At 57.0% G+C, this 57,671-nt stretch carries 42 protein-coding genes and 4 tRNA genes (2 of these 46 only partly in view); 31 read left to right on the top strand and 15 right to left on the bottom strand.

Features of this window, described 5'->3' with window-relative positions; translation table 11 throughout:
• Window positions 1-1,601: the 5' portion of a glycerophosphodiester phosphodiesterase family protein gene (locus tag HLUCCO03_RS11560; RefSeq protein ID WP_027832437.1), read on the bottom strand. Its footprint begins 196 nt before the window's first position; 1,601 of the gene's 1,797 nt are visible here — the first part of the coding sequence; the start codon lies at window positions 1,599-1,601; its stop codon lies off the left edge, out of view.
• 34 nt (window positions 1,602-1,635) lie between these two features.
• Window positions 1,636-3,498: a sulfatase-like hydrolase/transferase gene (locus tag HLUCCO03_RS11555; RefSeq protein WP_027832436.1), complete on the bottom strand. Its 1,863-nt coding sequence runs from the start codon at window positions 3,496-3,498 to the stop codon at window positions 1,636-1,638.
• Between the two features lie 99 nt (window positions 3,499-3,597).
• Between HLUCCO03_RS11555 and HLUCCO03_RS11550 the strand changes: the two genes are divergently transcribed.
• On the top strand, window positions 3,598-4,425 hold the full coding sequence (locus HLUCCO03_RS11550) for a hypothetical protein (RefSeq protein ID WP_292016696.1): 828 nt from the start codon (window positions 3,598-3,600) through the stop codon (window positions 4,423-4,425).
• 36 nt (window positions 4,426-4,461) lie between these two features.
• Here HLUCCO03_RS11550 and HLUCCO03_RS11545 read toward each other — a convergent pair whose 3' ends face one another.
• Window positions 4,462-5,187, bottom strand: a complete 726-nt coding sequence (locus HLUCCO03_RS11545) for a UDP-2,3-diacylglucosamine diphosphatase (RefSeq protein ID WP_027832435.1) — start codon at window positions 5,185-5,187, stop codon at window positions 4,462-4,464.
• Entirely contained in the window at window positions 5,184-5,693 is a 510-nt protein-coding gene (locus tag HLUCCO03_RS11540; RefSeq protein WP_027832434.1) for a peptidylprolyl isomerase, read from the bottom strand. Before HLUCCO03_RS11540 ends, HLUCCO03_RS11545 begins: the two co-directional genes overlap by 4 nt.
• A gap of 138 nt (window positions 5,694-5,831) precedes the next feature.
• Between HLUCCO03_RS11540 and HLUCCO03_RS11535 the strand changes: the two genes are divergently transcribed.
• The 3 genes from HLUCCO03_RS11535 to HLUCCO03_RS11525 all read left to right on the top strand — a co-directional run bounded on the left by HLUCCO03_RS11535 (window position 5,832) and on the right by HLUCCO03_RS11525 (window position 11,414).
• Entirely contained in the window at window positions 5,832-7,508 is a 1,677-nt protein-coding gene (locus HLUCCO03_RS11535) for a glutamine--tRNA ligase/YqeY domain fusion protein (protein ID WP_027832433.1), read from the top strand.
• Window positions 7,509-7,694: 186 nt separating this feature from the next.
• On the top strand, window positions 7,695-9,077 hold the full coding sequence (gene cysS / locus HLUCCO03_RS11530; RefSeq protein WP_027832432.1) for a cysteine--tRNA ligase: 1,383 nt from the start codon (window positions 7,695-7,697) through the stop codon (window positions 9,075-9,077).
• Between the two features lie 156 nt (window positions 9,078-9,233).
• Window positions 9,234-11,414 carry a malate synthase G gene (locus HLUCCO03_RS11525; protein ID WP_027832431.1) on the top strand — a complete coding sequence of 727 codons (2,181 nt, stop codon included), beginning with the start codon at window positions 9,234-9,236 and terminating at the stop codon, window positions 11,412-11,414.
• Between the two features lie 182 nt (window positions 11,415-11,596).
• Here HLUCCO03_RS11525 and folD read toward each other — a convergent pair whose 3' ends face one another.
• On the bottom strand, window positions 11,597-12,454 hold the full coding sequence (folD, locus tag HLUCCO03_RS11520) for a bifunctional methylenetetrahydrofolate dehydrogenase/methenyltetrahydrofolate cyclohydrolase FolD (protein ID WP_027832430.1): 858 nt from the start codon (window positions 12,452-12,454) through the stop codon (window positions 11,597-11,599).
• Between the two features lie 164 nt (window positions 12,455-12,618).
• On the opposite strand from folD, the gene HLUCCO03_RS11515 reads away from it, so the two are divergent.
• The 10 genes from HLUCCO03_RS11515 (at window position 12,619) to HLUCCO03_RS11470 (ending at window position 21,964) form a co-directional block, all read left to right on the top strand.
• Window positions 12,619-12,695 (top strand) — tRNA-Pro (locus HLUCCO03_RS11515).
• 50 nt (window positions 12,696-12,745) lie between these two features.
• Window positions 12,746-12,822, top strand: a tRNA-Arg gene (locus HLUCCO03_RS11510).
• A gap of 94 nt (window positions 12,823-12,916) precedes the next feature.
• Window positions 12,917-12,992 (top strand) — tRNA-His (locus tag HLUCCO03_RS11505).
• An 84-nt stretch (window positions 12,993-13,076) separates the two neighbouring features.
• A tRNA-Leu gene (locus tag HLUCCO03_RS11500) sits at window positions 13,077-13,161 on the top strand.
• 216 nt (window positions 13,162-13,377) lie between these two features.
• Entirely contained in the window at window positions 13,378-14,682 is a 1,305-nt protein-coding gene (gene tig / locus HLUCCO03_RS11495; RefSeq protein WP_027832429.1) for a trigger factor, read from the top strand.
• A 172-nt stretch (window positions 14,683-14,854) separates the two neighbouring features.
• Window positions 14,855-15,490 carry an ATP-dependent Clp endopeptidase proteolytic subunit ClpP gene (gene clpP / locus HLUCCO03_RS11490; RefSeq protein WP_027832428.1) on the top strand — a complete coding sequence of 212 codons (636 nt, stop codon included), beginning with the start codon at window positions 14,855-14,857 and terminating at the stop codon, window positions 15,488-15,490.
• 77 nt (window positions 15,491-15,567) lie between these two features.
• A complete protein-coding gene (clpX, locus tag HLUCCO03_RS11485; RefSeq protein ID WP_027832427.1) occupies window positions 15,568-16,851 on the top strand; it encodes an ATP-dependent Clp protease ATP-binding subunit ClpX in 1,284 nt (427 codons plus the stop codon).
• A 159-nt stretch (window positions 16,852-17,010) separates the two neighbouring features.
• Entirely contained in the window at window positions 17,011-19,428 is a 2,418-nt protein-coding gene (gene lon, locus HLUCCO03_RS11480) for an endopeptidase La (RefSeq protein WP_292016695.1), read from the top strand.
• 238 nt (window positions 19,429-19,666) lie between these two features.
• Window positions 19,667-19,939 carry an HU family DNA-binding protein gene (locus HLUCCO03_RS11475; protein WP_027832426.1) on the top strand — a complete coding sequence of 91 codons (273 nt, stop codon included), beginning with the start codon at window positions 19,667-19,669 and terminating at the stop codon, window positions 19,937-19,939.
• Window positions 19,940-20,110: 171 nt separating this feature from the next.
• On the top strand, window positions 20,111-21,964 hold the full coding sequence (locus HLUCCO03_RS11470; RefSeq protein ID WP_027832425.1) for a SurA N-terminal domain-containing protein: 1,854 nt from the start codon (window positions 20,111-20,113) through the stop codon (window positions 21,962-21,964).
• 191 nt (window positions 21,965-22,155) lie between these two features.
• Here HLUCCO03_RS11470 and pulA read toward each other — a convergent pair whose 3' ends face one another.
• From pulA to HLUCCO03_RS11455, 3 genes are all read right to left on the bottom strand, one after another.
• Complete coding sequence (gene pulA, locus HLUCCO03_RS11465; protein ID WP_027832424.1) at window positions 22,156-25,311, bottom strand: pullulanase-type alpha-1,6-glucosidase; 3,156 nt, start codon at window positions 25,309-25,311, stop codon at window positions 22,156-22,158.
• Between the two features lie 248 nt (window positions 25,312-25,559).
• Window positions 25,560-26,888, bottom strand: coding sequence for a carbohydrate porin (locus HLUCCO03_RS11460; protein WP_292016694.1), 1,329 nt, complete (start codon window positions 26,886-26,888; stop codon window positions 25,560-25,562).
• 276 nt (window positions 26,889-27,164) lie between these two features.
• Entirely contained in the window at window positions 27,165-28,034 is an 870-nt protein-coding gene (locus tag HLUCCO03_RS11455; protein ID WP_027832422.1) for a MurR/RpiR family transcriptional regulator, read from the bottom strand.
• A 216-nt stretch (window positions 28,035-28,250) separates the two neighbouring features.
• On the opposite strand from HLUCCO03_RS11455, the gene zwf reads away from it, so the two are divergent.
• From zwf to HLUCCO03_RS11440, 3 genes are read left to right on the top strand one after another with little or no spacing between them, the layout of a single operon-like run.
• A complete protein-coding gene (gene zwf / locus HLUCCO03_RS11450) occupies window positions 28,251-29,726 on the top strand; it encodes a glucose-6-phosphate dehydrogenase (protein ID WP_027832421.1) in 1,476 nt (491 codons plus the stop codon).
• Window positions 29,719-30,432 (top strand): 6-phosphogluconolactonase, encoded by a 714-nt coding sequence (pgl, locus tag HLUCCO03_RS11445; protein WP_027832420.1) that lies wholly within the window; start codon window positions 29,719-29,721, stop codon window positions 30,430-30,432. Before zwf ends, pgl begins: the two co-directional genes overlap by 8 nt.
• A gap of 38 nt (window positions 30,433-30,470) precedes the next feature.
• Window positions 30,471-31,118, top strand: coding sequence for a bifunctional 4-hydroxy-2-oxoglutarate aldolase/2-dehydro-3-deoxy-phosphogluconate aldolase (locus tag HLUCCO03_RS11440; protein ID WP_027832419.1), 648 nt, complete (start codon window positions 30,471-30,473; stop codon window positions 31,116-31,118).
• A gap of 469 nt (window positions 31,119-31,587) precedes the next feature.
• Here the strand turns inward: HLUCCO03_RS11440 and pyk are convergent, their stop codons facing one another.
• Both pyk and gap read right to left on the bottom strand, forming a co-directional pair.
• Window positions 31,588-33,036 (bottom strand): pyruvate kinase, encoded by a 1,449-nt coding sequence (pyk, locus tag HLUCCO03_RS11435; protein ID WP_027832418.1) that lies wholly within the window; start codon window positions 33,034-33,036, stop codon window positions 31,588-31,590.
• Window positions 33,037-33,109: 73 nt separating this feature from the next.
• Complete coding sequence (gene gap / locus HLUCCO03_RS11430) at window positions 33,110-34,117, bottom strand: type I glyceraldehyde-3-phosphate dehydrogenase (protein WP_027832417.1); 1,008 nt, start codon at window positions 34,115-34,117, stop codon at window positions 33,110-33,112.
• Window positions 34,118-34,286: 169 nt separating this feature from the next.
• Here gap and edd point away from each other — a divergent pair, with 169 nt between their 5' ends.
• A complete protein-coding gene (gene edd, locus HLUCCO03_RS11425) occupies window positions 34,287-36,107 on the top strand; it encodes a phosphogluconate dehydratase (RefSeq protein WP_027832416.1) in 1,821 nt (606 codons plus the stop codon).
• Window positions 36,104-37,069, top strand: coding sequence for a glucokinase (locus tag HLUCCO03_RS11420; protein WP_027832415.1), 966 nt, complete (start codon window positions 36,104-36,106; stop codon window positions 37,067-37,069). The genes edd and HLUCCO03_RS11420 overlap by 4 nt, the downstream gene beginning before the upstream one ends.
• Before the next feature lie 48 nt (window positions 37,070-37,117).
• On the opposite strand, the gene HLUCCO03_RS11415 is transcribed toward HLUCCO03_RS11420, so the two are convergent.
• Window positions 37,118-37,852 (bottom strand): nitroreductase family protein, encoded by a 735-nt coding sequence (locus HLUCCO03_RS11415; protein ID WP_027832414.1) that lies wholly within the window; start codon window positions 37,850-37,852, stop codon window positions 37,118-37,120.
• 119 nt (window positions 37,853-37,971) lie between these two features.
• Between HLUCCO03_RS11415 and HLUCCO03_RS11410 the strand changes: the two genes are divergently transcribed.
• Window positions 37,972-38,583 carry a uracil-DNA glycosylase family protein gene (locus HLUCCO03_RS11410; RefSeq protein WP_027832413.1) on the top strand — a complete coding sequence of 204 codons (612 nt, stop codon included), beginning with the start codon at window positions 37,972-37,974 and terminating at the stop codon, window positions 38,581-38,583.
• A gap of 9 nt (window positions 38,584-38,592) precedes the next feature.
• On the opposite strand, the gene HLUCCO03_RS11405 is transcribed toward HLUCCO03_RS11410, so the two are convergent.
• A complete protein-coding gene (locus HLUCCO03_RS11405; protein ID WP_027832412.1) occupies window positions 38,593-40,347 on the bottom strand; it encodes an ABC transporter substrate-binding protein in 1,755 nt (584 codons plus the stop codon).
• Window positions 40,348-40,753: 406 nt separating this feature from the next.
• Here HLUCCO03_RS11405 and HLUCCO03_RS11400 point away from each other — a divergent pair, with 406 nt between their 5' ends.
• Window positions 40,754-41,881, top strand: a complete 1,128-nt coding sequence (locus HLUCCO03_RS11400) for a porin (protein ID WP_027832411.1) — start codon at window positions 40,754-40,756, stop codon at window positions 41,879-41,881.
• 181 nt (window positions 41,882-42,062) lie between these two features.
• Here the strand turns inward: HLUCCO03_RS11400 and glpD are convergent, their stop codons facing one another.
• Window positions 42,063-43,592: a glycerol-3-phosphate dehydrogenase gene (gene glpD, locus HLUCCO03_RS11395; protein ID WP_027832410.1), complete on the bottom strand. Its 1,530-nt coding sequence runs from the start codon at window positions 43,590-43,592 to the stop codon at window positions 42,063-42,065.
• Between the two features lie 200 nt (window positions 43,593-43,792).
• Entirely contained in the window at window positions 43,793-44,551 is a 759-nt protein-coding gene (locus HLUCCO03_RS11390) for a DeoR/GlpR family transcriptional regulator (RefSeq protein WP_027832409.1), read from the bottom strand.
• 204 nt (window positions 44,552-44,755) lie between these two features.
• Here HLUCCO03_RS11390 and glpK point away from each other — a divergent pair, with 204 nt between their 5' ends.
• Window positions 44,756-46,252, top strand: a complete 1,497-nt coding sequence (gene glpK, locus HLUCCO03_RS11385) for a glycerol kinase GlpK (protein ID WP_027832408.1) — start codon at window positions 44,756-44,758, stop codon at window positions 46,250-46,252.
• Between the two features lie 24 nt (window positions 46,253-46,276).
• Here glpK and HLUCCO03_RS11380 read toward each other — a convergent pair whose 3' ends face one another.
• Window positions 46,277-48,109, bottom strand: a complete 1,833-nt coding sequence (locus HLUCCO03_RS11380; RefSeq protein WP_051603888.1) for a sigma-54-dependent Fis family transcriptional regulator — start codon at window positions 48,107-48,109, stop codon at window positions 46,277-46,279.
• A 396-nt stretch (window positions 48,110-48,505) separates the two neighbouring features.
• On the opposite strand from HLUCCO03_RS11380, the gene HLUCCO03_RS11375 reads away from it, so the two are divergent.
• From HLUCCO03_RS11375 to eno, 9 genes are all read left to right on the top strand, one after another.
• Window positions 48,506-49,594, top strand: coding sequence for an ABC transporter ATP-binding protein (locus HLUCCO03_RS11375; protein WP_027832406.1), 1,089 nt, complete (start codon window positions 48,506-48,508; stop codon window positions 49,592-49,594).
• Window position 49,595: 1 nt separating this feature from the next.
• Window positions 49,596-50,699: an ABC transporter ATP-binding protein gene (locus HLUCCO03_RS11370; RefSeq protein ID WP_027832405.1), complete on the top strand. Its 1,104-nt coding sequence runs from the start codon at window positions 49,596-49,598 to the stop codon at window positions 50,697-50,699.
• On the top strand, window positions 50,692-51,570 hold the full coding sequence (locus HLUCCO03_RS11365; protein WP_027832404.1) for a carbohydrate ABC transporter permease: 879 nt from the start codon (window positions 50,692-50,694) through the stop codon (window positions 51,568-51,570). The genes HLUCCO03_RS11370 and HLUCCO03_RS11365 overlap by 8 nt, the downstream gene beginning before the upstream one ends.
• A gap of 16 nt (window positions 51,571-51,586) precedes the next feature.
• Complete coding sequence (locus HLUCCO03_RS11360) at window positions 51,587-52,381, top strand: carbohydrate ABC transporter permease (RefSeq protein WP_027832403.1); 795 nt, start codon at window positions 51,587-51,589, stop codon at window positions 52,379-52,381.
• 11 nt (window positions 52,382-52,392) lie between these two features.
• A complete protein-coding gene (locus HLUCCO03_RS11355; RefSeq protein ID WP_027832402.1) occupies window positions 52,393-52,665 on the top strand; it encodes a DUF2160 domain-containing protein in 273 nt (90 codons plus the stop codon).
• A gap of 60 nt (window positions 52,666-52,725) precedes the next feature.
• Window positions 52,726-54,453, top strand: coding sequence for an ABC transporter substrate-binding protein (locus HLUCCO03_RS11350; protein ID WP_027832401.1), 1,728 nt, complete (start codon window positions 52,726-52,728; stop codon window positions 54,451-54,453).
• A gap of 121 nt (window positions 54,454-54,574) precedes the next feature.
• Window positions 54,575-55,234, top strand: a complete 660-nt coding sequence (locus HLUCCO03_RS11345) for a hypothetical protein (RefSeq protein ID WP_027832400.1) — start codon at window positions 54,575-54,577, stop codon at window positions 55,232-55,234.
• A gap of 36 nt (window positions 55,235-55,270) precedes the next feature.
• The gene (locus HLUCCO03_RS11340; RefSeq protein ID WP_051603887.1) at window positions 55,271-56,389 is read left to right on the top strand and encodes a methyl-accepting chemotaxis protein; all 1,119 of its coding nucleotides are present in this window, start codon (window positions 55,271-55,273) and stop codon (window positions 56,387-56,389) included.
• Between the two features lie 383 nt (window positions 56,390-56,772).
• Window positions 56,773-57,671: the 5' portion of a phosphopyruvate hydratase gene (gene eno, locus HLUCCO03_RS11335; RefSeq protein WP_027832399.1), read on the top strand. The gene runs 403 nt beyond the window's last position; 899 of the gene's 1,302 nt are visible here — the first part of the coding sequence; the start codon lies at window positions 56,773-56,775; its stop codon lies beyond the right edge, outside the window.

Here is a 57,671-nt window from a genome sequence, read left to right as displayed (position 1 = left end):
GCAACCGTGGCGGGCGTTACCCTGTTTTGCCGAAGACCGAGAATATCAAAGCCCTCTTCCCAGAGCGGGCCAACAATAAACTGTGCCAGCAGGGTGGTCTTCAGGGACGGCTCCAGGCGGCGTGCTTCCGCCAGGACATACCACTCGGCGGCTGCTATCACGGTACCGTCAACGGCATCCATTTTCTGCAGAAGGCTGACCACTTCGCGGGTCAGCTCCGGTGTTTCAGGATCGGGTTTTATATCGACGTAAAGTCTGGCCCTGCCCCTTGTGATATTGATGACTTCTTCCAGTGTGGCGATTCGCTCACCGCTGAAACCCGGACTGAACCAGGCGCCTGCGTCCCTTTCCCTTGCTTCTTCCAGCGTGATGTCGGAGATCTTGCCGTCAAGACCGAATACTCGCCTCATGTCGGTATCGTGCCAGAGTACGGGTACGCCATCGGCGGTCATGCGGAGGTCTATCTCGATATAGTCGGCACCATCGTCAATGGCCTGTTCTATGGCACTGAGGGTATTCTCCGGAGCCTTGAACGCACTGCCTCTGTGGGCGGTTATGGAAACCTCGTCCTGCTGCTCGAAGGACTGAATCACCAGCCAGGCCTGTCCCACGGCCAGTAAAATAACGAGCAGCTCCGCTGTCCAGGCCATGGGGCCGGCCTGTCTGGGAAGAGGTTTCATGGAAACCCGTTGATGATGGCCGGTAGCACGCCGGTAAACGCTGAAAATGAGCATGCTATAGGCAGCGATGGCGATAAATGCCAGCGTGATGGTAAAAAGAATGTACAGCGAGACAAAGATAAGGGTCGCCGGCATCAGAACATCCATACGTTCCGGCAAACGGGGCAGCAGGTGGCCGCCAATGGTCTGGAACAGCAGCGTTACCAGAATGGGGAGGACCAACAGGCCTGCAAGACCTGTTATCAGGGCTCCGGTAGCGGGCAGGCGCTGGCCATGGACGTAGTGACTGCTTTGCCGCAGTGCCTCCTTGGCCCCCAGGTTGTCCAGCAGCAACAGGGGAACGGAAAGAATCCAGCGCAGATAGAGCCAGCCGTTGCACAGGGCAATGCCCAGGGCTGCAATGGTCGATATGCCCATGAACCACCAGACCACCGGCGGCCGCTCCAACCGCAGGTAGTAGATGTCGTGAGGTGACAGCAAGAACTGGTAGGCGAGAATAATCACCAGCAGAAAGGGCATTGCCACCAGGAGATGGCCGCCAACCTGCAGCAGTGCCAGGGCTGAAAGCTTACGGATGCGTCGGGCAAGGGCCCAGAGCGCTGAAACCGCTATCCGGTATTCCCTGTGCCCGCTCGAAGCGGCAATCCAGGTCATGCCTGCCTGTTGCAGTATCACCAGCAGAGCGGCAATGGCGGCGGTGGCAGCAACCCAGATCAGCCCCCCGGGGGACGCAATGAACTGCACTAGGCCGCCGGTACTGATGGCAGCCTGCCCGGTGACCGGGCGAAGCGCTGCCAGTGCGCCGGAGAATACCGGTGTCAGTGCCGCAAGGGTGAGACCGCTGAAAAACAGATAAAAGGTCAGCAAGCTTCTGCGGTGGATATGAAGAAACGCCAGGGTGTGCAGTGCAAGAATCTTCATTCAGGTTAGGATCTCCCGGTTTGAAGTTTCTGCTTCATGGATTTTCAACAGGTTTCATATCGGCAGCATTGTTGAACAGTGCTGTACGTTCCTCGAAGGTAAGAAACGGATCAACATTGGTCTGCTCCTCCAGTGAACCGAACAACCGTTCCGGGTTGAAATTCCACGTGCTGCAGTTAGTCATCAGTTCACTGCAGCTCAGCAACTGCCCCGACTCCCTCAGAAAGTATTTCAGCCCGGTGTAGGTATCGGCAAGCAGCAGGTCCCGCTCTGCGTTCTTCTGCCGGACCAGCAGGCTTCTTCCGATCATGTCGCCGGTTTCTTTGCCCAGCCCGGTGGTGTCCAGTATCGTCGGGGGAACGTCAATCTGGGCGACAATCTGGTTCTCGGGGGCATAGCGATCCAGTGAATCTCCGTCGGGAGGCCTCACCGCCAGTACCCCGACATTGCTGTTAAGTGGCACGGATTCGGGATCCTGTCTGATAAATCCTCCGGATTCGTCGGAGGTGAGGATTACCATCGTGTCGTCAAGAATGCCCCCGGCACCGAGGTCATCAAGAAACCGGTTCAATGACTCTTCCATGGTTTTCATGGCTTTTCGACGAGCTTCCTGGGGCTCTGCCCGGGCAAGCTCTTCAAGATCTTCCCTGTCAAACTCCTGGTTCTCCCCGTCAGTGTCTCCGGTATTGAACGGGTGGTGAGTGCCCACGTTGAGCAGTGTGACCATCCATGGGGTGGCGGTGGAATCCAGGTCGCGAAGGCGTTCAGCGATGTTGCTGAAATACTCCGGATCGGGTGGGCCCCAACCTTCAATTTCTTCCCCCTCAGCGGTGAAAACTTCTGCGCCGGTCACGTCCTTGAATCCAACTCGTGGCATGAAGTCACCTTTCTGCATGTAATCCAGCGGCGCAGCCTGCCAGTAAGCGGTGGTGTATCCGTTTTCCTGGAGTCGTGCCGGCATGCAGTCCGCGCTTGCCCGGTCTTCGGCCACATCCACCATTTTTCTGGATTGCCTGCGAAAATCCGGGTATTCACCGCAGAGAATGGAAAAGGTTCCCCTGTCTGTCTGCCGTTCCATGCTCAGGGCGTTGCGGTAGATGCGGAATCCATGCCGGTCGAGATTTTCCTCAAGGCTGTGCAGTTCAACGGAGGGGTCCAGATCGTGGTATTCACTCACACTTGGAAAATAGCCGGCCGACAAGCCTTCAATCATGATCAGCAACACGTTGGGTTGATCGTCCACATCAGGAGCGGCCATCTGCTGGTGGAAGAAGTTGGTGTCGTCCCGAACCTCCTGTGGGCTTTCTGCTTGTTCATTTTCCTCAGTGACTGACGCTGCGAAAGGAGTGGTAAGGGCCCCTGGAATCTGGGAAAAGAAACTGGCTACCAGGTTGTTGGTTGGTGTTGTGAGGCTCTGGAAGGATACGCTGTAGACCGCTATAACCAGCGCTGCGAATGCAGCCAGCCCTTTTCTGCCCACGACAGGATCATTCACTAACCGGCGATGCAGCCAGTGGAGAGTCCAGGCCAGAACCAGGTATACCGGAAGCAGCAGTGAATGCCTGTTGAGAAGGCTTCCGGTCACGAAGGTCGGGTCCACACCTTTGCCGATGAGCGATAGCTGAAACAGCGTACCGTGGACAGTCAGGTGCATGCCGGCTACAAAAGCTGCACAGCCGAGCAGCAGGATCAGCAGCACCCTGAACGCCCCTGCCGTGATGGTCAGCAAAACCGCCAGAACCAATGCCCCGGCCAGATCACTGGCAATCATGCCCACAGGGTTTGGCCAGATACCGCTTTGCAGAATATGGCTTGCCCTGACAATCAGCAGCCAGCAAAGTGCAAGGGGCACGGTGCGTGCGAAATGTCGGGTATAAAGCCCAGAGAAAAATGCCATAGTATTATCCGGTGTCTGCCACGGGTTCCGGCTGCCAGTGCTGGGGTGCGTGGCAACATTCCTGTAAAACAGGGTATCCCCACCGCCCGGAGGCTGGCAATGTCGCGTGTTAATTATGACCCCCTGTTAATCGGGGTGTTGCTGATGTTTGTGCTTTCAGGGTGCCTGCAAAACACCGATAAGGGTGTACCCGATATCAAGCTTACTCCCGGCGAGCTGATCTGGATCGGTGACCAGGTGTTCCGTAACGAGTGTGCCGGCAAACAGGCTTGCCTGGTTCACTGGAATCAGGGTGAAGCCTTTCCGTCACTGGGCATCGGCCATTTCATCTGGTACCCCACCAACGTGGACGGGCCGTTTGTGGAGAGCTTTCCGGCCCTGATTCGCTTTATGAGAGACCAGGGCGTTCCATTGCCGGAATGGCTGAATGAGCTGGAGCCGCTGGATGCACCCTGGCCGGATCGCGCCACCTTTTCTCAGGAAGAAGATAAAGACGGCCGGGTGTCCTCATTGCGGGAATTCCTGTGGGCGACCCGTGGCGTGCAGGCTGAGTTTATTGTGCGTCGGGCGCGCAATGCCCTTGAAGAGGTAGTGGCCGGAGCCCCGGATTCGCAACAGGTAATGCTGCGGGATCACCTGCGGGATCTGTTGGCAACACCTGGTGGTACCTACGCCGTCGTCGATTACGTCAACTTCAAGGGAGAAGGGCTTTCAGGGAAGGAGACCTACCGAGGGCAGGGCTGGGGACTGCTTCAGGTGCTTCAAGCCATGGCTGATAATGACCAACCGGCACTGCAGCGCTTTCAGGAGGCTGCAAAGGCTATACTTACCCGCCGTGCAGGGAATGCCCCCCGTGACATAGAGCGTGAGAAATGGCTGCCGGGGTGGCTGGCGCGGATTGAAACCTATCGCGAACCTGACCAGTAGAGTGCAGGGCCGGGTACGGATGCCCCGGCCCGGACCTTACAGGGGATGTTTTTTCAGCATCGGTTCCTGCCCGGGGGCTACTTCCAGCCACCAGACATTTTCGTCCCAGTCTCCCAGCACAATTCGTCTGGCGGGCTTACCGTTGGCTTCCAGTTCGTGAACCGCAGGCCGGTGGGTATGGCCGTGAATCATGCGCTGTACCCCGTGGGCTTCCATCTCCTTCACCACTTCGTCCGGTGTGACGTCCATGATGAACTCTTCCTTGCCCTTGTTCTTCGCCATGCTGATTTCCCGCAACTGCCGCGCCATCTGCTGGCGTTCTGCCAGCGGGCGCTGGAGAATCATCTGCTGCCATTGCGGATTGCGCATATTGGCGCGGAACTTCTGGTATTCCACGTCGGCGGTGCACAGGCTGTCGCCGTGCATCAGCAGGCTGGGCGTGCCGTACAGGTCTATCACCGTCGGGTCGTCCAGCAGGGTGGCGCCGATTCGGTTGCAGTAATCCTCACCAATCAGGAAGTCCCGGTTGCCGTGCATCAGGAACAGTGCCGTGCCGGCCTCGCTGAGCGCCCGCAGGGCTTCTGCGACCTGTTCCTGAAGTGGCGTTCGTTCGTCATCACCGATCCAGGCTTCAAAAAAGTCACCGAGGATGAAGAGCTGTTCCGCGCCCCGGGCTTGTTCCTCCAGAAACGCCAGGAATGCGTTGGTAATGTCCGGCCGGGATTCTTCCAGGTGAAGATCAGAGATAAACAGCGTGGTCACGCCGCGCCTCCGTCCTCTACAACCTCGGCTTTTTCGATAACCACGTCGTCGGCGGGAACGTCCTGATGGCCTGATCGCATGGTGGTGCGCACGGCACGAATGGCATTAACGGTATCCATGCCCTCCACAACCTTGCCGAATACACAGTAACCCCAGCCCTCGGCATTCTCGGCGGTATGGTCGAGGAAGCCGTTATTCTCGACGTTGATAAAGAACTGGGCGGTGGCGGAGTGGGGGTCCATGGTGCGGGCCATGGCAACGGTGCCCTGCATATTGCTGAGACCGTTGTTGGCTTCATTCCTGATGGGTTCGCGGGTTTTGCGCGGAGTCATCCCCGGCTCGAAGCCGCCGCCCTGAATCATGAAGTTGCTGATCACACGATGAAAAATCAGCCCGTCGTAAAAACCTTCACGGACATACTGCTCAAAGTTTTTCGCGGTCTCCGGGGCATTGTCGTAATCAAGTTCCAGTTTGATATCACCGTGGGAGGTTTTCAGCAGAATCATCAGGGTTTCCTGTTCAAATGGGTATATGGAGCATCGATGGGGGTATTGTACTTAAGAGTTTGTACGTGTGCATGAGTTAGGCAATGATTTGTGAGTATAATACGCGGTTTCAGACCCACACCCTATGATTGAGATTGTATGAGCGCCGAGTCCAAGAAAGCCCATAACTTCATCCAGAGCCTGATTGAAGACGCCATTGCCAAAGGCGAGCACACGGGGAAGGTGGTGACACGGTTTCCGCCGGAGCCCAATGGTTACCTGCACATCGGTCATGCCAAGTCGATCTGCCTGAACTTCGGCATCGCCGAAACGTTTGATGGTGTTTGCACCCTGCGGTTTGACGACACCAACCCGGAAAAGGAATCCCAGGAGTACATCGATGCCATCAAGCAGGATGTGCACTGGCTGGGCTATGAGTGGGCCGGTGAGGTGCGCTATGCCTCGGATTATTTCGATGCCATCTATGACTTCGCCGTTGAGCTGATTGAAAAGGGCAAGGCCTACGTGTGTGCGCTTACCGCCGACCAGATGGCCGCGTACCGGGGCACCCTGAAAGAACCCGGCCAGAACAGCCCCTATCGCGACCGCCCGGTGGAAGAAAATCTGCAGCTGTTCCGCGACATGCGCGATGGCAAGTACGAGAACGGTGAGTTGGTGCTGCGTGCGAAGATTGATATGGCATCCCCCAACATCAACATGCGGGACCCGATCCTGTACCGCATTCGCTATGCCGATCACCATCAGACTGGCGACAAGTGGTGCATCTACCCGATGTACGACTTCACCCACCCGATTTCCGACGCCATGGAGGGGATCACCCACTCTTTGTGCACCCTGGAGTTCGAGGACCACCGGCCACTTTATGACTGGGTACTGGAGAACATCTCCGCTCCCTGCCAGCCGCGCCAGATCGAGTTTGCGCGGCTGAACCTGAACTACACCATCACCAGCAAACGCAAGCTCAAGCGTCTGGTGGACGAAGGCTTCGTGGACGGCTGGAACGATCCCCGGATGCCGACTATTTCGGGTATGCGCCGCCGTGGTTATACCCCCGAATCCATCCGTACGTTCTGCGACATGATCGGCGTCAACAAGGCCGGCGGCACCGTGGATATGGGCATGCTGGAACACGCCATCCGCGAAGACCTGAACACCCGTGCGCCCCGCGCCATGTGTGTCATGCGCCCGCTGAAGGTGACCCTGACCAACTATCCGGAAGACAAGACCGAAACCCTGGTGTTGCCGGTTCATCCCCAGGACCCGGACATGGGCGAGCGGGAAGTTACCTGGAGCCAGACCCTGTATATCGACCGGGAAGATTTCACCGAAGAGCCGCCCCGCAAATGGAAGCGCCTGGCCCCGGATCAGGCGGTGCGCCTGCGGGGTGGGTATGTGATGACCTGCCGTGAGGTTATCCGCGATAACAGCGGTGAGATTGTCGAGCTGAAGTGCGAATACGACCCCAATACTCTGGGTGTGAATCCCGAAGGTTATAAACCGAACGGTGTGGTTCACTGGGTGTCGGCAACCGACAGCGTTGAAACGGACATCAATCAATACGACCGTCTGTTTACCCACGAATCGCCAGACAGCGACAAAGAAACCGATTTTGTGGACTCTATTAACCCGGAATCTCTGATCGTCCTCAAAGGCGCCAGGGTAGAGAAGAGCCTGGCTACGCCACGGACGGATCTGCCATACCAGTTCGAGCGGGAAGGCTACTTTTTCTGCGACCAGGAACTGACGGCCGCAGCCGGACGGCCGGTGTTTAATCGGACCGTGACCCTCCGGGATTCATGGGGAAAGAGCAAGTAATATCTGAAGGCACGAACAAAGTCGAAGGAGCCGTCGGGCCGGGGGCATCCCTCCGGGACCGTAAAAAACAGGGATGTTTTTTACGAGCCTACAGGGACGTATTCACGGCGTGTCCCGGAGGGATGCCCCCGGCCTGACGGCGGCCCGCACTAAAACCCGATACATCAGGCAAACAACAGGCATCACGTGATTAGAATCTACAACACCCTTAGTCAGCAAAAGGAAGAATTTCAGCCGATCGAGCCAGGAAAGGTTCGCATGTATGTGTGTGGCATGACGGTGTATGACTACTGTCATCTTGGGCATGCGAGGGTGTTGGTGGCGTTTGATGTGATTACGCGGTATTTGCGTCATCGCGGGTACGATGTTCATTACGTTCGCAATATCACTGATATCGACGACAAGATCCTGCAGAGAGCGGAAGAGAACGGCGAAAAATTCTCGGACCTGACAGCCAGAATGATCAAGGCCATGCACGAGGATGAGGCCAGGCTGGGCGTTCTTTCACCGACTGAAGAGCCCTGTGCCACTGACTACATCAACGAAATTGTGGCCATGATTCACAAGCTCGTCTCCAGCGGTCATGCATACGCTGCCGATAATGGCGACGTGTACTTCTCGGTGGAGTCCTACCCCGAATACGGCAAGCTCAGCAAGAAAAAACTGGAGGACCTGGTGGCCGGTGCCCGGGTGGATGTGCAGGAAGCCAAGCGCAGCCCCGCCGATTTCGTACTCTGGAAAGCCGCCAAGCCTGGAGAAGTGAGTTGGCCCTCGCCCTGGGGTGACGGTCGGCCGGGCTGGCATATTGAGTGCTCCGCCATGTCCAACCGCTGCCTGGGGGAAACCTTCGATATTCACGGCGGCGGGCCGGACCTGCTGTTCCCGCACCACGAAAACGAGATTGCCCAGTCCGAGTGTGCCAATGGGCATACCTTTGTGAACACCTGGATGCATGCGGGTGCCATTCGCGTGAACAAGGAAAAGATGTCCAAGTCCCTGGGCAACTTCTTCACCATCCGTGAGATCTTCGAAAAGTATCCACCGGAAGTGGTGCGCTACTTCCTCGTGTCCAGTCACTACCGCAGCCAGGTGGATTACTCGGAAGACAACCTTGCCGAGGCAGGGCGCACGCTTACCCGGCTCTACCACGCACTGCGTGGACTGGTGCCCGCCAAGGATGTGCCGGAAACCGAGCATGACCGACGCTTCGCCGAAGCCATGGACGACGACTTCAATACCGCCGGGGCGATTGCGGTGCTGCACGCGGTGGCAAACGAGATTAACCAGCATCGCCGGGAAGGCCGCGATGAGCAGGCCAGTGAGCAGGCCGCAGTGCTGGTCAGGCTGGGAAGCATCCTCGGCCTGCTGCAGCAGGACCCGGAGTCCTTCTTCCAGGCGGATACCGGCAGTGAGCTCAGTGCCGACGATATCGAAGCCATGATCCAGGCCCGTGCCGATGCGCGCAAGCGGAAGGATTTTGCCGAGGCGGACCGTATCCGTGATGAGCTGGCGGAAAAGGGGGTCATTCTCGACGACAGCCGCGAGGGAACCAGCTGGCGCCGGGGCTAGTGGCCTGTCCGGGTCTGACCGGAAGTCGGGTTGTCGGCCCGGGAATGACCTTGTAGGGAAATTCCCGTACAATACCGCCCTCGAATTAAAACGGCCCTTCCGGGACAATCCGCCGGAAAGGGCAGGGAATACAGTAACCCACTGAGGCAAACAACGATGACAGAACGCGTACAAGTCGGCGGCCTTCAGGTCGCAAAGAACCTGTTCGATTTCGTTAACAAAGAAGCGATTCCGGGTACCGGTGTCGATGCTGACAAATTCTGGAGCGAGTTCGACAAGATTGTTCACGAGCTGGCCCCCCGCAACAAGGAACTGCTCGCCAAGCGCGATGCCATCCAGGAAAAAATGGACAGCTGGAACCGTGACCACAAGGGTCAGAAGCTGGACATGGCCGAGTACAAGTCGTTCCTGAAGGATATCGGCTACCTGGTGGACGAGCCCGGCGACTTCAAGATCTCCACCTCCAACGTGGATCCGGAAGTGGCCACCATGGCCGGCCCCCAGCTGGTGGTTCCGGTAATGAACGCCCGTTTTGCCCTGAATGCCGCCAACGCCCGCTGGGGCAGCCTTTACGATGCCCTTTACGGCACCGACGCTATTTCCGAGGAAGACGGCGCCGAGAAAGGCCCCGGATACAACCCGGTTCGTGGTGCCAGGGTTATCGAGTTTGCCCGCAACCTGCTGGACAGCTCTGCACCGCTGGCCGCCGGTAGCCACAAGGATGCAGCCAGGTACCTGGTCGAAGGCGGTAAGCTGGTGGTCAAGCTCCAGAATGGCGAGTCCACCGGCCTGAAAGACGAATCCGGTTTTGTCGGCTACACCGGCGCTGCCGATGCGCCCACCGGCATCCTGCTGGTCAAGAACGGCATGCACTTCGAAATCCAGATTGATGCCAGCCATCCCATTGGCAAGGACGACGGCGCCCACGTCAAAGACGTTCTGATGGAGTCAGCCCTGACCACCATCATGGACTGCGAAGACTCTGTCGCCGCCGTGGACGCGGACGACAAGGCACTGGCCTATCGTAACTGGCTGGGACTGATGAAAGGTGATCTGGAAGAAACCTTCGAGAAGGGCGGGAAGCAGATGACCCGCAAGATGCATCAGGACCGCTCCTACACCAAACCTGACGGTGGTGAGCTGGTACTGAAGGGCCGCAGCCTGATGTTCGTTCGCAACGTCGGTCATCTGATGACCAATCCGGCCATCCTGCTGAAGGACGGCAGCGAAGTACCTGAGGGCCTGATGGACGGTTTGCTGACATCGCTGATTGCGATTCATGATCTCAAGGGTAACGGCAAGCTGCAGAACAGCACCACCGGGTCTGTCTACATTGTGAAGCCCAAGATGCACGGCCCGGAAGAAGTGGCCTTCACCAACGAATTCTTCGGCCGCGTGGAAGATGCGCTTGGGCTGCCGGCCTACACACTGAAAGTCGGCATCATGGACGAAGAGCGTCGCACAACCGTGAACCTCAAGTCCTGCATCCATGCCGCCAAGGAGCGCGCCGTGTTTATCAACACCGGTTTCCTGGATCGTACCGGTGACGAGATCCACACCTCCATGGAGCTGGGGCCGTTTATCCGCAAGGGGCCGATGAAGCAGGCCACCTGGATCCAGGCGTACGAGCAGTGGAACGTGGATATCGGCCTGGAAACCGGATTCCGTGGCGTTGCCCAGATTGGTAAGGGCATGTGGGCCATGCCGGATCTGATGGCGGGTATGCTGGAAGCCAAGATCGGTCATCCTAAGGCGGGTGCCAACACCGCATGGGTTCCGTCTCCAACGGCTGCCACCCTGCACGCGACGCACTATCATCAGGTTAACGTTGCCGACATTCAGAAGCAGCTGGAAAGCCGCGCCCGCGCCAACCTGGACGATATCCTGACCGTACCGGTGATGGATGATCCGACGTCGCTGTCGGCTGAAGAAATTCAGCAGGAACTGGATAACAACGCCCAGGGCATCCTCGGTTACGTGGTGCGCTGGATCGATAGCGGTGTGGGTTGCTCCAAGGTTCCGGATATCAACGATGTCGGCCTGATGGAAGACCGTGCCACGCTGCGTATCGCCTCGCAACTGCTGACGAACTGGCTCTATCATGGCATCTGCACCGAAGAGCAGATTCATGAAACCATGAAGCGCATGGCTGCGGTTGTTGATCGTCAGAACGCCAATGACCCGTCCTACCGCAACATGGCGCCGGACTTTGATGACAGCATTGCCTTCCAGGCCGCGATGGATCTGGTGCTGAAGGGCCGTGAGCAGCCTAACGGCTATACCGAGCCACTTCTGCACGCCTATCGCCTGAAGGCGAAAGAGAAGTATGGGCAGTAAACGCCCGGCTCTCAAAAAACCCCGCTTTGAATGAAGCGGGGTTTTTTTGTGGGTGAAGCTTTAGGGGTGGTCTGCTTTTGTCGGATTACGGCTTCGCCTAATCCGACCTACGGGCGGGTACCTGGGAGTTTTCACATGTAGGTCGGATTAGGCCCGAAAGGGCCGTAATCCGACAACCCAATTCAATCCTTATGCAACTCATTCGCCGCATACAGCGTATTTTGCAGCAAGGTGGCAATGGTCATCGGCCCCACGCCGCCGGGGACCGGCGTGATGTAAGCCGCCCGCTCCGAGGCCGCTGCGAAATCAACATCCCCGCGCAGTTTGCCATCGTCCATCCGGTTGATGCCCACATCAATTACGGTCGCTCCTGGCTTGACCCATTCGCCTTTGATCAGCCCCGGCTTGCCAACGGCTGCGATCAGGATGTCCGCCTCTCTGACGAACTTTTCCAGATCGGCCGTAAACCGGTGGCACACCGTCACGGTGGCGCCTTTCAGAAGCAGTTCCATGGTCATGGGCCGGCCGACGATGTTGGAAGCGCCCACGATAACCGCATGCTGGCCCTTGTAAGGGGTGTTGATGCTGTCCAGCAGGGTGATCACCCCGGCCGGGGTGCAGGGCCGCAGGGCGGGCTTGCGTTGCACCAGGCGGCCGATGTTGTATGGATGAAAACCGTCAACATCCTTGTCCGGGCGAATCTTCACGAGAATCGGGTCGGCATCCATGTGGGGAGGCAGTGGAAGCTGGACCAGTATGCCGTCTACGTCCGGGTTCTCATTCAGTTCGTCCACCAGGGCTTCCAGGGCTTCCTGTGATGTGTCTTCCGGCAGATCGTAGGAGAGCGACATGATGCCCGCCTCGTCGCAAGCCTTGCGCTTGTTGCCAACGTAAACCCGGGATGCCGGGTCGTTACCCACCAGCACTACAGCCAGCCCGGGGGCGCGAAGCCCCTGCTGTTTGCGGGCTTCGGTTCCTGCCGCAACCTGTTGTCGCACAGTGGCGGCGATTTCTTTTCCGTTAATCAGTTTGGCGCTCATGTCTTTGTCTTGTCGGTTGTGCGAGAATAAAGGCGTCGCATTGTCTCATGCTTGGGCTCCGCCGCCAATCGAAGGAGGAAAAGCCCAAATGCGTGTTGACGGAGCGGTTTGGCGCCGGTAATATGCGCGCCAACTTTGCTGAGGTATCTGTTGTTCAGTTCAGACGGGGTATAGCGCAGTCTGGTAGCGCGCCTGCTTTGGGAGCAGGATGTCGGGAGTTCGAATCTCTCTACCCCGACCACTTTCTGGCAAATCCAGGATATTGAACAGTCAGGTGGGCGAACGGTACATGCGCCCGTAGCTCAGCTGGATAGAGCATCGGCCTTCTAAGCCGGTGGTCGCAGGTTCGAGTCCTGCCGGGCGCGCCATACCGCAGACGGTCTGATCCGTCCCGGAGACACCGAATCAGCAAAGTTAACCTGAAGTACCTGTTGGGGTCTGCCCGGCGGTAGTCTGGATGTGGTGGACGTAGCTCAGTTGGTAGAGCTCAGGATTGTGACTCCTGCGGTCGAGGGTTCGAACCCCTTCGTCCACCCCACTTTCTCCCCAGTGTTTCATGGTTGATTTCCGCAGTTGCTGGGTTTTACGCTTGCCTGTGCAGGTATGAATCCGCAGATCCTGTGCGAGCGTGGCGGAACTGGTAGACGCGCTGGATTTAGGTTCCAGTGGGGCAACCCGTGAGAGTTCGAGTCTCTCCGCTCGCACCATTATTATTGATACCGGTTTTCTCTCCTGTTTTCTTTCCTTTGTCTGTCTGTGATCCGTTGCCGCAAAAGAGCCATTACCGGGTGATTCTCTCGGCATGGCAAACCGTGATAAACTACCGGCTTTTAAATTTGCGTCCTTTTCCGGGAATTCGCCCTGAACAGGACTTTTGGTTTTATTTTCATTCACATACCGAACCTGTAATTTGAGGATCTTCCATGCAAGTGTCTGTTGAAACGACCTCCAACATCGAACGTCGGATGACGATTGGTGTGCCCGCCCAGGAAATCGACCAGGCGGTCCAGAAACGCCTGCAGGAAACCGCACGCACAGTAAAAATGAACGGTTTCCGTCCGGGCAAGGTGCCCATGAGTGTGGTGAAGCGTCGTTTCGGTGACAGCGTCCGTCAGGAAATTGTCGGCGAAGTCATGCGTGACAACTACATCAAGGCACTGCAGGAGCAGGACATCAATCCGGCAGGCTGGCCGAAGTTTGAGCCAAAAACCATGGAAGAAGGCAAGGACCTGGAGTTCGTGGCCATCTTTGAGGTACTGCCGGAAGTAGAGCTGGGTGATTTCAGCAAGATCTCCGTTGAAAAGCCGAAGGCCGAGATTACCGAGAAAGACGTCGACACCATGATCGACAACCTGCGTCGCCAGCAGGCCACCATGAAGTCCGTGAAGCGCAAGTCCAAGAACAAGGACGTGGTGCTGATTGATTTCAAGGGCTTCATTGATGGTGAAGAGTTTGAGGGCGGTGCGGCCGAGAACCATAAGCTGACCCTGGGCTCAGGTCAGATGATTCCCGGTTTCGAGAAAGGCATCGTTGGTGGCAAGGCCGGTGAAGAGCTGGAAATCGAAGTGACCTTCCCCGAGGACTACCAGAACGAAGAGCTGGCGGGCAAGCCTGCCAAGTTCGAGATCAAGATTCACGAAGTCCAGGAACCGCAACTGCCGGAACTGGATGCCGAGTTCTTCAAGAAGTTCGGAATCGACGCGGAAGATGAAGCCGCGTTCCGTGAAGAAGTTCAGAAGAACATGGAACGGGAACTGAAGCAGGCTGTCTCCAACAAGGTCAAGAACGACGTTGTTGAAGGGCTGCTTGAAAGCACTGATCTTGAAGTGCCTACCGCCCTGGTGGATCAGGAGATCGACCGCCTGCGCCAGGACGCTGTTCAGCGTTTCGGTGGCCAGGTTGACTTCCAGCAGCTGCCCAAGGAAATTTTCGAGGAGCAGGCTCGCCGTCGTGTCAAAACCGGCCTGTTGTTCCAGGAAGTGGTCAAGCAGAATGATCTGAAGGCTGACCCTGCCAAAGTGGATGAAAAGATCCAGGAAATTGCGTCAACGTATGAACAACCTGAAGAGGTTGTGGCGCACTTCAACAGCAGCCCGGAGCAGAAGCAGCAGATCGAGTCTTCCGTGCTGGAAGACGCGGTTGTTGACCTGGTGCTGGAACAGGCACAGGTGAAAGAAAAGAAGCTCAAGTACGAAGAGGCAATTCAGGCTGGTCAGCAGCAGCGATAAAGACCGCAGGGCCGCTTCAGAAGGGCCCGGCCAGCCCGGGATGAAAACAGCCGGCACGTCCGGCTGTTTTCATCTTGGCCCGGTGCTGGCAAAGTAATGCGAGACAAAGTCGAGTTCTAACGCTGTGGCGGACACACGCCACTCCATTGTCCAGAAGGAGTTCACGCGCATCATGACGCAGAAACCAATTGATGGTCCCGCAATGGTTACCAATTCCGGCCTGGTGCCAATCGTTATCGAGCAGACCGCACGAGGCGAACGCTCTTTTGATATTTTTTCCCGTCTGCTCAAGGAGCGGGTAATCTTTCTGGTGGGTCCGGTTGAAGACCATATGGCCAACCTGATTGTGGCGCAGCTGTTGTTCCTTGAGTCCGAGAATCCTGACAAGGACATCCACCTCTATATCAACAGCCCGGGCGGTTCCGTTACTGCCGGCATGTCCATTTACGACACCATGCAGTTCATCAAGCCTGATGTGGCTACCCTGTGCGTTGGCCAGGCTGCCAGCATGGGCGCTTTCCTGCTGGCCGGTGGTGCCGAGGGCAAGCGTGCCTGTCTGCCGAATTCTCGGGTGATGATCCATCAGCCGCTGGGGGGCTATCAGGGGCAGGCGACGGATATCGAGATCCACACCCGTGAGATTCTCAAGATCCGTCACACCCTGAACTCCATCCTTGCCCATCACACCGGGCAGAAGCTGGAAACCATCGCCAAGGATACAGACCGTGACAATTTTATGGATCCGCAGCAGGCGAAGGACTATGGCCTGATCGATTCTATACTTGATAAGCGTGTACCTAATAAATAATACTGAAGGTAATCGCAACATTCCCTGCCGGCGTATTGAGGTGACTGCGTCGGTAAACCAAGCTCAGAGGTATTTCAATGGCAGATGAAAGAAACGGCAGAGGCGACGATAACGGCAAGTTGCTGTACTGCTCGTTTTGTGGAAAGAGCCAGCATGAAGTCCGTAAGCTCATTGCAGGGCCCTCGGTGTTCATCTGCGACGAGTGCGTCGACCTGTGCAACGATATTATCCGGGAGGAAATCCAGGAGAATGCCCAGGAAGAAGCCAGTGATCGTCTTCCGACACCCGCCGAAATCCGCGATACCCTTAACGAGTACGTGATCGGCCAGGACCGTGCCAAAGTGGTGCTTTCCGTGGCGGTATACAACCACTACAAGCGCCTGCGCTACGGCGAGGGCAAGGCTGAAGTCGAGCTTGGCAAGAGCAACATTCTGCTGATTGGCCCCACCGGCAGCGGCAAGACCCTGCTTGCAGAAACCCTGGCACGGATGCTCAACGTTCCCTTCACCATTGCTGATGCCACCACGCTCACTGAAGCAGGTTACGTCGGCGAGGACGTTGAAAACATCATCCAGAAACTGCTGCAGAAATGCGATTACGATGTGGACAAGGCCCAGCGCGGCATTGTCTACATCGACGAGATCGACAAGATTTCCCGCAAATCTGATAACCCCTCCATCACCCGGGACGTATCCGGTGAAGGTGTCCAGCAGGCCCTGCTCAAGCTGATTGAAGGCACGGTTGCCTCGGTTCCGCCCCAGGGCGGGCGCAAACATCCCCAGCAGGAATTCCTGCAGGTGGACACCGGCAACATGCTGTTTATCTGTGGTGGTGCCTTTGCGGGCCTGGATAAAGTGATTCAGGAACGCTCAGAGCGCAGCAGCATTGGCTTCTCTGCCACGGTCAAGAGCCCGGACGACACCAAGAATACCGGCGACATCATCAAGGATGTGGAAACTGAGGATCTGGTCAAATACGGCCTGATTCCCGAGTTTGTCGGTCGTCTGCCGGTTGTAGCCACGCTGACGGAACTGGATGAGGATGCGCTTGTCCAGATACTGACAGAGCCCAAGAACGCCCTCACCAAACAGTATCAGAAGCTGTTTGACATGGAAGGCGTTGAACTGGACTTCCGCGAAGATGCCCTTCGTGCCGTTGCCCGCAAAGCCATGGTGCGCAAAACCGGCGCCCGGGGACTGCGCTCCATTATGGAAGCGACACTGCTGGACACCATGTACCAGATCCCTTCTGAGCATGATGTTTCCAAGGTGGTCATTGATGAAAGCGTGATCAACGGCCAGTCAGAGCCGTTCAAGATCTACGACAGCAGTGAGCACGCCAAGGCGGTTCCCGAGGACTGAGTGTTCGGGCTGGTTGCATAAAAAAAGGGCGGCGACGCCCTTTTTTTATGCCCGGCGTGAGCAGCAAAGCCCCCGCGGAAACTGTAAAAAGATTGCAATTTTTGCTGTCGCCCCAATGAAGGGTGATATGCTGAAATAAATACCGTCAGAGGATTTTCTATGACCCTGATACCTGAAGAATCTGTGCAAGAATACCCGCTGTTGCCGCTGAGAGACGTGGTGGTGTTCCCGCACATGGTAGTGCCGCTGTTTGTTGGCCGTGAAAAGTCCATACAGGCGCTGGAAGCGGCCATGGAGGGCAACAAGGAAATCCTGCTGGTTGCCCAGAGAGATGCCTCCACGGACGAACCGGGCCCGGACGATGTATTCGCCATGGGCACCGTGGCCACCGTGCTGCAAATGCTCAGGCTGCCTGACGGAACCGTCAAGGTTCTGGTTGAGGGCAATGCCCGTGCCACCATTACCGACATTGCCGACGGCGAGTACCTGGCCGGCAAGGCCATGTTGATGGATGAAGACTCCCTGCCGGCACGGGAAGAGGAAGTGCTGGTCAAAACCCTGATGGACGAGTTCGAGAAGTACGTGAAACTCTCCAGAAAGGTACCCTCCGAGGTTTCCAATGCGCTGACCGGCATCAATGAGCTCGAGCGCCTGGCGGACACCATGGCGGCCCATCTGGAACTCAAGATTCCGGAGAAGCAGGAGCTGCTGGAAGCACTGGAAATTCGCCAGCGTGTGGATCTGCTGTTGGGCAAGCTCGATGGTGAAATTGACCTGATTGAAGTTGAGAAGCGTATCCGCGGCCGCGTCAAGAAACAGATGGAGCGCAGCCAGCGGGAGTATTACCTCAACGAGCAGATGAAGGCGATCCAGAAGGAAATGGGTAACCTCGGCGAGGGTAACAACGACTTCGAAGAGCTTGAGCAGAAGCTGGAAGAAGCCGGTTTGCCGGAAGAGGCCCGCAAGAAGACAGAGGCGGAGCTTAACAAGCTCAAGATGATGTCGCCCATGTCGGCGGAAGCGACGGTGGTGCGTGGCTACATAGACTGGATGCTGGCCATCCCCTGGAAGAAACGCAGCCGCGTTCGCCACGATATCGAAAAAGCCCGTGAGATTCTGGACGAAGATCATTACGGCCTGGATGAAGTCAAGAAGCGCATTCTTGAGTACCTGGCGGTCCAGAGCCGTGTGAAGAAGGTCAAGGGTCCTGTGTTGTGTCTGGTGGGCCCTCCCGGTGTCGGCAAGACGTCCCTGGGGCAGTCCATTGCCCGTGCGACCAATCGCAAATACACCCGTATGGCGCTGGGTGGCGTACGTGACGAGGCCGAAATCCGGGGTCACCGGAAAACCTATATCGGAGCCTTGCCCGGAAAACTGCTGCAGAAACTGTCCAAGGTGGGAGTGAAGAACCCGCTGTTCCTGTTTGATGAAATCGACAAGATGGGCATGGATCACCGTGGTGACCCGGCGTCAGCCCTTCTTGAGGTGCTGGATCCTGAGCAGAATCACACCTTCAACGACCACTACCTGGAAGTGGATTATGATCTCTCGGACGTGATGTTCGTGTGCACTTCCAACTCCATGGACATTCCGCCGGCCCTGCTGGACCGCATGGAAATCATCCGTATTCCGGGTTACACCGAAGACGAGAAGGTCAACATTGCGCTCCGGTACCTGTTGCCCAAGCAGATCAAGGCCAATGGCCTTCGCAAGAACGAACTTGATATTCCGGAAGAAACGCTCCGTGACCTGATCCGCTACTACACCCGTGAGGCGGGCGTACGTGGCCTGGAGCGCGAGATCGCGAAGATCTGCCGCAAGGTGGTGCGTGATCACGTTGAAAGCGGTGACAAGGCCTCTGTAACCCTCACGCCAGAGGTGCTTGAGGACTACTCGGGGGTGAAGAAGTTCAAGTATGGCCTGGCCGAGGAGAAGAATCAGGTCGGACAGGTAACCGGTCTGGCCTGGACCCAGGTTGGCGGTGAACTGTTGACGCTGGAATGTGCACTGACCAAGGGCAAGGGCAGGGTAGTCAAGACGGGCTCCCTGGGTGATGTCATGCAGGAGTCAATTCAGGCCGCTTTGACGGTGGTCAGAAGTCGTGCGCTTGGCCTGGGTATCAGTGACGATTTCCACGAGAAACACGACCTTCACGTGCACGTTCCGGAAGGCGCGACGCCGAAAGATGGCCCCAGCGCCGGTATCGGCATGTGTACCGCACTGGTTTCTGCATTGACCCAGATTCCGGTACGGGCCGACGTGGCGATGACCGGTGAGATCACCTTGCGTGGCCGGGTTCTGGCCATTGGCGGGCTCAAGGAAAAGCTGTTGGCGGCTCATCGAGGCGGCATCAAGACGGTGATCATTCCTGATGATAATGTCCGTGATCTCAAGGAGATACCGGATAATATCAAAGAGTCACTGGAGATCCGGCCGGTCAAGTGGATTGACGAAGTGCTGGATATTGCACTGGCTTATCCCCCGGAACCACGTACCGAAGATTCGTCGTCAGAAAAGCCTTCCGGGACTCCCCGTGAGGATGACGGCGAAGCGGCGGAGCGCATAAATACACATTAAACACGTGCTGTGTTGTTGACATGCCAGAGAGCCCATTGGTATAACTGTTTCGCCGTGAAGCAGCCAATATCAAGGGCTCCCGCGCAGTTAATGCCTATTCCGAACACCGGTTAGTAGCCGCAAGGAATAAAAATAGTGAAGAATGGAATTCTCTGACCGCTTATGCGATAGTCGGGAACGTCCAGGAAACAACAAACCAACCTATAACATCTTCAACCTGAAATCGAAGGGGTTTAGTGTGAACAAGTCCGAACTGATCGATGCAATTGCAGAATCCGCAGATATTTCCAAAGCCGCCGCTGGCCGCGCTCTGGATGCCATGACCACCTCCATTACCGGTGCCCTGAAGAAAGGCGATCAGGTAACTCTGATTGGTTTTGGTACCTTCTCCGTCAAGGAGCGTGCTGCCCGTACCGGCCGTAACCCGCAAACAGGTGCCGAAATCAAGATTCCGGCCTCCAAAGTGCCTGGGTTCAAGGCAGGTAAGGCTCTGAAAGACGCCGTCAAGTAACGGCAGCTTTCATTTGGCAAGGCCCGGAACATGGGGCGTTGCCGGAGCGGTTGGCCCGGTGGCAATACCGCAGTCAACCAGCTCTGATGAATTCAAGGCGCATTCCTGAATGAATGCGCCTTTTTACGTTAAGCGACCCTTACAGACATTGATCAGGGATCCGGGAGAAACATGCTTCAAGATATGCGGGATAATGCCCAGGGCACCATTGCCAAAGTCATCATTGGCCTTCTGATTGTTTCACTCTCAATCTGGGGTATGGACGCGATTGTCGGTGGTTTCTCCGGCGAGCCCGAGGTTGCGACAGTTAACGGTGAAGATGTAACCGAGCGGGAATTTCTTCGCGTGGTTCAGATGGAGAGCCAGAGGCGCCTGTCCGAGATGGATGATCCGGATCCGTCCATGCTGGATGAAGATCAGGTTCGCCGGGATGTACTGGAGTCACTGATTCAGGAGAAGGTCCTGACCCAGGATGCGGAGGCACAGGGCCTGGAACTCTCAGACCAGGATATCGACTCGCTGATCACCCAGATGCCCCAGTTCCAGGTGGATGGCTCCTTCAACCGTGACCGGTTTGTTTCTACGGTCCGCAATATGGGTATGGGTGTTGGTGAGTTCCGGGAAACCATGCGTAAGCAGTATGTGGTTAACCAGATCCGCGCCGGAATAGAGCAAAGCGCTACCGTGGCTGATGAGAATGTGGCTCAACTTTTGCGCATACAGAACCAGACCCGTGATTTTCGGGCGGTAACGCTGGCTGCAGATACGGTGCGTGATGAAGTAGAGGTGACCGACGCCGAGATTGAAGCCTATTACCAGGACAACGACGATGAGTTCCAGCAACCGGAGCGCGTGGATGCCCGTTATATCGCGCTATCGCGGGAAGCCCTCGCCGAAAGCGTCGACGTGACGGATGAGCAGTTGCAGGAATTCTACGAAGAGCGGTCGTCCGAGCTGGCAAAGGAAGAGCGCCGTGCGTCGCACATCCTGATCGAGGACGGTGCTGACGCTGACGAGACCATGGCGACTATCCAGCAGCGCCTTGAAGACGGAGAAGCATTCTCCGATCTGGCCAAAGAGTTCTCTATCGATACGTCCTCTGCCGAACAGGGTGGAGATCTCGGTTTTGCAGAGCGCGGTGTCTACGATTCGGCGTTTGAAGACGCGCTGTTTGCCCTGGAGGAAGGGGAAGTCTCCGAGCCGGTATCCACGAGCTTTGGTGTTCATCTGATAAGGCTTGATGATGTTCAGAAGGCCGACACGCCTCCCCTGGAGGAAGTGGAAGACGAGCTCCGCCGTGAACTGGCGGAACGAGAGGCAGCCGAGCGCTTTGCCGAGGTTCGTTCTGAGCTCGCGGACCTGGCTTATGCGGCGGATGACCTCGCTGGTCCTGCCGAGGAGCTGGGCCTTGAGGTGCGGGAAAAAAGCGATATCACGGAAGAGGGTGGTGATGCGCCCTTCGATCACTCAGGACTGGTGCGCCAGCTGTTTTCCGACGATGTGCTGAAGGATGGTTTCAATACCGAGCTGATTGATGTCGGCGACAACATATCCGTCGTGGCGAGGGTCAGTGAGTACTACGAAGCGCAGAAAAAGCCGCTTGAAGAGGTGTCAGAGGAGATCCGCACTTCGTTGATTCGCCAGAAGACCCGTGAGGCCCTGCAGGAGCGCGCCGACACTATCATCGCTGATCTGGAATCCGGTAAGAGTCTTGACGATCTGGATATCGGCGAGTGGCAGTCCTACGAGGACCAGTCGAGGAATAATCTTGTCCTGGGTAATGCCGTGATGGCGGAAGTCTTTTCCCTCAGTCGCCCCGATGACGACAGCAACGTGTTTGGTTCGGTGGTATCGGATGACCGCGTGACAATCCTTGCCCTGGATGCGGTTAACGACGGCGAGGTAGACCGTGATGGCGAAGAGTTCCGCCAGTTGCGTGGTTTCCTGGCGTCACTGGAAGGACAGCGTGAGTACAGTGCCTACAGGCAATACCTGCGGGACAACTCCGAAATAGAGCGACAGTAAACAAGAAAGGCACCCGCGACAGGGTGCCTTCTGGCAAAATTAAATAAGGCCCGCACATCGTTGCGGGCCTTTTAGTTGGCCTCTTCGATGTAGATTTCCGGCTTGTCGCTTGTTCATGGTGTTCTCCTTTGTTGTTGTCTGCCCCACGGCCCGGTCGGGCCGTGGGGCACGGTATGTCCGGGCTTGCCGGACTATCTGCTGAATACTGCGACGGACAACGCGGGTACCGTGAAGGTGCCGCTGGTTGCCGCTGCGCTCTCACCGGGAGAGGTGTCGGCCATCACCGAGAAGGTGCCATCCAGGCTGGTGTCCAGCGTCTGTTCGGAGCCGGTACTGTTGATGAAGACAACGAGCTGGTCGACATCACTGTCGAGATCGGTAAGACCGTTGTCGGGGCCGTCATCCAGACTGAACAGAATGACTCCGGGTACCTGATCCGTACCTGTGTTGTGGAAGTCCAGGCGCTCACTGACCTGCTCTGCGGTTTGCAACCGGAACAGCTCACTCTGGTTTCGCACCGTCAACAACTCCTCCACCTGTTCACGGGTGTAGTTGATGTCACTCGCGGCAGGGCCGGTTTCAAACTGGCCGATAACCTCTGTGATCAGGTCCCAGTTGGCGCCATCCTTGTCCTGGCGTGGCAGGCCGCGGTTCCAGGCGGTTTCCTGGTAACTGAAGTCCACCTCGTTGAACCAGTCGCCGGAATCGTAGCTGTCCCGCTCCATGGATTTGGAGCGCAACAGCTCAGAGCCCATATGGATGAACGGTATGCCCTGGCTGAGAATGGGCACGGAAAGCCCAATCACCTGCATCTGGGCACGTTCCCCATGTGTGGTGGCGAAATCCGCCTTGTACTGGTTGTTGTCCCAGAGTGTCTGGTTGTCGTGCTTGGAGACGTAGTTGATGATTTCCTGGGGGTCGCTGGTATAACCGGCGTTCTGACCGTTGTAATCGATCTCGGCACCGGTCTTCGTGGAGCCGTCTGCGGTCACCAGGGAGTAGTCACTGAGGCTGCCGGCAATGCCGATACGGATCCAGTCACTGACTTGCAGCAGGCGTTCTTTTTCCGTGTCGCTGCCGCTGTTGCGGTCGTTGGGGATGCTGAACAGCCCGTTGGCAAAGCCCTGGTTGGCGCGGATGAAGTCACCCTCATCAAAGGGGCCGCCACCGCGGACAGCGTCACGAAGGCGATCATTGAAGGAGCCGATGCCGGTTCCCGCCATATTGGCCTGAATGGCATTGACGCCCCGGGCGTTGTTGGCTACTTCGCCGAAGTTCCAGGCTTCACCGTAGAAGTAGGTATCCGGGTCAACCGCTTTAACCGCATCCAGGGCGTTCTCCATGTTCGAGAGCATGTGATGGCCCATCAGGTCAAAGCGGAAACCAGAGATACTGTATTCCGAGGCCCAGGTCACCAGGGAATCGATCATCAGCTTTTCCATCATCCGGTGCTCGGAGGCGGTATTTTCACAGCAGGAGGACTGCTCCACCACTCCGGTTTCCGGGTTCTGGCGGTGATAGTAACCGGGAACCAGCTTGTCCAGTACCGACTTCTCGGCCAGGCCAGAGGCATTGGTATGGTTGTAGACCACATCCAGTACCACGTTCAGGCCCAGGTTGGTCGCTGACTGCACCATTTCCCGGAATTCCACAATACGGGCAACGCCGTGGGCGTCTGAGGCATAGCTGCCTTCCGGCACGGTGAAGTGGACCGGGTCATAGCCCCAGTTGAAGCTGTCCAGGCTTCGAAATGTGTCGTGCAATGCCTGGGCCTTCCCGGTGGCCGGGTCGAAGGTTTCCAGCACCTGGCGAATGGAGTTGCCGCTATCACAATGTTCCCCGTAGCTTTCCGCAGCGTCGTCCGACAGGTCGCACAGTCGGCTGAAATCGTCGTCTATATTCACGATTTGGTCCGGGTCTTCGTTGACGGTGGCAATGTCGAATGCCGGTAGCAGGTGCAGGTGGGTGATGCCGGCATCGGCCATGGACGCCAGGTGCTTCATGCCATCGGTTGACGTTTCGGTGAATGCGGCGTACTTACCCCGGTTTTCAGCGGTTACTGTCTCGTCTGTCGCACTGAAGTCCCTTATGTGGGCCTCGTACACCACCACGTCTTCCGGTGCCTGCATGGGCGGCGTCGCCAGTGAATCCCAGTCTGCGGGCTTCAGGTCACTGTCGGCGAGGTTAACCACCTGGGCATACTGGCCATTTTCAGACAGGCTCCGGGCGTAAGGGTCCGAGGTCATGGTGGTTTCAATGGCATCGGTACGGGGGTGATACACGGTGACTTCGTACTGGTAGAACTTCCGGTCCACCTCGGCGGTGTTCGCAGTGTGCTGCCAGACGCCGTCGTTGCGGGTCATATCCACAGGGAAGCCAGTGACTGTACTGCCGTCGGCATTGAACACGTGCAGGCGCATGTTCTGCGCCGTTGGCGCCCAGACCTTAAAGTCGGTATCGGCCCCGTTTACCGTGGCACCCAGGGCGCCATCGTAGGTATAAAGCTGATCCAACACCCCCGGGATTTGCAGGCGGGTGGCGGATATCAATTCATCGTCGCTGTTGAAGGCGCCGGCTACCAGCTGCCCGCGCAGGGCTTCTTCCCTGGTCTGGGTGTCGGCATCCACCGAGTAGGCCGGCCAGCCGGCCAGATGCGGGAACGCCTGTTCCAGTTCGGGCGACAGGGTTGTGGCGCTGAGCTCGATCGTTTTTCCGCCTTCAAGGGTGTTGTTGGCGTCATCAACGGAAATGCCGGCATTGGCGTCGTAGCGGAGCTCCACGCGGGCTGCATCGGCCGTGTCTGCAAACACCAGTGTGCCGGCATCGAGCCAGTGGGCCCTGGCGCCATCGATGGTCATTTCTTCCGACTCTATCGGGTCCGGCGAGAGCAATTCGCTGCCGCTGAGGGTAAATATCCGATTGCCCAGGGCATCGAAGTGCCAGCGGTGGTCATCATCACCCAGGTCTTTTTCATCACCCTTGTGCATGATGAAATTCATGCAGTCTCCGCCGTCGCGCATGGGGATGATGTAGTAGGCGCCGTAAGTATCATTAACGCCATCATGGCTGCGCGGATCACTCCACTCCGTTGGCACATCTTCGGCCAGCCCGTCGCACCCTGCGGCTGCGTCATTCCAGAGGTGCAGGCCCCAGCCGTCGTAGTCGCCTTCCGGGCGTTTGTAATAGAGGATGGCTTCGTTCTCGCCGGGCTCGAGCAGAGTGGTCGAGTCTTCGCTACCGGCGTCATCGTTATCCGGAGAAGAGCTGCTGCTACCGGAGTTGCAACCGGTCAGGGCCAGCGAAAGCGCCAGCACCCAGCCACCTGCAACCAGTTTATGGTCAGGCATAACAGATATCCTTTTGCCGTTGTTTTTGTTTGGAGGGTGACTTGCGAACCGGCAATGCCCGTGCGCTTGTGTCACGGTTTCATGGTTGCGCGAACGTCAGCGGGGCACATCCTTCGGCAGCTGACTTTTGCAGGCGTAGATTGCGGGGAGGGTGGGGGAGTAGTGCGAAGCGGAACAGGGCGAAAAAAAAGGGCCGGCGTGAAAGCCGGCCCAAAGAGGTCCAACGAGAGAGTGTGGAGTTTAGAGCCTTACCACCAGGCTTCGATCTGGGCACCGACCTGAATGTCGCCATCGATGCCTTCGCTGCGAGCGGCTTCGGCCTGATCGCCGAAGAACGCGGCTGCGTACGCGCGGATTACCGGCCTTGCCCAGTAGCCAGGGCCAGCGCTCCACTGCTGTGAGACCGCCACTTTCTGCAGGTCTGTAGCGTCGTCATTGAAGGGCTGGTGTACGTCCTCATAGCCCACTTCCACCGCGGTGCTGGTCACTGAGTTCCAGTTGTAGGTCGGGCGGGCAACCACGCTCAGGCGGGTGGGTTCTTCCTCATTGATCGGGCCGTAGGTTTCACCCTGGGAGTAAAGAGCGGAGTAACCCAGTTCCCAGGGACCGCCAAGCTTGATCACGCCATGGTTGAGTACACGCCAGCTCTTTTCGAGCGTGCCATCATAATAGGGCGCATTCAGGCTGGCATTACCACCCTGATTGGCAAACGCCGCTTCACCCAGGGAATCCGTGGCGTATTGCAGGACGAACTTGTTGAAGCCGCCCATGATACCGGTTGACAGTTCAACGGTGCCGAAGAAGCCATCTTCATCCATGATGCCTGCCGCTTCCTGCTCGTCCGTCAGGTCCGCTGTGCCGTAGATACCAGCGAGTGTCAGGGTGCTTTCGCCAACCGGGAAGGCGTAGCGCAGGTCCAGTTTATTGTTCTGGACGATGGTGTCGCTTTCCTGCTTGTCGAAATTGATCCACGCAGCGGAGAACTGGCCTGCACCTGCCTCGATGTTTTCGATACCGGCGCCATAGCCGGAGTTGTTGATGTAGAACAGATCAAGCTGGTGTACGTCGTGACGCTTGTAGAAGCGCTTGCCGGCCCACAGGGTGGCACCGGGAAGGGATTCGATCACATTGGTGCCGGAAACATAAAGCTGGCGCACAGCCACTTCGCCACCGCTGTAAGGGTTGCCGTTGTTGCGGGTGGTTTCCTCGCCGCCAAAGTCAACGCCATTGACGTCATCAGCGCCGTCATAGGCCTGGTAGTCGTTACCCTGGTTGATGGCTTCGTAGGAAACCATGGAATCAAGGCGGAAGGTTTTGCCATCTTCGCTGAAGAGTTCGTCACCAAACGCCAGCTCCGCGTAGGTGTCGCACTCATCCGCAAGGCGGCCGACAAAGTGGCCGTTGGCGCCGCTGCCGAAACAGGTCTGCTCGCCACCGCTGCCGGTATTGGTGGAGAGGCCTGAACGCGCGTAACCATGGAAGTCAACAGCAATGGCCGGAGAGGCCATGATGGCCGCTGTCACCGCAGTGGCCAGCGGGAGTTTGTTCGGGGAAAAGCGCTTATTGTTCTGCATCATCTGTGTCCTGTGCTTTTTGTCTTTTTTGAATGTCAGGGAAGCGGAAGTTCCGGCCTCCTCTCATGGAAACAGGCGGGGCCGGATCAGGCCTCCGGTTCCCGTGATTGCAGCTTCTGCCAATCAGACATTGGGAAACCGGATTTCATAGTCCTGTAACCGGCAGATGAGTACATCCTCCGCCCTGAAGAAAAAGGGGGGTGAGTTCTCAGGGGGAGGAGGGGCGTAGAAGGACGAGTTGGTAAATCAGTGGCTTCCATGCACGATCAGGGTGGTTGGCTAGACTGGAAACCGCGTTGGTTTCAGGCTTTCCTTGATCTTTTTCAGGTGGCCCAGGAAGTCTGCGCCGCGTTTGAGTGTGACACCGGTGGCCAGAATGTCGATCACCGTAAGATGGATGATCCGTGACGACATGGGCATGTAGACTTCGGTGTCTTCCGGGGCCGTGACTTCTATTACCACGGTGCAGGCCTCGGCAAGGGGTGATCCCGGCATGGTGATGCCGATGACGGTGGCCCCGTTATTTCTGGCCTGCTGGGCGATTTCAACGGTTTCACGGGTGCGCCCCGTGTAGGAGATCAGTACGATCACATCGCCGGTTGTACTGCCCGCGGCAACCATACGCTGCATGAGTGCATCGTCGTAGGACATCACCGGAATGTTGAAGCGGAAAAACTTGTGCTGTGCATCCATTGCCACGGGGGCCGAACCACCCATGCCGAAGAAATTGATCTGTTTGGCCTGGATCAGGTAATCAATGGCTGCGGACAGGGCCTTGGGGTCGAGGGCCTGGCGTGCCTTGTCGAGGCTGGCAATGGTGCTGAGCATGATTTTGTCGGCGAACTCTGCCACCGTGTCATCAGGCTCTACATTCTGCCCGATGTAGGGCGTGCCGGTTGCTATGCTTTGCGCAAGGCGTATTTTGAAATCAGGGAATCCGGTGGCGGAAAACCCGCGGCAGAAGCGGTTGACCGTGGGCTCGCTGACGTCAGCAGCCCTGGCCAGCGCGGCTATGCTGTAGCGGGTAGCGGCGCTGGGATCGCGAAGAATTGCCTCGGCAACCTTGCGCTCGGATTTGTTAAGAGTGTCCAGTCTCAGCTGGATATCTTCGAGCAGATTGTCGTCGCGTTGCGCCTGGTTGGCTGGCATTGAGAGTACTCCCTGATTTATCGGCTTTCTTGTCAAAATCCGCGCTGATTATAGCGTGTTTTGTGGTAATTTGTGGTAGTAAAAGTATCATAAATTGGAAAATATCCTTGGAAAAATTCGTTATGGGTGTCATTATTTGCATAATATTACTACATTGACGCCTCGAGTCGTGCAGTCTGAGCAGTTCGGCACGAAAACAAAGAGAGAAGGGAACCGATGGCTGACCCAATCAATACCCGCTGTGACCTGATGATGTTTGGAGCGCTGGGCGACCTGGCGCAACGAAAGCTGTTTCCGGCGCTTTACCAGTTGGAGCTTGCCGGGTTGCTGCACAGGGGCAGTCGTATCCTCGCGATTGCCAGAAACAAGGCGGACACCGCCGAGATTCGCAAAATACTCCTGGACAAGCTCAGGGAGCACGTAAAGGAGGCTGAGTTCGATGCGGATGCGGCTGAAAGGTTTCTGCAGCGGGTGGACTATCAGTTTCTGGATTTTACCGACCCGGACGGTTATGGCGCACTGAATGAATGGCGCAGTAGTGAAACCAGCAATCTGATTGTCTATATGGCAACGCCGCCGTCCATGTATGGTGTCATCGCCCGCAATCTGAGAAGCAACGGCTGTTGCGATCAGGACACCCGGGTAGTGGTTGAGAAGCCCATCGGTCACGACCTGGCATCATCCAAGGTGATAAACGATGAGCTGGGGGAAGTTTATAACGAGAACCAGTTGTTCCGAATCGATCACTACCTGGGCAAGGAAACGGTCCAGAACCTGATCGCCCTGCGTTTCGCCAACAACCTTTTTGCCTCCCAGTGGGATCAGAACCACATTTCCCACGTAGAGATTTCGGTGGCGGAGAGTGTAGGTATTGAGGGTCGCTGGGGCTATTTCGACAAGGCCGGCCAGGTTCGCGACATGGTGCAGAACCACCTGCTGCAGCTCCTGTGCCTGATTGCCATGGATCCACCTTCGGATCTCTCTGCCGACAGTATCCGTAACGAGAAAGTAAAGGTGCTGAAGGCGCTGCGCCAGATCACCCCTGATCTCATGGACACTCACGTGGTGCGGGGCCAGTACACCGCAGGCACCAGTGGTGGTAAACCGGTGCCCGGTTACCTGGAAGAGGAGGGGGCCATCAGGGGCAGCAAAACGGAAACCTTTGTCGCCCTGAAAGCCGAAATCGACAACTGGCGCTGGTCCGGCGTGCCTTTCTACATCCGTACCGGCAAACGCCTGCCAGAGAAGCTGTCCCAGATCATCATCCATTTCAAGCCGGCACCACACTACATCTTCGACCCGGACCAGAAACACCTGGCCAACAACAAGCTGATTATCCGTCTGCAGCCGGACGAAGGCATGTCGTTGCAGATTCTCACCAAGGACCAGGGCCTGGATAAAGGTATGCGGCTGCGCCAGGGGCCGCTGGAGCTGACGTTCTCGGAAACCTTTGAAACCGACCGGATTCCTGACGCCTATGAGCGTCTGCTGTGGGAGGTTATGAAGGGCAATCAGTACCTGTTCGTTCGCCGTGACGAAGTGGAGCACGCCTGGCAATGGGTTGACCAGATCATGCGTAACTGGGACGACAGTGGCGTGCCCCCCAAGCGATATGCCGCGGGCACCTGGGGGCCGGTTGCCTCCATTGCCATGATCACCCGGGATGGGAGGAGCTGGTATGAAGATGCATGACCTTGGCCTGCCGGATGCGGTGGATGCGCACTTTTTCGACACGCCGGACGATGCCGCCGGGGCATTGGCGGATGCAGTTGCCAGCCATCTTTCAGAGCGGCTTCTGATTGCTCCCCGCGCCAGTCTTGTGGTGTCTGGTGGCTCCACCCCGCTGCCATTTTTCCGGGCATTGCGGGAGAAGACTCTGGACTGGGCCAGAATCGATGTGCTGCTGGCGGACGAGCGCTGGGTGCCCGAGGACGACGAGGCCAGCAATACCCGCCTGGTCAGGGAACACCTGCTGAAGGGCCCCGCCGCGGAAGCGCGCTATCTGTCCCTCAAGAAGCCCGGAGACACGCCGGCTGATGGCCTTCCGGCCGTCGAGGCAGCACTCGCAGACCTTCATCTGCCGCTGGATGTGCTGGTCCTGGGAATGGGCAATGACGGCCATACCGCTTCCCTGTTTCCCGATGCCCCCGAGCTGGACGAAGCGCTTGATTCCGATTCCGCCGCCATCGTGGCGCCGATGACGCCCGCTTCCCAGCACCAGAGGCGCATTACCCTGACCCTGCGGGCCCTGAGTCGCGCCGGTTTCACTGCGCTGCACCTGAAGGGGGATGACAAACTGAAAACCTTGCAGGCGGCCTGTAGTGACATTGGCCGGGTGAAGGAAATGCCTGTTCGCGCTTTCCTCAAGCCTGGCCTGCAGATTTACTGGAGCGCCTGAGCGCCGCTGGCAACCGACCTGCTTTAACGGAGAATACTATGAACCAATTGTCTGACTATCACCGTGAACGGGTCCGGTCGGTGCTGAGCGCCTCTCCCCTGGTTCCGGTGATCACCATCAATCATCCGGACCAGGCGCTGCCGCTGTGTCAGGCGCTGGTCGACGGCGGTATCCGGGTGCTGGAAATCACCCTGCGCACGCCCCACGGTCTGAAAGCCATTGAACAGGTAAGAAAGGCCATCCCGGACGCCTGGGTAGGCGCGGGCACGGTTACGAGTATCGCCCAGTACCGCCAGGTGGAAGCCGCCGGCGCCCAGTTCGTGATTACCCCCGGCGTCACCGAGGCTATCCTGGAATTCGGCGTAACCTCGGAAGCTCCGCTGTTACCGGGTATCTCGACCATTTCCGAGCTGATGGTGGGCTACAACCTGGGCTACCGGGAATTCAAGTTCTTCCCGGCCGAAGTGGCTGGCGGCATCCCGGCCCTCAAAGCCTTCGCCGGCCCCTTCCCGGATGTCACTTTCTGCCCGACTGGCGGAATCCGACGTAATACCGCAAAGGACTATCTTGCCCTCGATAATGTCTCGGCCGTCGGTGGTACCTGGTTAACACCTGGTGATACCGTTTCCTCGGGCGACTGGGGGCAGATTTCGGAGATTGTTCGTGGGAGTCTTGCTGACCTGTGAGTTTCCTCGTCGGTCTGTAGCCTGATGGATCGTGCATCCGCGATTGGTGGGCCGGTCTTTCGGGAAACGCTACAAGCACGTCCCTGTGCGCTTGGAATTGGCCATCCATGGCCAATTACATTCCCGAAAGACCGGCCCACCAACCGCTTGTTCTGGCTTTGCAGGTAACGCCTTGGGTGCATGAATCCCCCGTAGGTCGGATTAGCGCAGCGTAATCCGACAAATAGCTTCGAGACCGCAAACAATGTCGGATTACGCTGCGCTAATCCGACCTACGTGAAAAGAAGAGCGATATCGGCTTGGTCAAAACAGAGGCTGCGGGGCGGGGCTTCCCAAAATGTAATTGGCCATGGATGGCCAATTCCAAGCGCACAGGGAAGTGCTTGTAGCGTTTTTGGGAAGCCCCGCCCCGCAGCCTCCAGGCACCAAACCAGCAGGCTACGTAAGAGGAATCCTCCCAAGTCTGATCTCAGCGAATATCCGTTCCTACACGAACAATCTTCATGGTATTGGTACCACCCTGGGCATTGACGTAATCGCCCTTGGTGATCACCACCAGGTCGCCGTCCTTGACGACACCCATCCGCACCAGCTCTGCAACTGCCCTGGCATTGGTCTGCTCATTCGGAATCATCGCCGAATCAAACGGCACCGTCTGCACACCACGGAACAGCGTCACGCGGTGCTGTGTGGAATGGTGACGGGAGAAGGTGAAGATCGGCAGGCTGGATTTGATGCGGGACATCAGCAGGGGAGTGGCGCCGGTTTCTGACATGCAGATGATCGACGTTACGCCTTCCAGGTGATTCGCGGCATACATCGCAGACAGGGCAATGGCCTCGTCCACATGCTCCATGCTCTCGTGGATACGGTGCTTGGACTGGTGCATGGACGGCTGCTTTTCAGCGCCGATGCAGATGCGCACCATGGCCTCGACGGCTTCCGTCGGGTAATCACCCACGGCGGTTTCCGCCGACAGCATCACCGCGTCGGTGTAGTCCATGACCGCGTTGGCCACGTCGGAAACCTCTGCCCTTGTAGGCATGGGGTTTTCGATCATGGATTCCATCATCTGGGTGGCGGTGATGACCACCGTATTGAGGGCGCGGGCGCGGTTGATGATGTGCTTCTGCACACCCACCAGTTCGGCATCGCCAATCTCGACCGCGAGGTCGCCCCGGGCAACCATGACCGCGTCCGATGCTTCAATCACCGCGTCCAGTGCTGCGTTGTTGTGGGCCAGTTCCGCGCGTTCGATCTTGGCGACCAGGCGGGCTTCGGAGCCGGCTTCCTTCAGAAGGCGTCGGGCCACGTGCATATCTTCGGCAGTGCGCACGAAAGACACGGCCACATAGTCGGCGCCCAGGCGGGCGGCGGTTTTGATGTCCTGTTTGTCTTTTTCGGTGAGGGCCTCGGCTGACAGGCCGCCACCGCGCTTGTTCAGGCCCTTGTTGTTGGACAGGGGGCCGCCAATGAGCACGCGGGAGGTGATGCTGGTGCCGTTGACGGTTTCAACTTCCATTTCGATGCGGCCATCGTCCAGTACCAGGATGTCGCCCGGTTTGACGTCTTCGATCAATTGCTCGTAATCAATACCGACACGCTCCTCGTTGCCGGCTTCCTTGTCCATGGCGGCATCCAGAATGAATTGCTGGCCGGCCCTGAGGGTGACCTTGTTCTCGGCGAAGCGCGCAATTCGCAGTTTTGGTCCCTGCAGGTCAGCCAGCAGTGCCACGAAGCGGCCATTGGCGGCTGCGCTTTCGCGCACCCGACGGGCCCGTTCCATGTGATCTTCCGCACTGCCATGGGAGAAGTTCAGCCGGGCTACATCAACACCGGCGGCAATGATGGAAGAGAGTGATTCCGGTGAGTCGGTGGCGGGGCCGAGAGTGGCGACGATCTTGGTGCGCCTTAGCATGGTTCCTGTTTCCTTGTTGATTTCCGAAGAGCTTTCCGGTGATTGCCGGTGGACGTCTGGCAGGCGGCCAGGGTTACTGGCTCGCCTTTTTCATCAGTACAGCGGCATTGTCGAGCATCCGGTTGGAGAAGCCCCATTCATTATCGTACCAGGCCATGACTTTTGCATGACGGCCAATGGCCCGTGTGTGGTTTGCGTCGAAAATACTGGACAGGGCGTTGTGATTGAAGTCGACGCTGACCAGCTTCTCGACGTTATAGCCCAGTACAGGGCTGTTTTGCGCAGCAGCTCTGACGGCTTCATTGATTTCTTCGACAGTGGTATCCCGGCTGGTAATAAAGCCGAAATCCACCAGAGAAACATTAATAGTAGGAACCCGTACGGCCAGCCCGTCAAGTTTTCCGGCCAGTTCCGGTATGACCTTGCCGATTGCGGCGGCGGCGCCGGTTTTTGTCGGGATCATTGACTGGGTCGCCGAGCGTGCCCGGTAAAGGTCTGAGTGATAGACATCGCTCAGCTTCTGATCGTTGGTGTACGAATGAATGGTGGTCATCAGCCCGCTTTCAATGCCTATCTTCTTATGAAGTGCCTCGACGACCGGGGCCAGGCAGTTGGTGGTGCAGGAGGCGTTGGAGATGATGTCGTGTTCTGCGGTCAGTATGTTGTCGTTGACGCCGTACACCACCATGGCGTCTGCATCGGGTGATGGGGCCGAGATGATCACTTTCCGGGCACCTGCTTTCAGGTGGCCTTCGGCTTTCTCCCGTTTGGTGAAGAGGCCGGTACACTCGAACACCACATCCACGTGATAGTCTTTCCAGGGCAACTCTTCCGGGTCGCGGATGGCGGTAATGGCAATACGGTCACCATTGACAGAGAGGGACTCGGAATCGTGGTTTACAATGCCACTGAAGCGGCCGTGAACGCTGTCGTACTTGAGCAGGTGGGCGTTGGTTTCGGCGTCGCCCAGGTCGTTGATGGCAACCACCTGCATCTGGTTGCGGTAGTCATTTTCGTAAAGTGCGCGGAGAACATTGCGGCCAATGCGCCCGAAGCCGTTAATTGCGATGCGAATAGTCATGTTCTGGCTCCAAATCTGGTTGGTTATTGTTCATCTTTGTCGGTGATGTAGTAAATATAACAACAAAAAATGGAAAAATGAATGATTCCCGGGTGAAAGCGGTAAAAAAAGTAAGTAAACTTACGGGAATTAAAAAGCGATCAAATAACGGAATTTCAGGAGACCCACTATGCACCCGACTGTAGACGCGGTTACCCGGCGCATCATCGAGCGCAGTCGTCATACCCGGCAGGACTATCTGGGCCGGATGGAAGCGCTGAAGGCGCAGTCGCCCCATCGAAGCACGCTGTCCTGCGGTAATCTGGCACATGGGTTTGCGGCGTGTAATCAGTCCGACAAAGACACCCTGAAACTGATGAACAAGGCCAATGTGGCCATTGTGTCGGCCTATAACGACATGCTGTCGGCTCACCAGCCCTACAAGGATTTTCCGGATGTGATCCGGGAGGCGGCCCATGGCATGGGATCAGTGGCGCAGTTCGCGGGTGGTACCCCTGCCATGTGTGACGGTGTAACCCAGGGGCAACCGGGCATGGAGCTCAGTCTGTTCTCCCGTGACACCATTGCCATGAGCACGTCCGTGGCACTCAGTCATAACATGTTTGATGCCACTGTGCTGCTGGGTATCTGCGACAAGATCGTGCCGGGTCTGCTGATCGGTTCCCTGAGCTTCGGGTACCTGCCAACGATATTGATCCCTGCAGGGCCAATGCCTTCCGGGCTGCCCAACAAGGAAAAGCAGCGCATTCGCCAGCTTTATGCCGAAGGCAAGATTGGCCGGGACGAATTACTCGAGGCGGAGTCGAAGTCTTACCACAGTCCGGGTACCTGCACCTTCTATGGAACGGCCAACAGCAATCAGCTTCTGGTGGAAGTGATGGGCCTGCACCTGCCGGGAGCGGCATTTGTGAACCCGGGCACTCAGTTGCGTGATGAACTGACCCGTGCAGCCACGGAGCAGGTGATCCGGCTTTCCAGGCCCCACGGTGGCAAGCTCGGCCTGGGGGACATGATTGATGAGAAAAGCATTGTGAATGCGCTGGTGGCCCTTCTGGTCACCGGTGGTTCAACCAACCACACCATCCACTGGATCGCCATTGCCCGGGCGGCTGGCATTATCATTGACTGGAACGACTATTCCGAGCTGTCATCGGTGGTGCCTTCCATGACCCGCATCTACCCCAATGGTCAGGAAGATGTGAACGCCTTCCACGAGGCTGGTGGTACCCCCTTCCTGATCCGGGAACTGCTTGCGGCCGGTTTCCTTCACAACGATGTGGAAACGGTGATGGGGCATGGCCTGGAGCAGTATGCCCGGATGCCTGAAATGGAGGGTGACAAACTCGTCTGGAAGCCCGCTCCGGAAAACAGTGCCAAACCGGACGTGCTGAGCACCGCCAATGAGCCCTTCGCCCCTGATGGCGGCCTGCGGGTCCTGGATGGCAACCTTGGCCGGGGTGTGATCAAGGTGTCTGCGGTGGCCGAGGAGCACCGAACCGTCAGGGCGCCGGCGGTAGTCTTCAACGATCAGAACGAGCTCAAGGCAGCCTTCGAAGCCGGTGATCTCGACAGGGACTGCATTGTCGTAGTTCGCTTCCAGGGGCCGAAAGCCAATGGCATGCCGGAACTGCACAAGCTGACACCCTATCTCGGCGTACTGCAGGACCGCGGCTACAAGGTCGGGCTGGTAACCGACGGCCGTATGTCAGGCGCGTCGGGCAAGGTACCTGCCGCTATTCATGTATACCCCGAAGCAGCCAATGGCGGCCCCCTCTCGCGGGTGCACACCGGTGACGTCATTACCCTGGATGCAGTCACAGGGAAGCTGGAAATCGATGTGCCGGAAGATGAATTTGCCACCCGGGAGTCGGAACAGGCGGACCTGAGCAGTTATCATCATGGCCTGGGCCGGGAACTGTTTGGCTGGATGCGCAAAGCCGCCAGCACCCCGGAAGAAGGTGCCAGCTTTTTCTGGAATCATGACGCATGACAACAACCAATTATTCGCTGGTAGGGGACATCGGGGGCACCAACGCCCGGTTCGCCCTCGTGCGCTCCGGTGATGTGACACCGGAAGCCATTGAGGTACTGGCCTGCAGCAATTACGACAACCTCGACTCCGCCATCACCGACTATCTCCAGCGTACCGGCGTGGGGGAGGTCCAGGACGTTTGCCTGGCGGTGGCTTCGCCGGTTTCCGGCACCCAGGTAAGGATGACCAACAATCACTGGCGATTTGACAGTGAAGAGGTGCGCCGCCAGTTTGGCTGGACCGCGTTCAAGGTCATCAATGATTTCACCGCCATGGCGCTGGGGGTTCCCCATGTTGCTGCGGAAAAGCTGGTTCACGTTTGTGGTGGCCCGGGAGATGCCCGTCGGCCACGCTTGGTTATCGGGCCGGGAACCGGCCTGGGAGTTTCAGGCCTGGTGCCATTGCAGAATGGCTGGGTACCGCTGATGACGGAAGGCGGCCATGTGGATTTTGCACCCACGGATGATACCGAAATGGCCATCCTGCGAATCCTCAAGGCCCGGTTTGGTCGTGTGTCGGTGGAGCGGATTCTGTGCGGCCAGGGACTGCTTAACCTTTACCAGGCCCATGCCGAAATACAGGAAGTGGCGGCCCCACTGGATGCGCCGGACAAAATCACCGCGGCCGCGCTGGAGCAATCCGATCCCCTGGCTCGACAGACTCTTCGTCATTTCTGTGAAATACTGGGCCGCGTGGCCGGTAACGGTGTGCTGACCCTGGGAGGCACCGGAGGTGTCTACCTGTGCGGTGGCATCCTCCCGCGCTTTATTGACTTTTTCCTGGAAAGCCCGTTTCAGAAGGGCTTCGAAGACAAGGGTCGCATGCGGCCACTGCTGGAGGCTACGCCGGTGTATGTTGTCACCGAAAGCTATACCGGGCTGCTGGGGGCAGCGGAAGCACTGAACAATCCGGAGGTTTAGTGTGGCGAAGGTTGTCGTCGCCCAGACCGGGAGCGGCGACAATACTGCCTACAGGTAGTGGACCAGCTCGGCCTTGTCAAAACGGTACTGCTGGTTGTATACCCCTTTTTCAGAACGCTTTCCCGCCGCCACCACCATGGTCACCAGGCCCTTTTCAGGCAGCTTCAGCAGTTTCCGTACCCGGCACTCATCGAACCCTTCCATCGGGCAGGAGTCGTAGCCGTGGGCCCTTAATGCCAGCATCAGGTTCTCGGCTGCCAGTGCCGTGGACTTGGTGGCCCAGATTTTCATTTCATTGGGAGAATAGGGGCCCCTTGGCACCGGCCTGGTGAGCCCGACCACCAGGCCTGCTGCTTTCTTCGCCACCCCGAATAAACCGAAAGGCCCCTGGTTGTAATGGATCGGGGCAATCTTCGAGTAGTATTTCTCTACAATGCCGGGCAGCTTTTCTTCCGGCCACTGTTCCAGGGCCATGCGGGAATGCCGGCGCCAGGTATCCGTTCTGGCTACAATGACAATCAGTACTGGCGCGGTTTTCGCGGCATTCTGCCCCAGGCAGGCTTCAGCCAGCTTTGCTTTCAGGGCCGGTGTTCTGACCACAAAGAACTCCCAGGGCTGCAGGTTGCTGGAGTTGGGCGCCAGCATGGCCAGATCCAGACAGTCATCCAGCACGTGATCCGGCACCGGTTCATCCGTAAACCGGCGAACCGAACGGCGGCTGCGTACCACCTTTCGGAATTCCTCCAGAGTCGGGTTGGGCGCTATGTCTGACTTGGCATTCATGGAAGTTTGTCCTTTCGCCGGCTTCTTGCGGCTTGTTTGTCGGTTATGACCACAGGCTTTAAGGTTACGGTACCCGGATGTTTATGCAATGGCCTATTGTTCTGGAGTGATTGGCAGGAATGACCAGGATTGATTCACAGATACCGTTTGATGAACTGGTGGCGCAGGTAAGGCAGTGCAGAATCTGCGAGGCGTATTTGCCGCTGGGCCCGCGACCGGTTATCCAGGTGTCCCGATCCGCCTCCATACTGGTGGTGGGGCAGGCCCCTGGTCGCCGTGTACACGAGACCGGTCTGCCTTTCAATGATCCCAGTGGTGACCGCCTGCGGGACTGGATGGGTATTGGCCGGGAAACCTTCTACAACGAGAACGAGCTGGCCATCCTGCCCATGGGGTTTTGCTACCCCGGTACCGGAAAGTCCGGTGACCTCCCGCCGCGGCCGGAGTGCGCCCCTGCCTGGCGGAACCTGCTGCTTGAGCGCCTGGACAATATCCAGCTGACGCTGGTGATCGGCCAGTATGCCCACGCCTGGCATTTACCCGGCCCCAAACAGTCTGTCACTGACCGGGTAAGGCAATGGCAGGAGGTCTGGCCGGAACTGTTGCCACTGCCGCACCCCAGCCCACGGAACAATCTCTGGTTACGTCGTAATCCCTGGTTTGAGCGGGAGGTGATTCCGGAGCTGCAGAGCCGGGTTCGCGAGCTGCTTGGCCGCGAACACGCTCGTTAATCGGCGCAACTAGCGAGCTTCTTCCCAGCGCGTCAACAAGTCTTCGTAGCGGATGGTTCGCCCCGGTGGTTTTTCATCCTCCAGCCTGGGCTTGGGGGCACCGGGCTGCGCCAGCCAGTACTCGCGTCCTTCAGCTTCGCTGTCTGAGGCGATACGGGGCGCGCAACTGTTCACACTGAAGTTTCTTTCCATCACCGCCATGGCGCGATCCTGGCTTTCAGCCAGCTTGTCCATGGCTTGCTGCGCGGTGCGTTCTCCCGACATGGCATCGGCAATGTTGGGCCACCAGAGCTTCGCGAGTTTGGGGTAATCAGCAATGTTTACACCGGTTGGCGTCCAGGCTTCCCGTGCCGGGCTGCGGTAGAACTCAACCAGCCCGCCCAGTTCCGGACTCATCGCCTGCATTTCCTCCGAGTTGAGGTCCGACTCCCGAACAGGTGTCAGACCAACCAGGGTTTTCTGGAGTGATACAGACTTTGAGACCGTGAACTGGGCGTAAAGCCAGGCCGCTTTCTGCCGGCGGTCGCTCATGACCCGCGGAATGGTCCAGGCTCCCACGTCCTGATAACCCAGCTTCATGCCTTCAGACCAGTAGGCTCCATGGGGAGAGGGGGCCATTCGCCACTTGGGGGTGCCATCCTCGTTAACTACGGGAAGCCCCGGTTTGGTCATGTCAGAGGTGAACGCGGTGTACCAGAAAATCTGCTGGGCAATTTGCCCCTGGGCAGGTATCGGGCCGGCTTCGGAAAAATTCATGTCCGGAGCTTCCGGTGGTGCATAGCTTCGGAGCCAGTCGATGTACTTCTGCAGTGCGTACACGGCGGCCGGACCGTTGGTGGCGCCGCCCCGTGAAACCGATGAACCCACCGGATGACACCCTTCCATGCGGATGCCCCATTCATCCACCGGCAGGCCGTTGGGCAGCCCCGAATCACCCGCACCAGCCATGGAAAGCCAGGCGTCCGTAAAGCGCCATCCGAGGGATGGGTCCCGCTTGCCATAGTCCATGTGACCGTACACCCGCTCGCCATCAATCTCCTTCACGTGAACGCTGAAAAACTCGGCAATATCCTCGTAGGCGGACCAGTTGAGGGGAACGCCCAGCTCGTAACCGTAGCGTTCCTCAAACGCCGCCCGCAGCTCCGGGCGCTGGAACCAGTCATAGCGGAACCAGTAGAGGTTGGCGAACTGCTGGTCCGGTAGTTGATATATCTTGCCGTCCGGCCCGGTCACAAAGCTCAGCCCGATAAAATCGTCCAGATCCAGTGTCGGCAGCGTGAAGTTCCGCCCTTCACCTTCCATGTAGTCACTCAGGGCCAGTGCCCAGCCGGTCCGGGAGTGGGTTCCGATCAGGTCTGAATCGTTAACGAAGGCGTCATAGCGACCCTTGGCGGCCATGATTCTTTGCAGGTTGACCTGGCGAATCACCTCCCCTTCGGGCTTCAGGTCGTGATTGACTGTGATTCCTGTGATTTCGGAGAAGGCGCGGGCGAGAACATCCGATTCATAACGATGCGTGGCCAGATCTTCCGACAGCACAGAAATCTCAAGGCCCTCCAGGGAGGCCGCTGCCGAGGCAAACGAGGCCAGCTCTTCAGCCTGTTCTTCCGGTGACAGTGTGGACGCCTGGAAGCTTTCGGAAATCCATTGCTCGATAACCTGCCTGCGTGCTTCCGGCAACGAGTTGAAAGTGTCGGATCCGTGACTGGCTGCAGGGATGCAGAGAATACAGAGGGTAGCAGCGACAATCGGCCATCTGTTCATGTGACACCTTTATTGTTTTGCTTTCTTCGCTTGTTGTTGGTTTTACTACATTACTGAGCGTAATGTTCGCTATATGGTTCGTCAACGAAAATTTATGACAGTTCATGTAATCCGATAAAAGACCGTAAAGACAAGTAGTTAAGATTTTTTAGCTGGAATATGCTCATAAAATGTGCAATAAAAGTGAAAAAATAATGTTCTAAAACTTTCCATTTTTTCCTTTGCGAGTTAGATTTGTGTTGTCTCGAAAACACAAGCCGGTCAAAGACCGCAATGAATGTTCGGGATGGCAGTGCCGGTCAGCACGGAGGACGTACCTGATGTATTGCAATTGAGGGAAATCGAAACTCCAACGAGAGAAAGGGCTGACAGGTCGGAAAATCTCAAACAATAATAGGAAGCTATCATGATCGAAAACAAAAACTGTTCTAATGCTAAAACTCTCAGGCTGTCCGCTCTTGCAGTGGGTGTTGCCCTTGTCGCGGGAGGCTTTTCAGCTCCGGCGGCCGCTGAGCTGTCACTGGAATCAGATAGTGGCTGGAAGTTCGGGGTGAACGGCCATATCCCGGTTTTCGCGGTCTTCGGTGACTTCGAAGATGAAGAAGACGCGTTCAACGTCACGACCGGGTTTAACCCGGCGACGCTTCAAACCAACATTTACGCACCAACCCAGAATGGCCTCACAGTGTCTGGCCATTTCCAGATGAACGCCAACCTGTCGATTGGCGATGCCGATGAAGACTTCCGCAGCCGTGTGGCGGAAATCGCGGTCGCCGGTGACTTCGGTACCGTCAACATCGGTAAGGGCTTTGGCATCTACGGCACGCCGGCCATCGGCGATAATGGCAGTGCTCTGGGCGTTGGATTGATCGGGGGTGGTCCTGATCAAGTCGCTGCAACTGCGGGCAGGATCGGCAATGGTTACTTCTACGCGGACTTCACACCCCGAGTGATGTATACCTCCAATGACCTGGGCGGTCTGCAATTCAAGGTAGGTGTGTTCACACCGTCGAAGTTAAGCGATGCTGAGGACCCAGGCGGTGATGCGGAGTACGCCACGCCACGGATTGAAGGTAACGTGGTTTACTCTGCGGACATGTTCTCTTTGTGGACCAGTGCGTTTACCCAGGACGTTGATTCGAAAACCGGCGCCTTTGATGACTACACCATGTCCGGCGTTGACTTTGGTGGTTCGGTATCCCTGGGTGGCCTGGGTGTTCGTGCCAACTACGCCATGACATCAGGTACCGGTAACGGCGTGTTTGCTGCTCGTCTCGACGATCAGGAGGAAGACGCCAGCCAGTGGTATGTTGAATCTACCTACGACTTTGGCGCCACGACCCTGGGTGCCAGCTATGGCGAAGGAGAAGATGATATTGGCACTGGCGAAAACGACTCTGATCTCACCATGATCTTTGCCCGTTATGCGGCCACAGACGCTTTGACCCTGATGGCCGAATACCAAACCTATGGCACCGAGACAGGTGATAATGAGTACAACGCCTTCATCGTAGGCTCACAGCTTACTTTCTAAGCGAGATTGATAACTTCCTCTTTCGAAGGAGGAAGCGTTCAGGCAGAAAGCCGGGTGTCGAAAGACACCCGGCTTTTTTTATTCAAGCGGACTCGTCCTGAATAGCCAGATCGGGCGAATTACACCCACAAAAAAGCTCCGGACGGTAGAGCCGGCCGGAGCAAATGCCTGAGAGAGTGGTTCAGGCGCTGTGGTGGAGAGCAACGGTTTGTGGTTGCGGGTTTGCCTGAGCAGCCAAATACCGGTCGAGCTCACGGACATCTTCTTCAGTGGCGTACAGCCCCTGTTTGGTGCGGCGCCAGAGGATATCCTCCGATGTCATCGCCCATTCGTATTTGATCAGGTATTCCACTTCGCGTTCATAAAGCGTTCCGGCGAACCGGTAACCCAGGTCAGTAATGGATTTGGCATCGTCCAGGATGTGGTAGGCGTTGGTTCCGTATGTACGCACATAACGGCTGCAGACTGCCTCGGGAAGCCAGGGGTAATCCTCGGAAATACGCGCTTCGAGGGTGTCGTGATTCTCAAAGTCACCGCCAGGAAGAATGGCATGCTTGGTCCAGGGGCCTGCGGCTTGTGGAAAGAACTGGCACAGCTTGTCCGTGGCAGCTTCCGCAAGCTTGCGGTAGGTTGTGATTTTACCGCCGAATACGGAAATAACCGGGGCCTTGCCTTTCTCCCTGCTGACTTCAAAGGAATAGTCCCGGGAAGCCTTCTTGGCATCGCCTTCTTCGTCATCCATGAGTGGACGCACACCGGAGTAAGACCAGACCACGTCGCTGGCGGTCAACTGCCGCTTGAAGTGGGAGTTGACAATGTCAAGAAGGTATTCGGTTTCTTCCGGGGAGATCCTCGCCTTCTTCGGGTCGCCCTCGTAATCCACATCCGTGGTACCAACGAGAGAAAACTCATCCTCATAAGGGATAACGAACACGATGCGCTCATCCTCATTCTGCAGGATGTAGGCCTCGGTTTCCCGATTCAGCCTCGGAACCACAATATGGCTGCCCTTGACCATACGAATGTTCTTCGGCGCCTTCATCGCAAGGCTTTCACTGAACAGGCGGCTCACCCAGGGCCCCGAGGCATTGACGATCACCTTTGCCGTAACATGGTGAATGCTGTCATCGTTCATGTCCTGGAGAGAGACATCCCATGTGTCCTTGCCCCGTTCAGCATTGATGCATTTGGTTCTGGTCAGAATGGTGGCGCCGCATTCCTGTGCTTTTTTGGCCGTCAGCACCACCAGGCGGGCATCATCCACCCAGCCGTCGGAATATTCGAATCCTTTTGTGATGTCTGACTTCAACGGATCTTTCTCGTCGAACCTGATCGATCGTGACCCGGGCAGAATTTCCCGTTTTGCAAGGTGGTCGTAAAGGAACAGTCCCATCCTGATCATCCAGGCAGGACGAAGGTGAGGGCGATGGGGTAGCCGGAAGCGCATCGGCCACATGATGTGGGGAGAATTTCGCAACAGCGATTCCCGCTCCGCAAGTGCCTCGCGAACCAACCGGAACTCATAGTGCTCCAGGTAGCGCAAGCCGCCATGAATCAGCTTGCTGCTATTGGAGGATGTCGCCGAGGCGAGGTCGTTCATTTCACACAGCAACACCCTGAGGCCACGGCCCGCAGCATCCATCGCGATTCCCGTTCCGTTAACGCCGCCGCCCACAACGACAACGTCAAATCTGTTGTTCTCCTCGGTCATCTTGTGTCATCTCCTGACGCCTGTGAAAGGACGCATCCGGGCGCTCTTTCCGATTTTTCCAGAAACGTATTCCTATATTATGCGAAAGCAAAATATATTCGTAAAGGAAAATACAGAAAAAAAACGAAAAAGTGTGCGGCAGTGAACAGTGCGCTTTCGGAAAATCCGTCAGAAAACGAGAGGGTTAATCCCGGGTGAGGTCAGACCAGATGAAGTTCTACGTTGTTTTCCCGCAGTAGCTGGCGGATTTCGACGGGAGGCGGCTCGTCGGTAAATACATGGTCGGCCTGGGCGATACTGCCAAGCCGAACCATGGCGTTGCGGCCAAACTTGGAGTGGTCGGCGGCAAGAAGCACCTGGCCCGAGTTTTCAATGATGGCCTGAGCCACGCGGACTTCCCGGTAATCAAAATCAAGCAGTGAACCATCGCTATGGATGCCACTGATGCCGATGATTCCGAAGTCCATCTTGAACTGGTTGATAAAGTCACGTGTTGCTTCACCTACAATGCCACCGTCGCGGTTCCGGACTTCACCACCGGCGATAATGATATGGAAGTCCTCCCTGGCAGACAGGATGGAGGCGACGTGAAGGTTGTTGGTCACCACCTGAAGGTTGTTCTTCTCAAGCAGCGCCTTGGCGATGGTTTCAGTGGTGGTACCGATGTTGATGAACATGGAGGAGTTGTCGGGAATCATCTCCACCAGAGCTTCGGCGATACGTTCTTTTGCTTCCAGATCCATGATCTTGCGAGCCTGGTAGGCCGTGTTCACAGTGCTGGAGTCAATCCCCGCTCCGCCGTGATGGCGACGGAGTTTCTTCTGGCTGGCCAGTTCGTTCAGATCCCGGCGAATGGTTTGCGGCGTCACCTTGAATTGGTCTACAAGCTGTTCTGTTGTCACAAAGCCGTTCTGCTGGATCAGCTCCATGATCAGATCCTGTCTGCGTCGCTGTGCCATTCAATCTCCTCCGGCATCCGGTTTTTCTGTAACGAACGAAATAGCGATTCTTTACCCGCGTTCAGTTTAGAGTGTTTTGGGTCTTTGTGCAGCCTTTTTAGGGAGTTGTAGAGTTCGAGTGATTTCCGGTTTATGAAAAAGGTTGGCTTTTGTTTTCAAAAAAGTAAAAATACGAAAAAATAAGAACACCCGAGGCCAAAAGCTATGACCCAGTATATTCTGTCGATAGATCAGGGGACGACCAGTTCCCGGGCGATTCTTTTCACTTTGGATGCCAGCATACATGCCACCAGCCAGCAGGAATTTCCCCAGCATTTTCCGGCCAGTGGCTGGGTTGAGCACGACCCGGAGGACATCTGGCGCACGGTGAGGGAAGTCTGTGACGATGTCATGGAGAAAGGATGTGGCGAAAACGACGAGGTGGTTGCGGTTGGGATAACCAACCAGCGAGAAACCACGGTGCTCTGGGACCGGGCGACTGGCGAGCCGGTGTATCCTGCTATCGTCTGGCAGGATCGAAGAACCGCGGACTGGTGTGAAACGCTGAAAAAACAGAGTCTGGAGCCGTCAGTGAACAGCAAGACCGGGTTGCTGATAGATCCTTATTTTTCGGCTACGAAAATTCGCTGGATTCTTGATAATGTCCCCGGAGCCAGGCAACGCGCCGAAAACGGTGAACTTGCGTTCGGTACTATAGACAGTTTTCTGCTTTGGCGACTGACCGACGGAAAGGTCCATCGCACGGACGCCACCAATGCAAGCCGCACCATGCTGTTTAATATCCATACTCAGGAGTGGGATCAGGAGTTGCTGGAGCTGTTCGGCATTCCGGCGGCCCTGCTGCCTGAAGTCATGGACTCGGCAGCTGACTTTGGTCTGATCGTGGGTAATGGACGGCTCGAAGGCGCCTCTGTCATGGGTATCGCCGGCGACCAGCAGGCAGCGTTATTTGGCCAGACCTGCTATGAAACCGGCATGGCAAAAAGTACGTACGGAACCGGCTGCTTCCTGATGCTGAACACGGGCGAAAAAGCCCTGACCTCGGAGCACCGGTTGCTGACAACCATTGCCTACCGTCTCAACGGCAAGCCGGTTTATGCACTGGAAGGCAGTATATTCATCGCCGGAGCGGCCGTTCAGTGGTTGCGGGATGGCCTGCAACTGATCAGAAGCGCCTGCGAAACCGAACCTCTGGCGGAAGGGACGCCGGTTGACCATGGTGTCTACCTGGTGCCGGCCTTCACCGGGCTGGGTGCTCCCTATTGGGACCCCAATGCCCGGGGGGCGATATTCGGATTGACCAGGGATACCGGAATCAAGGAGATTGTCACTGCCGGGTTGCAGTCGGTCTGTTACCAGACCAAGGACTTGCAGAGGGCCATGCAGAAAGACGGCTTGCGACCGATCGCGTTACGGGTTGACGGTGGAATGGTGTCCAACAACTGGGTGCTGCAGTTTCTGGCGGACGTTCTCGGTGCCACTGTAGACCGCCCCAGAATGGTGGAAACCACGGCTCTGGGTGCCGCCTATCTGGCCGGACTGCAGGCGGGAATCTACGAATCACTGGAGGCGCTCCAGGAGGCGTGGCAATGTGATCGGCGCTTTGAGCCACAGATGACCAAGCAGAAGCGGGACGAGCTCTACGACGGCTGGTGCTCCGCTGTGGCGAAGCTGCAAAGCAGCCCCGAAAACCCCACATGATCGTGGCGTTGGCCGGGAAAGTGTTCAGCCTGCAGTGAGCGGTCTCAGATACTTGTAGACCGTATTGCGGCTGACGCCAGCCGCTCGTGCCGTCCTCGATACATTGCCGCCATTGGCCCGGTATAGCCGCGGAAGCAGTTCGTCGAGTGGTTCGGTTTGAATACTGACCGGCTCGTCGCTGTCTGCAAAGAAGTCATCGGGCAGGTGGTCTTCTTCCAGCAGCTCGCCATCGGCCATGGCAAGACCAACCTTTAACACATGAACCAGCTGGCGGATGTTACCGGGCCAGGGATGGCGGGACAGCAGGTTCAGCATGGTGTCGCTCAGGGCCGGCCCCGGTTCGGTCCCGGTCAGGCGCTGATGCACAAAGCGGATCAGCGCCTGTCTGTCGGTCCGGTCCCTGAGGGCAGGCAGTTCGAGGTTAAGCCCGGCGATACGGTAGTACAGGTCCTGCCGGAAGTGGCCTTTTGAAATATCGTCCCGCAGGCTCCGGTTGGTTGCCGAGATGAGTTTGATATCCACCGGGTAACTCTCGGTCGATCCCAGGGGGGTAACCTCCCGCTGCTGCAATACCCTCAATAACCTGGATTGAAGCATCAACGGCATTTCACCGATTTCGTCCAGGAAAAGAGTGCCCCCGTCCGCCTGTCGGATCAGACCCACATATCCTTTGTTGTGGGCACCGGTAAACGCGCCTTTCTCGTAGCCAAACAGCTGCGATTCCGCCAGCTCGGAGGGAATTGCAGCGCAGTTGACTGCAATCAGCGGCCCTGCCGCCCTGCTGCTGTGGTAATGCAGGCTGCGAACAAGGATCTCCTTGCCGGAGCCGGTCTCGCCAAATACCAGAAGGGGGATGTCCTTTTCCATCATTTTCCGGGCCTGGTTTACCAGCCGCCTGACCCGGTTGTCGCCGTGTTCAAGTCGCCCGGGGTTGATTACATCCTCCGGAATATTGGTGGTGTCCTGTCTGGCTCCATGAGCCGGCCGTATCGCCTTCGGTGGTATCACCTGGGCGAGAATCTGATAGTTGCCCCTGGCCTTCAGCCGCATGGGAGTTGCCGTCGCGGCTGCCGTGAGATCGGCAAGATCAAGATCGAACAGGTGACGCAGATTGCCTGTTGCCAGGCTTTCCCCCAGCAGCGTGCGTGCGCGCCGGTTGGCTGCCCTGATGGTGCCGTCGGAATCCACCACCAGAAGGCCGGCCCAACTGCTGTCCAGGCTGGATGCACTGGTGTTGAACTTCAATATGTGGAAGTCGGCTTGATAAGTCTGAAAAATCAGACGATTCTCAATGCCATGGGACAGCAGTTTCACCATGCCGAGGGAGTAATCACCGGGCATTCGGGTGGTTGCGCACAGGCAGAGACTTCCGGCCAGATCGCCGTTGGCATCGAATAACGGAGTTGCGGAGCCGGTGAGATGGCGATGGGTCTTGAGGTAGTGCTGGTCACCCCTGACATGCACCGCTTGTGCCGTTGCCAGGCTGGTTCCGATGGCATTGGTTCCTGCAGAGGCTTCGTCCCAGATACTGCCAGGGCGGATGCCTTCGAACATGGCAGGCAACTGCGACTCAGGGTGCAGGGTTTTCAGTATGGTGCCGCCGGGATCGGCGAACACGACCATACACTGGGTATTGTGCAGCATGTTGTCGAAGTAGGGGGTTGCCTCGTCTTCGGTCGCTTTTAACAGGCTGGCGTGCTGTCTCTGCAAGGCAACCAGTTCCCGGGGATCGCAGCTTCCGTGCCCGGGGGTCTGGTTGTTGTCCAGGCCCAGGTTGCGACAGCGCTCCCATGATTCTTCGATCGGGTCTTGCGGGTTTTCACCGGGCAGGGCGCTGATTCTGGAAGAATAGTCCATGACAAACCACCTTCTGGTGTTCGTTTTAGAGAAAACTCGGTATTTTTTCGTGCTAAAAATTTGTTTACGAACACCAGAAGTATTGTTGATCAATCCTGCTGTGGTCAATAACTGTTTCTATCTGTTCACGGAATCCAGGGAGGTGAGGACAGGTTAAATCATATAACCTACTGAAAATAAATATTATATCTGAATTCTGTGCAGGTGTTCATTCGGCTCATGATATTTGAGCAGAATGAACATTTTGAACACTCAAGTTGCAAGTGCCTGAAACTGAAGATGCCAGCTGCAGCCCTTTATTACAGGGATCTGAAAAAAATATTTTCGTATCTTTTCGTTTTGGCACAGCTCTTGTACACTCAGTTCAAACAAAACAACAACCGAAAGGGAAAAAGCATGTCTTTAACGCTGCAGAATGTGTCGCGCGTTGTGGACGGGGAAACCTGGATATCTGACGTCACCATGACGCTGGAACCCGGTTCCTTCAACGTCCTCCTCGGTCGGACACTTGCCGGCAAAACAAGTCTTATGCGCATCATGGCGGGCCTGGACCGGCCGTCAAGCGGCAAAATCCTGATGAACGATGTGGATGTGACCGGTGTTGCGGTACAGAAACGCAACATTTCAATGGTGTACCAGCAGTTCATCAACTATCCGACCATGAGCGTTTTCGAGAATATTGCGTCGCCGCTCAGGCTCGCCAGGCACGACAAGACAGAAATCGATCGCCGGGTCCGTGAGACAGCAGAACTTCTGAAGATCGAAAACCTTCTGGACAGACTGCCGCTTGAGCTCTCCGGCGGCCAGCAGCAACGGGTTTCCATGGCACGGGCTCTGGTCAAGGATGCCGATGTGGTGCTGTTTGACGAGCCGCTGGTCAACCTGGACTACAAACTCCGTGAGGCTCTGCGCAGTGAACTGAAAGACCTCTTCCAGGCGCGCAACTGCATCGCGGTCTATGCCACTACCGAAGCCCAGGAAGCCCTGGCCCTGGGTGGCGAAACCGCGGTACTGCACGAGGGCCGGTTACTGCAGAAGGGGCCTACCCCCCATGTCTATCACCGGCCTGACGATATCGAGACCGCTGAAATCTTTTCCGAGCCGCCCATCAATATCGTCCCCGGCCGGATCAGCGACAATCAGGTGACCTTTGATGAGCAGGTACATTTTCAGTTGAACGCCGATCTGGCCAGCCTGGAATCGGGCAGTTACCAGTTCGGGGTACGCCCGTCACACATTGGCCTGGTGCCCCACGCGGATGACGATCTGGAAGTGGCGGTTACCGTGGATCTTGCCGAGATCAGCGGTTCCGAGACATTCCTGCATGTGCATAGTGAATCCTTCGAGCTGGTGCTGCACCTGCAAGGCATTTATCAGTACCGCCCTGACGAGCAGATCAAGGTGTACTTCCCCACCCACAAACTTTACGCATTTGCATCTGACGGCAGCACACTTCTTGTGCCTGGCCGGGAGGAGGGCTTCTGATATGGCAGAAATCACGCTTAAAACCCTGGCTCATTCCTACAGCAAGAAGCCGTCCGGGCCAGAGGATTACGCCATCCGGAAAATGGAGCACGTCTGGCACCAGGGTGGCGCCTATGCACTGCTGGGGCCGTCTGGCTGCGGCAAGTCAACCTTGCTGAACATTATTTCCGGCCTGGTAACACCCTCGGAGGGCGATGTGCTGTTTGACGGCAAGCGGATGAACGAGCTGCCACCGGAAAAGCGCAACATTGCCCAGGTTTTCCAGTTCCCGGTGATCTACGACACCATGACGGTGTATGACAATCTGGCTTTCCCCCTGCGCAATCAGGGTGGTTTCTCGGAGGAGAAGATTCGCGAGAAGGTTCAGGAAGTGGCTGACGTACTGGAGCTCTCCGGCGAACTGCAGCGCAAGGCCAAGAACCTCAGTGCGGACCAGAAGCAGAAAGTGTCCATGGGACGCGGTCTGGTTCGTGAAGATGTCACGGCGATCCTGTTCGATGAGCCGCTGACGGTCATTGATCCGCAACTGAAATGGCGGCTCCGGCGCAAGCTCAAGCAGATCCATCAGCGGTTTGATATCACCATGGTGTACGTCACCCATGATCAGTTGGAAGCTTCAACCTTCGCCGACAAGATCGCCCTGATGTACGAAGGGCAAATCGTTCAGTTTGGCACCCCCCAGGAGCTGTTTGAGCGTCCCGCCCATACCTTCGTGGGCTATTTCATCGGCAGTCCCGGCATGAACTTTTTCGAGCCCAGGCTCACCGATGAAGGGCTGATGTTCAACGGTAAGGTGATCCCGGTCAGTAAACAGGTGCTGGAGAAGGTTCGCAGCAGTGGTTCTGACAATATCAAGCTGGGTATTCGTCCTGAGTTTGTCACCCTGGGCACGGACACCGGTGAGCAGCTCTATGAGGTGCTGGTTACCGGCGTTGAAGACCTGGGCACCTATCGGATGGTGGACGTTGAGTTTGGCTCGGTGACCGTCAAGGTACGAATCCCGGAAGATAAGCCGGTTCCCGCGGAGGCCGCCAGTATCGGCTTTCCGGAACCCTGGCTGAAAGTCTACGTCGACGAGCGGCTGGTGGAGGCCGATCATGAATAAGATTGAAAACAACAAAGCATGGTTTTTTGTCATTCCGGTCTTTGTGGTTGTGGCCTTTTCGGCGGTGATTCCGTTGATGACGGTGGTCAACTACTCGGTGCAGGATATCTTTGGATCCGACTCTGCATTCTGGACCGGCACCGAATGGTACAAGGAGACGCTTCGTGATCCAGGATTGCAGGCGGCACTGCTGCGCCAGTTTGCCTTCTCTTTCACGGTTCTGGCGATCGAAGTACCTCTGGGTATCGGGATCGCGCTGCTGATGCCAAGAAAAGGCTGGGCCGCTTCTGCAGCGCTGGTGCTGGTGGCGATGCCGCTGCTGATTCCCCTGAACGTGGTGGGAACCATCTGGCAGATCATGGCCCGTACAGACATCGGCCTGCTGGGCTGGACCTTGAGCGGGCTGGGCGTGGATTACAGCATCAACGGCGATGCGGTGGATGCCTGGGCTACCATCATCTTGATGGATGTCTGGCACTGGACGCCGTTGATTGCGTTGCTCAGCTACAGTGGTCTGCGCGCCATTCCAGAAGCCTATTACCAGGCTGCGCGCATTGATCGGGCTTCCCGCTGGGCGGTGTTCCGTTACATCCAGTTGCCAAAACTCACCAATGTGCTGGTGATCGGTGTGCTGCTGCGGTTCATGGATTCCTTCATGATCTACGCCGAGCCATTTGTGCTCACCGGTGGTGGCCCGGGCAGCTCAACCACCTTCCTGAGTCAGACGCTGACCACCATTGCAGTGTCACAACGAGACCTGGGTCCGGGAGGCGCCTTCTCCATCATTTACTTCCTGATCATTCTGGCCGTCAGTTGGTTGTTCTATACCTTCATCATGAACGCGCAGAAAGACAAATCAGCCCAACAATAAAAGCAAGGGGACAGACGTGAAATCACGCATTGGATTTATCATTTATATCGTCTTGACACTCCTGCCGATCTATTGGCTGGTGAATATGTCGCTCAAGACCAACTCCGAGATCATGGGCGCGCTCAGCTTCTGGCCGACCAATCTCACCTTTGATAACTACATCAAGATCCTGACGGATGACAGCTGGTACATGGGGTATGTGAACTCCATGACGTATGTGTTCATGAACATGGCCATCAGTCTGACAGTAGCCCTCCCGGCCGCCTATGCCTTCAGCCGCTACAAGTTTGTGGGCGACAAGCACCTGTTCTTCTGGCTGCTGACCAACAAGATGGCACCGCCGGCGGTGTTCGCGCTGCCGTTTTTCCAGCTTTACTCCTCGGTGGGACTGTTCGATACCCACATTGCGGTAGCCCTTGCCCACACCCTGTTCAACGTTGCCCTGGCGGTCTGGATCCTTGAGGGCTTCATGAGTGGTGTGCCCAAGGAGATTGACGAAACCGCCTATATCGATGGTTACAGCTTTCCGAAGTTTTTCGTGAAGATCTACATCCCACTGATCCGTTCCGGTATTGGTGTGACGGCCTTCTTCCTGTTCATGTTCTCCTGGATTGAACTGCTGCTGGCCCGAACCCTGACGTCAACCGGGGCCCAGCCGATACAGGCGATCATGACCCGCACCGCAGGGGCTTCCGGTATCGACTGGGGCACCCTGGCGGCTGCCGGTGTGCTGACTATCGTGCCGGGCATTGCCGTGGTCTATTTCGTTCGCAATCACATTGCCAAGGGCTTTGCCCTGGGCCGTACCTGAGGAGGCTTGTTATGAGCTGGATGCATTGGACCGGCCCGACGGCAGGATTCTTCATCTCGATTGCCCTGATTCTGGCGGGCATGAGTGTATGGCAGTACTTTTCGCCCTCCATTGAGCGGAAAGGCTTCCTGCCGATCAGTACCACCCGTGGTGATCGGCTGTTCATTGGTCTTCTGACCAGTGCGTTCATTCACCTCGCATTTATCGGGGTGACTGAGCTTCATGTTTTGGTAGCAACCGCAGTGTCTGTTGTCTGGATGATTATTCTGATGCGCTGGGGTTAATCCAATTTAAAAGGGACTTACCTTCTTGCATGGATGCAAACAAAGCTAGATGAGGTATGTATGAAAAACAAAAAGTTGAACTACCTTTCACTGATGATCTCAGGGGCGCTACTGGCATCATCATACGTACAGGCGAATGAATACCGGGAGGCGGCCGAAAAGGCGCTGGATGAGCACTTTCCGCGGTCAACCCTGTCGAGGGAAGAGCAGCTTGCCGAGCTGGAGTGGTTTATCAAGGCAGCAGAGCCTTTCCGTGGCATGGAAATCAAGACCGTAGCGGAGGGTCTGACGACTCATACCTATGAGGCTGAAGTCCTCGCCGAAGTGTTCGAGGACATCACGGGTATCGAGATAGAGCACAACATCATCGGTGAAGGTGATGTGGTGGACACCATGCAGACCCAGATGCAGTCCGACCGGAATATTTATGACGGGTATGTAAACGACTCCGACGCCATCGGCACCCATGTGCGCTACGGCAAGACCATTGCCATCTCCGATGCGATGGAAAACGAGTGGAAGGATTTTACCAACCCGGATCTGGATCTGGATGACTTCATCGGTCTCCAGTACACCACCGGACCTGACGGCAAGGTTTACCAGCTGCCGACACAGCAGTTTGCCAACCTGTACTGGTTCCGTGCCGACTGGTTTGACCGTGAGGATCTGCAGGAACAGTTCAAGGAACGTTACGGATATGATCTGGGCGTGCCCCTGAACTGGTCTGCCTACGAAGACATTGCTGAATTCTTCAGTGTTCATGTCAAAGAGATTGATGGTGAGCGGGTATACGGTCACATGGACTATGGTCGTCGCGACCCCTCCCTGGGCTGGCGCTTCCACGACTCCTGGCTCTCCATGGCAGGCATGGGTGACAAAGGCGTACCATTTGGCAACCCGGTGGATGACTGGGGTATTCGTGTCAACGAAGACGGCAACCCGGTGGGTGCCAGCGTAAGCCGTGGTGGTGCAACCAACTCTCCGGCATCCGTGTATGCCCTTACCAAGATGGTTGACTGGCTGCGTGATTACGCACCGGAAAGTGCCCGCGGCATGACCTTTGGTGAAGCTGGTCCAGTGCCTGCGCAGGGCCATATCGCCCAGCAGATCTTCTGGTATACCGCATTCACTGCCGATATGACCGATCCAGACCTGCCGGTCACCGATGATGAAGGCAATCCCAAGTGGCGGATGGCGCCGTCTCCAACCGGTCCCTACTGGGAAGAGGGCATGAAGGTGGGCTATCAGGACGTGGGTTCCTGGACCTTCTTCGAATCCACGCCTGAGGATCGTCGCACCGCCGCATGGCTGTTCGCCCAGTTTACCGTGTCCAAGACAGTGTCCTTGGAAAAGACGATTGCCGGTCTGACACCGATTCGTCGTTCAGACATCTTCTCGGATGAGATGACTGAGCTGGCACCGAAGCTTGGCGGGCTGGTGGAGTTCTACCGCAGTGAAAACGAGAGCATGTGGACTCCGACAGGCACTAACGTGCCGGATTACCCGCGTCTCGCGCCGCTGTGGTGGCAGAACCTGGCTCCAGCCGTAAATGGTGAAGTTGAGCCGAAGGAGGCGCTGGACAATCTGGCTACCGCCATCGACCGCACCATGTCGCGTCTGGCACGGGCGGATGTGTTCGAGCAGTATGCGCCTATCCTCAACGAGCCTCGTGATGAGCAGTACTGGCTGGACCAGCCCGGCGCACCGAAGCCGGCCCTGGACAACGAAAAGCCCCAGGGTAAGACCAAGCCGTACGAGCAGATGATGGAAGAGTGGATGGCCGAATAAGGCCAACCCGGTCTGTCACTAACTGACTCCCTGCCGGCCCGCCCCGGGCTGGCAGGGACCCTACCCTTGATGCCGTCAACCGGATAACTTTCCTCTAGATAACAACAATACAGGGCAGATCATGCCGCAAAAAAACCTCTGGCTGAACACCATCGGCACACGGGTGTCACTGGTTACCCTGGTGGTGGCCTGCATCATTGTGGGTGTATTCATCTTTTCCCAGTTGGGCCTTCAGCAGATCAATGATCGCTACAATCACCTTGTCACCGAAATAAATCAGAGCGGTGACCGATTAAAGCAACTAACCACAAATTTTCTGCTCACCTCCAACGGTGCCGGGACGCTTGCCTCTGCCACCAGCAGCGAGCAGGTGAGGGACAATCATGAGCGGATCAATGCACTTAAACCCCAGTTTGAATCCATTACCCGTGATCTTGTCGAGTCTGTTCCAGGCTCCGGTCAGGAGATCGAAGCGCTCAGGTCTGAACGCCAGCGTCTGGATGAGGCCATTGGCGAGATTGCCCGCCTGCAAGCCCGGTCATTGGATCTCAGGACCTCAAACCAGGAGGCAATGGCCACTTTTCGGGCCGAGGCTGCGAAACTGGTGGAGGGATTCTCCGAGCTGATCCAGATGATCAGTATTTTTGCCAGTGACTATCCCATCGTCATCGAGGCCCAGACAGTAGAGCGCGTAGTCCTGACCATCGAGTTGTCGATGATTAACTACATGTCGGAGCAGGATGAGGATCGCCTCGGGCAGCTCCGGATGTCCGGGTCATGATGGCCTGAATCGGTTGGGCCCCAGTCAGATGTCTGGATGGAACAGTCCAGTGCACAGTCCCGGGAGATTGCCGACCGGGTTGCTGCGACCATGAACATCGGGGCCGTCGTGGTTGTGCTGGGATTTGTCGGGCTGTTATGGATGCTGCGCGTACTGGTCATCCGGCCGGTGCGCGGGCTCAGCCAGCGGGTGCTCGACATTGCGGAAGGCGAGGGGGACCTGACCCGGCGCATCGAAAGTGGCCGCCAGGACGAACTTGGATTGCTGGCGCGTTACTTTAACGGTTTTATCGGGCGCATTCAGGAAATGATTCTGCGGATTCTTGAGGTAAGCCGGAAACTCGGTGAGCATAGCCGTCTGCTGAGCGCACGTGCGGAAACCACGTTTGATTACAACGAACGTCAGAAAGCAGACATTGAAGCGCTGACCGGAGACATGGCCGTACTGGATCAATCGGTCGAGGAAGTGGGGCGGCTCGCCAGTGAATCGGTTGAAAGCGCGGTACAGACCATACAGACAGGCCGCAACACCCATGAACAGGTTACCGCGGCCATTGCGTCTTTTGAGGCACTGGTCAGTGATGTGGGTACAGGCGCCGGGCTGATCCATGCCCTGGCGGATGATATATCGCAGGTGGACTCCGTGCTTGAAGTCATCAACTCCATTGCTGAGCAGACCAATCTGCTGGCACTGAATGCCGCCATTGAGGCTGCCAGGGCGGGCGAGCATGGGCGCGGCTTTTCCGTCGTTGCCGATGAAGTGCGGTCGCTGGCCTCCCGAACCCAGCAAAGCACCGCCGATGTACAGCAGTTGATTGAACGTGTCCACGGTGGTTCAGCGAAGGCTACCGGATTCATGAAGGCGAGCCAGGAAAAGAGTGAGGCTGCACTTGATGGTGCCAGGGCGGCACGGGAGCAACTGACCCTGATGGTGGAGGCGATCGCCAGGGTGGAGTCTGCCAACCGGACCATTGTCGAAGCAGCTCAGCGCCAGGGTGACCTGGCAGAGCAAGTGATTGAGCGCACCCGCACGGTGGAGTCTGTCAGTCAGAAAACCCTTGCGGAAGCGCGTGAGAGTGCTCGTTACTGTCGCGATGTGGACGACCTGAGCAAGAGTCTTAATGAGTTGGTGTCGCGCTTCAAGGTGGTCGATTGAGGCGAACTCCGCTGGTTCGGTGCATGTTCGAAAACGATTGACAAAGTTCGTTTGCGAATATTATAGTTGCAAGTCAATGGCCGCTGCCGAGAGTCTCCAGGGTGGCGGCGTGCCCAACACCGTCAGGTTGGTGGGTCTTGGCCGGTTGCTTTCATAATCCCCCTTAATAGCATTTCAGGTGTTCCCCGTGCTTTGTGGGGCAACCCTGCCGGCCCTTTTTCTTCACTGCATAACGCAATGTTCGATATAACAAAATCGAATTGATCAATTTTCTTTTTCGCTTGTTAATGTTCGTATACGAATACTATAATCTCCCCAATTGTCAGTGAATGCATCCTTGGGGTGCGTAAATAAAAACAACACGACCACACAGGTTAACGATTATGGCGCGTATTCAATCCGTGTTCGCCCGGGAAATTCTGGACTCTCGAGGCTTTCCCACAGTGGAGGTGGATGTCGAGCTGGGGAACGGAGTAGTCGGGCACGGTCGCGTGCCATCCGGGGCGTCCACCGGCTCCAGAGAGGCACTGGAAAAAAGGGATGGCGACCCCGGGCGCTACAATGGCAAGGGTGTACTGGGTGCTGTGGAAGCGGTTAACCGTCACATCGCCCCCGCCCTGGAAGACCGCATCGTATTTGATCAACTGGTCATCGACCGGCTGATGCGCCATCTGGACGGCACCGACAACAAGTCCGGATTTGGCGCCAACAGCATTCTTGCAGTGTCACTTGCGATTGCCGACGCCGCCGCCAGTTTTCGTCAACAGCCTTTGTACCGCTACCTGGCGGAGCTCTACGGATGCTCCGGCCCCTGCGTATTGCCGGTGCCCATGATGAACATCATCAACGGCGGCGCCCACGCCGATAACACGGTAGACCTGCAGGAGTTCATGATCCAGCCGGTGGGCGCTCCGAGTTACAGCGAAGCACTGCGGATGGGGGTGGAAATTTTCCACGCCCTGAAGTCCCTGCTGAAGAAAAAGGGCCTTTCCACCGCTGTCGGAGACGAGGGCGGCTTTGCGCCTGATCTGCGATCCAGTGAGGAAGCCCTCGATCTTATCCTGGAGGCCGTGGTCAAGGCTGGTTATCGCCCCGGAACCGACATTGTGCTGGCTCTGGACTGCGCCGCATCCGAGTTCTACCGCGATGGCCGCTACCAACTTTCCGGCGCCGGGGAAAGCTACGACTCCGGGGGCTTTGCCGATTACCTGCGTTCACTGGCCATGCAATACCCCATTGCGTCCATCGAGGACGGCATGGACGAGGACGACTGGGAAGGCTG

The sequence above is a fragment of the Marinobacter sp. HL-58 genome (genome assembly GCF_001314605.1).
Lineage (GTDB): Bacteria > Pseudomonadota > Gammaproteobacteria > Pseudomonadales > Oleiphilaceae > Marinobacter.
Note: the sequence above shows the minus strand (reverse complement) of the source record. Positions and strands in the feature narration are given on the sequence as shown.

Coding starts and splice junctions, on each gene's coding strand:
- HLUCCO03_RS11355 (WP_027832402.1), top strand. CDS start 52,393: ATGAGCTGGATGCATTGGACCGGCCCGACGGCAGGATTCTTCATCTCG.
- HLUCCO03_RS11420 (WP_027832415.1), top strand. CDS start 36,104: ATGACAACAACCAATTATTCGCTGGTAGGGGACATCGGGGGCACCAAC.
- HLUCCO03_RS11540 (WP_027832434.1), bottom strand. CDS start 5,693: ATGATTCTGCTGAAAACCTCCCACGGTGATATCAAACTGGAACTTGAT.
- HLUCCO03_RS11525 (WP_027832431.1), top strand. CDS start 9,234: ATGACAGAACGCGTACAAGTCGGCGGCCTTCAGGTCGCAAAGAACCTG.
- pulA (WP_027832424.1), bottom strand. CDS start 25,311: ATGCCTGACCATAAACTGGTTGCAGGTGGCTGGGTGCTGGCGCTTTCG.
- pyk (WP_027832418.1), bottom strand. CDS start 33,036: ATGCTAAGGCGCACCAAGATCGTCGCCACTCTCGGCCCCGCCACCGAC.
- HLUCCO03_RS11350 (WP_027832401.1), top strand. CDS start 52,726: ATGAAAAACAAAAAGTTGAACTACCTTTCACTGATGATCTCAGGGGCG.
- HLUCCO03_RS11365 (WP_027832404.1), top strand. CDS start 50,692: ATGAATAAGATTGAAAACAACAAAGCATGGTTTTTTGTCATTCCGGTC.
- folD (WP_027832430.1), bottom strand. CDS start 12,454: ATGAGCGCCAAACTGATTAACGGAAAAGAAATCGCCGCCACTGTGCGA.
- HLUCCO03_RS11370 (WP_027832405.1), top strand. CDS start 49,596: ATGGCAGAAATCACGCTTAAAACCCTGGCTCATTCCTACAGCAAGAAG.
- lon (WP_292016695.1), top strand. CDS start 17,011: ATGACCCTGATACCTGAAGAATCTGTGCAAGAATACCCGCTGTTGCCG.
- clpP (WP_027832428.1), top strand. CDS start 14,855: ATGACGCAGAAACCAATTGATGGTCCCGCAATGGTTACCAATTCCGGC.
- HLUCCO03_RS11375 (WP_027832406.1), top strand. CDS start 48,506: ATGTCTTTAACGCTGCAGAATGTGTCGCGCGTTGTGGACGGGGAAACC.
- HLUCCO03_RS11555 (WP_027832436.1), bottom strand. CDS start 3,498: ATGGCATTTTTCTCTGGGCTTTATACCCGACATTTCGCACGCACCGTG.
- HLUCCO03_RS11390 (WP_027832409.1), bottom strand. CDS start 44,551: ATGGCACAGCGACGCAGACAGGATCTGATCATGGAGCTGATCCAGCAG.
- HLUCCO03_RS11345 (WP_027832400.1), top strand. CDS start 54,575: ATGCCGCAAAAAAACCTCTGGCTGAACACCATCGGCACACGGGTGTCA.
- tig (WP_027832429.1), top strand. CDS start 13,378: ATGCAAGTGTCTGTTGAAACGACCTCCAACATCGAACGTCGGATGACG.
- edd (WP_027832416.1), top strand. CDS start 34,287: ATGCACCCGACTGTAGACGCGGTTACCCGGCGCATCATCGAGCGCAGT.
- HLUCCO03_RS11470 (WP_027832425.1), top strand. CDS start 20,111: ATGCTTCAAGATATGCGGGATAATGCCCAGGGCACCATTGCCAAAGTC.
- HLUCCO03_RS11550 (WP_292016696.1), top strand. CDS start 3,598: ATGTCGCGTGTTAATTATGACCCCCTGTTAATCGGGGTGTTGCTGATG.
- HLUCCO03_RS11415 (WP_027832414.1), bottom strand. CDS start 37,852: ATGAATGCCAAGTCAGACATAGCGCCCAACCCGACTCTGGAGGAATTC.
- clpX (WP_027832427.1), top strand. CDS start 15,568: ATGGCAGATGAAAGAAACGGCAGAGGCGACGATAACGGCAAGTTGCTG.
- HLUCCO03_RS11440 (WP_027832419.1), top strand. CDS start 30,471: ATGAACCAATTGTCTGACTATCACCGTGAACGGGTCCGGTCGGTGCTG.
- glpK (WP_027832408.1), top strand. CDS start 44,756: ATGACCCAGTATATTCTGTCGATAGATCAGGGGACGACCAGTTCCCGG.
- gap (WP_027832417.1), bottom strand. CDS start 34,117: ATGACTATTCGCATCGCAATTAACGGCTTCGGGCGCATTGGCCGCAAT.
- HLUCCO03_RS11410 (WP_027832413.1), top strand. CDS start 37,972: ATGACCAGGATTGATTCACAGATACCGTTTGATGAACTGGTGGCGCAG.
- HLUCCO03_RS11400 (WP_027832411.1), top strand. CDS start 40,754: ATGATCGAAAACAAAAACTGTTCTAATGCTAAAACTCTCAGGCTGTCC.
- glpD (WP_027832410.1), bottom strand. CDS start 43,592: ATGACCGAGGAGAACAACAGATTTGACGTTGTCGTTGTGGGCGGCGGC.
- HLUCCO03_RS11380 (WP_051603888.1), bottom strand. CDS start 48,109: ATGGACTATTCTTCCAGAATCAGCGCCCTGCCCGGTGAAAACCCGCAA.
- pgl (WP_027832420.1), top strand. CDS start 29,719: ATGCATGACCTTGGCCTGCCGGATGCGGTGGATGCGCACTTTTTCGAC.
- HLUCCO03_RS11455 (WP_027832422.1), bottom strand. CDS start 28,034: ATGCCAGCCAACCAGGCGCAACGCGACGACAATCTGCTCGAAGATATC.
- HLUCCO03_RS11535 (WP_027832433.1), top strand. CDS start 5,832: ATGAGCGCCGAGTCCAAGAAAGCCCATAACTTCATCCAGAGCCTGATT.
- HLUCCO03_RS11405 (WP_027832412.1), bottom strand. CDS start 40,347: ATGAACAGATGGCCGATTGTCGCTGCTACCCTCTGTATTCTCTGCATC.
- HLUCCO03_RS11460 (WP_292016694.1), bottom strand. CDS start 26,888: ATGATGCAGAACAATAAGCGCTTTTCCCCGAACAAACTCCCGCTGGCC.
- zwf (WP_027832421.1), top strand. CDS start 28,251: ATGGCTGACCCAATCAATACCCGCTGTGACCTGATGATGTTTGGAGCG.
- HLUCCO03_RS11340 (WP_051603887.1), top strand. CDS start 55,271: ATGGAACAGTCCAGTGCACAGTCCCGGGAGATTGCCGACCGGGTTGCT.